The following is a 56,963-nucleotide window of genomic DNA, read 5'->3' on the forward strand; positions in this document are numbered from 1 at the left end:
CGCAACCCTTTACGACTAAGAGAGCCAAAGTCATTCAGGTTTTTAGCGAAAAGGATCGCTCCAAGGTTTGTAACCGACCAACCCTGAAGTCCGCTTACGATGAGCCCATCCGACAGCAAGCGAGAAAGGATCCCATCCTTGTTCGACGGCAGCGGGTGGTCTATCAGCTCAAAATACTTTGGGTAATCCAGCAGCCGCAGAACTTCATCTGCGTCCACTCCTGCCGTTGCAATACCCTGTTCAAATCGACTCACATTTAAGATTTGCCAGAGCTCACGTTCTTTCTCTGGGTAGGACTTCAGCGGCTTTTTGAGACTGCCCACTCGAATGTATTCGGCACCTGCGAATTGTACGGGGGTGTGTAGCGCTGCTGGGATTTCCAGTATGACTACGTGCGACCCAGATTCGTCAACTTCGTAGAATTGTAAATCAAGGCTTGGGGTGAGCATGCGTACCAGCCAGTGCTCCAACTCCTCATTTCCCTTCTTTGCCACTGAGGGTCTAAACGAGGTTCCAACTATCTGATGCGATCCATCCTCAATTCCCCACACCATATAGGCATAAGGTTCCCTGCGAAGGCGGGCGCTGTTGGAGAGAGCGGAGATCGTTTCGCCGATCATATCTGGAGATTCGTTGTTCTCTTTGAATTCTACCCACTCTTTTTCACCATCCAATTGGCGAAGTCCATGAAGCAGGCGCTCTAGTTGAACAGCATTCATATTTAGGTGTCCGGTACTCATGGCATGAGCGTTCTGAGCAGATTATGCGTCATCCGCATCATGCTAGCTGGATTCTTCTAGTCAATCTCGCATTGATACCGACATGGACTCAGAATGTGGCCCCCAACCACACGCGCACAAAAAAGGCCCACCTTTCGGTGAGCCTCTTTCGATGTAGCGTATGGTGCCGGCACCAGGAGTCGAACCCGGGACCTACTGATTACAAGTCAGTTGCTCTACCAACTGAGCTATACCGGCGTGATGGGCGCTGAGTATATAGAGTTTTTTTTGGCTGTAAACCTTAGCTCACTGATTTCGTTTAAAAATTTCTTGAGCGGTTGGCTCTACGCTGCCATGGCGCGTCAGCGTTGAGGGAGTCGTCAGCCTTTATCGGCGTTCTGGCGTGAAGCTGGAGGCGGTTCGTCAGGTGGGGCGGGGTTTTGTTTTGGTTTGTGCGCTGGGCTTCAGCTTGGGCGGTGAGGCGGTTGCAGGGATGTAAAGATTGCTAATATGTCGCGTCGCAATGGATAGCAAGCTCAATGCCTAAAACACGTACGTATTACGACGAGCTCAATGTCGCTCGGGATGCCTCGCAAGAGGATATCAAGCACGCCTTCCGCAAGCTGGCGCAGCAGCTGCATCCTGATCGTAATCATGCAGCCAATGCGTCTGGTTTGATGGCGGTGGTCAACGCTGCTCATGATGTGTTGGCAGATCCCGAGAAGCGTGCTGCGTATGACGCCAGTCTGGTTCGTGATGCGCAGGTGGCCCGTCAGGCGGCCACTCAGCGTCGTCAGGCCGGGCCGCAAGCTGCGCCGCAAAACGCTGCAAGAGCTCAGGCTCGTCCCTCAGTAAAATCTCAAGGCAAATCAGCCAAACCAGCAAAACCAACCCGGCGCGGCAGTCGTTGGCGTTGGGTGGCGGTGTTCGTGGTTGCTTGCAGTGCGGGTGCCTGGATGGGGTATGACCCGGATGCAGGCAAAGCGTTTATCCCGCCGTCACCGCCTGTGGTGGACGATATGGCGATTCTGGCTGAGGCGCAGGCCAAGGCTGAGGCGGTTGCTGAAGCGGCCAGGGTTGCGGCAGCGGTGCCTGTTAGCGCACCGGTGAAGATTGTCGAGCCGGGACAGCCGGACTGTGTGCCGCCGCTGGTTGATCCTATGGGCGCGCCTTGGCCATCTGCGGCAGGTTACATCGCGGGGATGCCGATGACGCGCGACGGTGGCTGGTCGGAGATCACGGTGGATAACACTGCGGGCGAGCAGGCGGTGTACGCGAAGATTACCGATGCGACGGGCAAGCGGGATTTTCGGCACGCTTATATTCCGGCGCGCAGTCGCTTCACGTTTGGGCGCATGGACGTGGGGTACTACCAGCTCAAGTACAAGATGCTCGATACCGGGTGTGCTTATGCGTCTAGCCGGATTCGGTTGGAGGAGACGCTGGTGGGGGATCGGATCAAGTCGAGTGTTTACAAGCTGACGTTGCGCAAGCTGCAGAATCGGAATTCGCAGTTTTCGAATGTCAGGAGTGAGGAGTTTTGACGAAGAGCTAGTGCTGGGCCTTTGTTATTTTCTCTATTGGCCTGTAAGTGGAAATCCTGTGGGAGCGAATTCATTCGCGAAGGGGCCGTTACATTCGCAGCCTATGTATCGCATGAAATACCGATTCCCGAATAAATTCGGTCCCACCAGTACGTCGTCAGCTTGAGGCCACAATCAACCTGTGATCATTGCTTGTCCGCGATGAAGTCAATCAGGTCTCAGACACCGAGTTGATCTTATCGCGGGCAAGCCCGGCTCCCACATAGGGCCAGTTGATTACATCAGCAAGCGCAGTACGCTCGGCATTTGGGTCATGGCGGCGAGGTTGTTGATGACCAGCATGTCCAGCAGCTTGAGGATCATGAACGCCAGGATCGGCGAGATATCCAGGCCGCCGAGGTTTGGCAGGATCCGGCGCAGCGGGGCCAGCAGTGGTTCGGTGATCTGGTTGACCAGTTGCGCGCCAGGGTTGTGGCTGGCAGGGGCGACCCACGACAGGATCACGCTGATGATCAGTGCGTAGAAGAAGATGTTCAGGAACAGACCGGTCACGCCGATGATTGCCCAGAGCAGCAGGTGCAGCGGATCGCCCGTCGTGCCGTAGGCCAAGAGCAATGTCAGTGCCATCAGGATCATTTGCACAATGATCGCCAGAATCAGCGAAGACATGTCCAGGCCGAACAGGCTCGGAATGATCCGGCGCAGCGGCTTGAGCAGTGGCTGGGTGGCTTTGACCGCGAACTGGCTCAGCGGGTTGTAGAAGTCAGCGCGTACCAGTTGCAGCACGAAGCGCAACAGGATGATCAACAGATACATACTGCCGATGGTTTGCAGCACGTAGATTGCAGCGGTGTTCAGTCCGATCATCGGTCTGCTCCTCAATGGCCTAAAAAGATTACTTGCCCAGCTGTTCGGCCATTTCTGCCGAACGATGTGCGGCGGCGGTCAGCGCGGTGTCTACCAACGCTTCGAAGCCTCCGGCCTGGAATGATTTGATTGCGGCTTCCGTAGTGCCCGATGGCGAGGTCACGCGGCGGCGCAGCTCGGCAGCATCTACATCGCTGCCAGTCGCCATCAGCGCGGCGCCCAGCGCGGTTTGCATCGTCAGTTGCGCGGCCACGTCCTGTGGCAGGCCGAGTTTCACGCCTGCTGCGGTCATGGCTTCGATCAACAGGAAGAAATACGCCGGGCCGCTGCCGGAAACGGCGGTCACGGCGTCCAGTTGTTTTTCTTCTTCCAGCCACAGCGCGATGCCGACAGCCGACAGCAATTGCTCGGCCTGGGCACGTTGTGCGTCGTTGACTTGCTCGGTGGCGTACAGGCCGCTGACGCCCTGACGCAGCAGCGCCGGAGTGTTGGGCATGCAGCGCACGATGGGGTGCTCGCCCAGCCAGTTTTGCATGCTGGCGCAGGTGATACCGGCGGCGATGGATACGATCAGTTGGTTGGGCTTCAGGCTTGGGCGCAAGGCTTCGCAAACGGCTTTCATGGCTTGCGGTTTGACGGCGATCAATACCACGTCTGCGCCTTCTGCGGCTTCGGCGTTGTCGGCGAATACAGTGATGCCGTGCTCGGCGGCGATCTTGCCGCGTGTTTCAGCACCGGGATCGCTGGCGCGGATCGAGTCAGCTTCTACGCCTTGGGCGCGCAGCCCTCCGACCAGGCTGGCGGCCATGTTACCAGCGCCGATAAAGGCGATGCGTGTCTTGCTCATGTCGGATTCCTTGAGTCAGAGGTCATGGCTGGCCGTAGTCACGGGCGCCAAAAAGGGCAGTACCAATCCGCACCCAGGTGGCGCCTTGTGCGATGGCGGCCTCCAGGTCGTGGCTCATGCCCATGGAAAGGGTGTCCAGCGGCAGGTTCAATTGCGCCTGCAGTGTGCTGACGGCTGCAAATGCGGCGTTTTGCTCAGCGATGTCGTCGGTGGGTTCCGGGATGGCCATCAAGCCACGCAGTTTCAAGCGAGGCAAGGCACTGATCGCTTCAGCCAGCGCTGGAAGGTCGGCGGGTGTGCAGCCGGACTTGCTGGCTTCGCCGCTGACGTTGACCTGAATGCAGATGTTCAGCGGCGGCAGGTCTTCAGGACGTTGCTCGGACAGGCGTTGTGCGATTTTCAGGCGATCCACCGAATGTACCCAAGCGAAGTTCTCGGCGATAGCGCGAGTCTTGTTCGATTGAATGGGGCCGATGAAGTGCCAGCACAAGGGCAGGTCGGCCAATTCGAGCTGTTTGCTCAGCGCTTCCTGCAAATAGTTTTCGCCAAAGTCCCGCAAACCTGCCGCGTACGCTTCGCGCAGGGCCTCGGCCGGTTTGGTTTTACTCACTGCGAGCAGGCCGATGGACGCCGGGTCACGCTGCGCGGCTTGTGCGGCGGCGCTAATTCGCTCGCGGAGCGTTGAAATGTTCGCTGCTATCATGGACATTGATTTGCGCCAGCAGGGCTAAAGTCTGCGGCATTCTATGTGATTGAGGAGCTGTATGGATATTACCGAGCTGCTGGCTTTCAGTGCCAAGCAAGGCGCATCGGACTTGCACCTCTCGGCTGGCCTGCCGCCGATGATTCGTGTGGACGGTGATGTGCGCCGTATCAACCTGCCAGCACTGGATGCCAGGGACGTGCAGGCGCTGATCTACGACATCATGAACGACAAGCAGCGTCAGGATTTTGAAGAGTATCTGGAGACGGATTTTTCTTTCGAGGTGCCGGGCGTGGCGCGCTTCCGGGTCAACGTGTTCAACCAGAACCGTGGCGCGGGTGCGGTATTCCGGACGATTCCAGCGAAGATCCTGACCCTCGAAGAGCTGGGCATGGGAGAAGTGTTTCGCAAGATTACCGACGTGTCTCGCGGGCTGGTGCTGATCACCGGGCCGACTGGTTCGGGCAAGTCCACGACGCTGGCGGCGATGATCGATTACCTGAACGTCAATCGCCATCACCATATCCTGACCATCGAAGACCCGATTGAATTCGTTCACGAGTCCAAGAAGTGTCTGGTCAACCAGCGTGAAGTGCACCGCGACACGCTAGGCTTTTCCGAGGCCCTGCGTTCGGCGCTGCGGGAAGACCCGGATGTGATTCTGGTCGGGGAAATGCGTGACCTGGAAACCATCCGCCTGGCGCTGACCGCTGCGGAAACCGGTCACCTGGTGTTCGGCACGCTGCACACCACGTCAGCGGCCAAGACTATTGACCGGATTGTCGATGTGTTCCCGGCTCAGGAAAAATCCATGATCCGCTCGATGCTGTCCGAATCGCTGCACGCGGTGGTGTCTCAGGCGCTGTTGAAGAAGGTCGGGGGCGGTCGAGTGGCCGCTCACGAAATCATGATGGGCACACCTGCGATTCGTAACCTGATCCGTGAAGACAAGGTTGCGCAGATGTATTCAGCCATTCAGACCGGTGGTTCGCTGGGCATGCAGACGCTGGACATGTGCCTCAAGGACCTTGTCGCGAAGGGGCTCATCACCCGCGATGCGGCGAAGGAAAAGGCCAAGGTGCCGGATAATTTCTGAGCAGCGCCATGTCTTTGGGGGCTTACCCCTGTGGGAGCGAACTCATTCGCGAAAGCGGTGTGTCAGGCAACAGAGATGTTGGCTGATCTGACGCCTTCGCGAATAAATTCGCTCCCACAGGATCCGGAGTCCTTACCGCTGAACAACCCGCAACGGAGCGCTCTGCTTCGGCAGCACGCGCTTGGCAACCATGTAATGGCTGTTCCAGTACGGCTTCTTCAAGGTATCGACGCTGACTTTCTTGCCGCGCCGTGGGGCGTGGACGAAGCGGTCGTTGCCCAGGTAAATCGCAACATGGTTGACCTTGCGGCTTTTGATGTTGAAGAACAGCAAGTCGCCGGGCTTCAAATCCTTGCGATCAACCTTTACTCCGTGGCCTTCAGCCATGGCGTTGGACGTGCGGGGTAGATCGACTTCAGCCACGTCGTTGAATGCATATTTCACCAAACCACTGCAGTCTAGGCCTTTACCTGGGGTGTTGCCGCCCCAACGATAAGGAGTACCGACCGCTTGCAAAGCACGGCTCACGACCGCATTGCTCTGTTTGGTGTTCGGCCCCGACAACGTTTGTACGTTGGCGACGGCTTTGGAGTTCTTGCTCGGGCTACGGTAAATGGTAGTCCGGGAGCTGTGGCCACGTGGAGAGATGACAGGCGCAGGCTCGGTGGTTTGATTGCCCGCGACGGCTGACGAAGAATGAGTTTTCGCGGTGTAGCCGGTGAAGCTCGCGGGTAGTTGTTGCTCACGATTGGTGGCGTGGGCGGCCAGTGGCATAAGTAGGCAGATGGTTAGCCATGACTTGAAAAAAGGACGCATTCGGCAGGGCTCTTGTGGGTTAGCGCGCAACTTTATAACAGCTTTTTGCGACTTTCAGACCCCTCATGACAGAACGATTACGGAACGATCGTTTCAGATTTCGCGACAAACTCTCTCAAAACATGGGTGAATCCCTTGTGTTACAAGGGTTTGTTATAAGCGCCAGAGGTTCCTGCCATACGTCGGACAACCGTAAAAAAGTCACACGCTTTACACATATTTTTTTCTATCAGCGCAAAAGAGGTCCAAATGAACACCTATCAACATGATCCACAGCGCCAGGACACCCACAGCAAATTGGTAGGTTACCTGCTGTGGATTGTTGGGTTCACCGGCGCTCATCGCTTCTATTACGGCAAGCCAGTAACGGGCACGATCTGGTTTTTCACTTTGGGCTTGCTGGGCATTGGCTGGCTGATCGACTTGCTCCTGATTCCCGGCATGGACCGCGAAGCCGACCTGCGTTTCACCTCAGGTTCCATTGACTACAACGTGGCCTGGTTGCTGCTGGCGTTTCTCAATGTGCTCGGCGTGCACCGCATGTATCAGGGCAAGTGGATCACCGGGTTCATCTACCTTTTCACGGGCGGGCTGTTTCTGGTGGGCGTGCTGTATGACCTGTGGACGCTGAATGATCAGATTTCGATCAAGAATGCACAGCGCGGGTGATTAGCGATGGCGCTGCCCCCTACAGGATTGAGGTGTTACTCAGCTGTTGTGCCGGGCATCATCCTTGTGGGAGCGAATTCATTCGCGAATGGGTCGGTACAGTCGATAGAGATCTGTCGTTTGCACAACCGTATTCGCGAATGAATTCGCTCCCACAGGGGGTACCTTCTTTTATCCCGTGTGCGTAATCCGGCCATCCACCAGGGTGTACCTCACTGCGCTCGGCAGGCAGTGGCCGAGGAATGGGCAGTTTTCACCTTTGGATAACCACTTCTCACCGGCAACGGTCGAGGCCGCTGGGTCGAACAGCACGATATCGGCGGGCGAGCCGGCGCTCAGTTGCCCTGCTGGCAGGCGCAATGCTGCTGCCGGGCCGCTGCTCAGGCGGGCGATCAGTGTGGGCAGGTCCAGCAGACCATCCTCAACCAGTGTCATCGCCAATGGCAGCAGCAATTCGACGCTGCTGATGCCCGGTTCGGTCGCGCCGAACGGTGCCAGCTTGGCGTCGCGCTCGTGTGGCTGGTGATGGCTTGAGATTGCGCTGATAACCCCCGATTTGACGGCTTCAAGCAGGCCGTCTCGATCCGCGCGGGTACGCAGTGGCGGTTGTACGTGATACAGGCTGGAGAAATCGATCAGCGCTTCGTCGGTCAGAATCAACTGATACAGCGCCACGTCAGCCGTGACCTTCAAGCCGCGCGCCTGCGCCTGCGCGATCAGCGCTGCGCCGCGAGCACTGGTCAGTTGGCTGAAGTGCGCGCGCACGCCGCTTTGCTCGACCAGTAACAGGTCGCGGGCCAACGCCACGGTTTCAGCGGTCTCAGGAATGCCTGCCAGACCCAGGAAGCTGGCAGTCGGGCCTTCGTGCGCCAGGCCGCCGTCGGCCAGGTCGCGGTCCTGAGAGTTGAAAATAACCGTCAGATCGAACGTTGCCGCGTACTCAAGCGCACGGCACAGGGTGCGGGTGTTGCGAAAGCTCTCCAGGCCGTTGCCGAAGGCGACGCAGCCCACATCGCGCAACGCGACCAGTTCAGCCAGTTGTTCGCCTTCCAGGCCCTTGCTGAGGGCGCCAATCGGGAACACCTTGCTGTGCCCGGCTTCGCGAGCGCGGTCCAGGATCAGCTCGGCAACGGCCGAGGTGTCCAGAATCGGTTTTGTGCGCGGCGGGCAGCACAGGCTGGTCACGCCACCGGCTGCAGCGGCGCGGGTCTCGCTGGCAATTGTGCCTTTGCGGCTGTAACCCGGCTCGCGCAGGGCGACGTTCAGGTCGACAAGGCCGGGAGCGGCGATCAGACCGGTGGCGTCGATGGTCTGCACAGGTTCGAAACCGGCTGGCGCAGCGCCGATTGCGAGAATCTTGCAGGCTTCCAGGTGCAGGTCGGTAATTTGGTCCAGACCGCTGTTGGGGTCGATGACGCGAGCGCCGAGGATGCTGAGCTTCACTGGGCGTTCTCCTGTTCGAATTGTCGTTGCGCGGTCTGTCCGCTCATGGCCATGGACAGCACAGCCATGCGCACCGCGATGCCGTAGGTCACTTGATTGAGGATCACCGAATGCGCGCCGTCGGCCACTGCCGATTCGATTTCCACGCCGCGGTTGATCGGGCCTGGGTGCATGACGATGCAATCCGGTTTGGCACCGGCCAAACGTGCGGTGGTCAGGCCGAACAGGCGATAGAACTCGCCCTCGCTCGGCAACAGGCCGCCCTGCATGCGTTCGCGTTGCAGGCGCAGCATGATCACCACGTCGACGTCTTTCAGGCCTTCGTTCAGGTCGGTGTAAACCTTCACGCCGTATTGCTCGACGCCGACCGGCAGCAGAGTTTTCGGCCCGATCACGCGGATGTCCGGGCAGCCCAGTGCTTTGAGGGCGATCATGTTCGAGCGCGCCACCCGCGAGTGCAGGATGTCGCCGACGATGGCTACTGACAGGTTTTCGAAGCCGCCTTTGTGCCGACGAATCGTCAGCATGTCGAGCATGCCTTGGGTCGGGTGCGCGTGACGGCCGTCGCCGCCGTTGATGATCGCCACTTCCGGGCAGACATGCTCGGCAATGAAATGCGCCGCGCCCGAGTCGCCATGCCGCACGACGAACATGTCGGCAGCCATGGCCTCAAGGTTGCGCAGGGTGTCGAACAGTGTCTCGCCCTTGCTGGTCGAGGACGTGGACACGTTGAGAGTGATCACGTCCGCCGACAACCGCTGTGCCGCTAGTTCAAAGGTGGTGCGGGTGCGCGTGGAGTTCTCGAAGAACACGTTGCACACCGTCTTGCCGCGCAGCAGCGGGACTTTTTTCACCGCCCGGGCGCCGACTTCCAGAAAGGAGTCAGCGGTGTCGAGAATTTCAGTGAGCAGCTCGCGAGGCAAGCCGTCGAGTGACAGGAAATGGCGCAGCTGACCTTGATGGTTGAGCTGCAGCGGGCGCTTGGCGTCGAGGGGCGTCATCGCAAAGGACTCTTTCAAGGGCGGTTAAAGGGCGGTGGACAGGTCTTGAATTTCGAGGGCCAGCGGCGCAGGACCGCTCAGCTTGACCCGCTCGTTGGCGGCCAGCGTCAACGTCGCGCCAACCACGTCCGGGCTGATCGGCAGTTCGCCAGCGTCCAGGTCCAGCAGGCACACCAGCGTCACGCTGGCCGGGCGGCCGTAGTCGAACAGTTCGTTGAGCGCGGCGCGAATCGTGCGGCCGCTCATCAGTACGTCATCGATCAGCACCAAGTGCTGGCCTTCGATTTCGAACGGCAGCTCGGAAGGGCGCACTTGTGGGTGCAGGCCGTTCTGGCTGAAGTCGTCGCGGTAGAAGGAAACGTCCAGTGTGCCCATCGGTTCGTCGCGACCCATTGTCTTGAGCAATTCCTGCGCGACCCATACGCCGCCAGTGCGAATGCCGATGAAACGAGGTTCGCTGACACCGCGCTTGTTGAGGTGCGCGTTCAGGTCAGTGGCCATCTGACGAATCAGTTCGGCGGGGTTCGGCAGGTTCATGAAGTTGCTCCTGAAAGTACCCGAGCCGCGGCAAGGCCTGGCTCAGGCGGAAACGAAAATTCAGATTGTTACCGCTAAGCCCTATACAGGCTAATTGTGTCAGGCACTGAACAACTCGGCGTTTGCGTCCATCCAGCCCTGCAACAGGAGCATGGCGGCGATCGCATCGACCGGGTTGTCTTTGTAACTGCTACCGCGCTGACCGCCACGACTCATGCGCTCGCCCTTGGCCTCGAAAGTCGTCAGGCGTTCGTCATGGGTATAAACCGGCAGATTGAAGCGACCGTTGATCCGACGGGAAAACTTCTCGGCCTTGACGCTCATGTCGCTGGGCGTGCCATCCATGTTCAGCGGCAGGCCGACGACGATGGCGTCGGGTTTCCATTCGCGGATCAATGCTTCGATCTGGCTCCAGTCCGGCACGCCTTGCTGGGCCTTGAGGGTGCACAGGTCGCGGGCTTGACCGGTAATCACCTGGCCCACCGCAACGCCGATCTGTTTGGTGCCGTAATCGAAACCCAGTAGTAAGCGCAGTGCGGGCATCAGGCGTGGCCTGCCTGGCTGGTGAGCAGGTTCAGGTTTACGCCCAGGCGCGCGGCGGCGGCATCCCGACGCTGGTCACTGTCGACGTCAAAGAGAATGGCAGGATCGAACGGGCAGGTTAGCCAGGCATTGGCAGCCATTTCAGCTTCCAGTTGGCCTGCATCCCATCCGGCGTAACCCAGAGTGATCACATTTTGATCAGGGCCGTAGCCGTCTGCGATGGAAAACAGCACATCCTGAGAAGTGGAAAGCGCCAGGTCGCCGAGCTCGACGGTGGCCTGAAAGACCTGCCCGCGGGGGTGCAGCACGAAACCGCGGTCGGTCTGAACCGGACCGCCGGTGTGTATCGCTATTTCCTGGCAACGCACGGGAGCGGGGAGCTCGGGGCGCAATTGTTCAAGGACATCCGCCAGCGTGAGGCTTTGCGGTCGGTTGATGACCAGCCCCATGGCTCCGTTGGCGTTGTGCTCGACGATGTAAGTCAGCGTCTGCGCAAAGTTCGGGTCCACCATGTGCGGCATGGCGATCAGGAATTGATGCTTGAGATAACTCGCAGATACGTTTTTCATGAGCCCTAGTGTGGCGTCGCGCGGCGGGCCTGACAACTGGCAGTTCTGACAGGTCCGCAGGTTTGTGAAGGAGCCATCAGTTACTGGAAAGCTTGTCACCCCGGGCGAATTTCCATGTCCGGATGATTTCAAGCCGGTCGATGTCAGCCAGATCGCCGGTGAACGGCGCAAATGGCGCCGCCAGACGCACGATTCGCTGTGCAGCCTGATCCAGCAAGGGTTGTCCTGAGGACTCCAGCACGAGTATTTCGTACAGCGAGCCGTCGCGATTGATCGAGACCATCAGGCGCAAATTGCCGTAGATCTGCTTGCGGCGTGCTTCTTCCGGGTAATTCAGGTTGCCGACGCGCTCGACTTTCTTGCGCCAGTCGTCTTTGTACCAGGCGCCTTTGTCGCGCATGGTCGACGCGGCATTGAGGCGGTGGATCTTTGGTCGCTTGGCGTACAGCTGTTGTTCGTTGGAGAGCTCGGCTTCGAGGCTGGCGATTTCACTGCTCAGTTGCGAACTGTCGAATTCCGGGGCGGCCTTTGGCGTTGGGTCCGGTTTGACCTCTTCACGCTTGGCCACAGTCTTTTCAGGCGTTTTGGCCTTGGTGGCGACCACGGTTTTCGCCGACTCCTGTTTTTGCACAGGTTTTGCGGCTGGAGGCGGTGTCACTTTATTGATCTTGGTGTCCTGGAACGGCGCAAGCTCGGTGGTCTTGGGGATTTCCGCCTTGTCCAGGGTGCCGCTGCCTTCCTGATTGTCTTGAGCCAGAAAGTCGGCCTGTTTGGGCTTGGTGTCACTTTTGAACGTGGCGAGGGTGATTTCCAGCGTCTGGCTGATCTGTTCCGGTTTGACGTAAGTGAAACCCACGCCAAGGATGATCGCCACGTGTATCAACGCCGCAATCAGCAGGGTAAAGCCCAGACGATCCGCCGGGCGCACGCCTGATTGGGTAAGTTCGTATGGGAGATCGACAGCAGTCATCAGCGGGTTAGCGTCTCTTGGGGTATTTCAAAATCGTTGGCTGCGCATGATAGCCCAGATTGAAATGCGGACTTCTGTGGGAACACATATAACCCTGTGGGAGCTGGGCTTGCCCGCGATAAGTACGACACAGATATCAGGTCTATCGCGTCCAGCCTTATCGCGGGCAAGCCCAGCTCCCACAAGGGATCGGGCTCTGAGTTACCGAGCGTTCAGCTTCTTCTCGATCACATCCATCAACATCCCGCCAATATTAGTACCGAATGCATTGTCGATTTCACGAATGCAGGTCGGGCTGGTGACGTTGATTTCGGTCAGATGCTCGCCGATCACGTCCAGGCCGACGAAGATCAGGCCTTTTTCACGCAGGGTAGGGCCGATCTGTTCAGCGATGTAGCGATCCTTATCCGTCAGCGGACGTGCTTCGCCACGACCACCTGCTGCCAGATTGCCGCGGGTTTCCCCGGCCGCCGGGATACGTGCCAGGCAATACGGGACAGGTTCGCCGTCCACCATCAGAATGCGTTTGTCGCCGTCCTTGATCGCAGGCAAGTAGCCCTGCGCCATGATTTGCTGGGTGCCGTGTGCAGTCAGGGTTTCGAGGATCACCGACAGGTTCGGATCGCCCACGCGATGGCGGAAGATCGACGCGCCGCCCATGCCGTCCAACGGCTTGAGGATCACATCGCCGTGCTCAGCGGCAAACTCGCGCAGGATGTCTGCACGACGGCTGACCAAAGTCGGTGGCGTCAGGTGCGGGAACTGTGTGGCGAACAGCTTTTCGTTGCAGTCGCGCAGGCTCTGCGGCTTGTTCACGATCAGCACGCCAGCACGCTCGGCCTGCTCCAGCAGATAAGTGGCGTAGACGAATTCCATGTCGAATGGCGGATCCTTGCGCATCAGGATCACATCCAGATCATCCAGACCGCTGTCCACTTCGGTACCGAACTCGAACCATTTGGCCGGGTCGGCAAAAACTTTCAGCGGTTTCATGCGGGCGCGGGCCTGGCCAGCGTTCTGATACAGGTCCTGCTGCTCCATGTAGAACAGCGACCAGCCGCGTTCCTGAGCGGCAAGCAGCATGGCCAGTGAGCTGTCCTTTTTATAGGAGATGCGCTCAATCGGGTCCATGACAATCCCTAGGCGAACGCTCATGGGCAAATATCCTCTGATCGATAACGGCCGCGTCGGCCTTGAAATAGGCGTCAGGGTGGCGCTCCGCTTGCTCCGGGTCAAGAGGCAAGCACGTGGCGGCCGGCTTTATGGATTGAGTCTGGAGAGTGTGCTAAAAAGGCTCGGCGCCTGAATTTGGCATTTGGCCTTCAGCCCCTGTAAATCAGGAGCTGGCAGTACGATCAGGCTCCCGTGCCGGGCTGAACACGCATAATTACGCCGCGGCGATGGAAGAGCAGATATGGAACAGCATTCATCAGCACTGAAAGTCATGGTCATCGATGATTCGAAGACGATTCGTCGCACCGCCGAAACGCTGCTGAGAAATGTCGGTTGCGAGGTCATTACCGCAATTGACGGATTCGATGCGCTGGCCAAGATCGCCGACAATCATCCGCGCATCATCTTCGTCGACATCATGATGCCGCGTCTGGATGGCTATCAGACCTGCGCGTTGATCAAAAACAACCGGGCGTTCAAATCGACGCCGGTGATCATGCTCTCGTCCAAGGATGGCCTGTTCGACAAGGCCAAGGGACGAATCGTCGGCTCTGATCAGTTTTTGACCAAACCGTTTAGCAAGGAAGAGCTGCTCAGCGCGATCAAGGCGCATGTGCCGGGGTTCGTTGCAGTGGAACAACAAGTTTCGTGACGCCTGCTGCCCACAAGGGCAGCGGGCATTCATCCTTATGGGGAACACCATGGCTCGAATTCTGATCGTCGATGACTCGCCGACTGAAATGTACAAATTGACCGGCATGCTGGAAAAGCACGGTCATGAAGTCCTCAAGGCCGAAAACGGTGCCGACGGCGTTGCCCTGGCGCGTCAGGAAAAGCCTGACGCCGTGCTGATGGACATCGTCATGCCCGGCCTCAATGGTTTCCAGGCCACCCGCCAACTGACCAAGGACGCGGACACCAGCATGATCCCGGTGATCATCATCACCACCAAGGATCAGGAAACCGACAAGGTCTGGGGCAAACGTCAGGGCGCGCGTGATTACCTGACCAAGCCGGTGGACGAAGAGACCCTGATGAAAACCCTGAACGCGGTACTCGCCGGCTGACGCCGGTTCGTCATGGCTGAGTCTCAAACCGCTTTCCAGCTGCTGTTCGACATCGATCAACGTTGTCGAACGCTGGCGGCGGGCCTGCCGTTTCAGGAAACCCGCCAGCAGGACTGGAGCGGTATCGGCTTTCGCATGGGCGAGCGTTGCTATGTGGCGCCCATGGGGGAAGTCAGCGAAATCCTTCATGAGCCACGCTACGCAGCGCTGCCCGGCGTAAAACCCTGGGTGCGCGGTGTGGCCAATCTGCGTGGCAAGCTGTTACCCATCATGGATCTGTGCAGCTTTTTCGGCCATGAACTGTCACCCCTGCGTAAAGAGCGGCGGGTACTGGTGGTTGAGCACCAGGATGTATTCGCCGGTTTGTTGGTTGATGAGGTTCTCGGCTTGCAGCATTTCAGCCAGATCAGCCTAATGCCCCGGCAGGCGGCCGACATGGATGACGACATTACGCCGTTCATTCGAGGGCAGTTTCTGCGCGATCAGGCCTGGCTAGTGTTCAGTCCATGGGCGCTGGCGCAGTCACCGGGCTTCATGGACGTAGCGTTGTAACGTATTGGGCAGGCCAGCAACGCTGGCCTTTTTTGCTTGCGCGATAAACATCGCATTCGGTCCAGGTGGGACATGAGTAAGACAGGCAGATCATTGGAAGGCCTACGCAGCCGTTCGCAAATCGTCGTGCTGTTCGTCGCGCTGATCATTTTCATCGTGTTGCTGTTCGTCAATTTCGCTTACCTCAACACGCAGTCGAATTACGACAAGCAATACATCGGTCACGCAGGCGAGCTGCGCGTGTTGTCTCAGCGCATTGCCAAGAACGCCTCCGAGGCCGCCGCGGGTAAACCGCAAGCCTTCAAATTGCTCGCCGATGCCCGCAACGACTTTGACATGCGTTGGGGCTATCTGCGCAAGGGCGACAAAAACACCGGTTTGCCACCCGCGCCACAGGACGTCCGCGACGAGTTGCAGACGGTGCAGGCCGACTGGGAAGCCCTGCGTAGAAACTCCGACGTGATTCTGGCCAACGAGCAGACCGTGCTGTCGTTGCATCAAGTGGCTGCGACCCTGGCCGAAACCATCCCGCAATTGCAGGTCGAGTACGAAAAAGTCGTCGATATCCTGCTGCAAAACCGCGCGCCAGCCAGCCAGGTCGCAGTTGCCCAGCGTCAGTCTTTGTTGGCTGAGCGGATTCTTGGTTCGGTCAACAAGGTGCTGGCGGGGGATGACACCGCGGTTCAGGCCGCCGACGCTTTCGGTCGTGACGCCAGTCAGTTCGGCCAAGTGCTCAGCGGCATGCTCGACGGCAACGTGAGCTTGCGCATCGCACAGGTCGACGACCCGGCCGCCCGAGCGCGTTTGGCCGAGATCGCCGAGTTGTTCCAGTTCGTTTCCGGTTCGGTGGATGAGATTCTCGAAACATCGCCTGAGCTGTTCGAGGTGCGCGAGTCTGCAGGCAACATCTTCAACACGTCACAAACCCTGCTAGACGAAACCTCTGTGCTCGCCAACCGGCTGGAGCATCTGGCCAGTGCGCGCTCATCGAACACCATTGGCGGTTACGTGCTGGGCCTGTTGGCCTTGATGTCGATCATCCTCATTGGCCTGGTCATGGTGCGTGAGACCAATCGTCAGCTTCGCGAGACCGCCGAGAAAAGCGAGCGCAACCAGAACGCGATCATGCGTCTGCTCGATGAAATCGAAAACCTTGCTGACGGCGATCTGACCGTGGCCGCGTCGGTGACGGAGGATTTCACCGGGGCAATTGCTGACTCCATAAACTATTCCATCGACCAGTTGCGCGAGCTGGTAGCGACCATCAACCTCACTGCCGAGCAAGTGTTCGGTGCGGTGAAGGACACCCAGGGCACCGCCACGCAACTGGCTGCGGCGTCCGAGCATCAGGCGTTGCAGATCGCTGCGGCGTCCAACGCGATCAACCGCATGACCGGGTCTATCGATCTGGTCTCGGCCAACGCCCATGAGTCCTGGTCGGTGGCCGAGCGCTCCGTGGCCATTGCCAACAAAGGCAATGAGGTGGTGCACAACACCATCAACGGCATGGACAACATTCGCGAGCAGATTCAGGACACGTCCAAGCGAATCAAGCGTCTTGGTGAGTCTTCTCAGGAAATCGGCGATATTGTCAGCCTGATTGACGACATTGCTGACCAGACCAACATCCTCGCCTTGAACGCTGCGATTCAGGCGTCGATGGCCGGTGACGCCGGGCGCGGTTTTGCGGTGGTGGCTGACGAAGTGCAGCGCCTGGCTGAACGTTCGTCCTCAGCGACCAAGCAGATTGAAACGCTGGTGCGGGCGATTCAGAACGACACCAACGAGGCGGTGATCTCCATGGAGCAGACCACCACCGAAGTGGTGCGGGGGGCGCGCCTTGCGCAGGACGCCGGAGTGGCGCTAGAAGAGATCGAAGGCGTTTCAAAAATCCTTGCCGCGCTGATCCAGAGCATCACCAACGCGGCCCAGCAGCAGTCAGAACTGGGTCTGCAGATATCCCAGACCATGACGGTTATTCAGCAAACCACCTCGCAGACCACCTCAGGTACCGCCGCCACGGCGCGCAGCATGGGTAACCTGGCGAAGATGGCCAGCGCGATGCGTCGCTCGGTTTCAGGCTTCACCTTGCCGTCATCGAAGGACCGTGGGTGATGTTCAAAAAACGTACAGCTCAGCTCTCCTGCAGAGAAGGTCCGGTCGACACAAACATTCAGGTTGGAATGCGATCTCTGTGGGAGCGGTGCTTGCCCGCGATGCATGAGACGCAGTTAGACGACATACCGCGTTATCGTTTATCGCGGGCAAGCACCGCTCCCACAGGGTCGGTTTATCCCTCGGTGAGCGTCTACGGGTTCGGGTTCAACTTCGGTATAAGCAATCAAGCTGGGTATTGGAGTCGTCATGGCTGATCGGCACGACTATGTAGCGCTGGAATGGGTGAAAGGCGAAATCGCTGAAACCCTCAAGCAGGCTCGCCAGGCCCTCGAAGTATTCATCGTCGACCCCGGCCATACGGAGGCGATGGACGAGTGCCTGGATTGCGTGCACCAGGTGCACGGCAGCCTGCAAATGATCGAATTCTACGGTGCAGCGTTGCTGGCCGAGGAAGTCGAACAACTGGCGCTCGCCTTGCAGCAGGATCGCGTGGCGGAGCGTGCCGAGGCCGAGCAGTTGCTGACTCAGGCCATGACGCAACTGCCTGCGTATCTGGACCGTATTCATTCTGCCCGGCGCGATCTGCCGCTGGTGGTCTTGCCGCTGCTCAACGACTTGCGCAGTGCCCGGGGTGAAAGCCTGTTGTCGGAGACCAGCCTGTTCGCGCCGCAACTGGTCAGTGTTGCACCGCTGGATGCGCAAACTCTTGAACAGCGCGACAACCCCGAGTTACCCGCGCTGCTGCGCAAATTACGCCAGACCCTGCAGACTGCGCTGGTCGGCCTGTTGCGTGAGCAGGACGTAAAGACTCAGCTCGGCTACATGGGCAAAGTCTTCGCGCGTCTCGAACAGCTGTGCGACAACGCGCCATTGGGGCCGCTGTGGCAGATTGCGTCGGCATTGGTGGAGACCATGCTCAATGGCAATTTCACAAACAGCCCGGCATTGCGCAGCCTGTTCAAGGATGCCGACAAAGAACTCAAACGCCTGCTGGAGCAGGGCGTTGCGGGGATCAACCAGCCTGCGCCGGATGAGTTGCTCAAAAGCCTGTTGTTCTACATCGCCAAGTCCGACAGCCTGGCGCCACGAATGGTTGATCTGAAGGACCAGTACGGCCTGGACGAAGCGCTGCCCGACACCACGCCACCCAGCCAGCAACGGACGAGCCTCGGACCTGATCGCGACGCGATGCGCTCGGTGATCAGCGCCTTGTGCGAAGAGCTGGTGCGGGTCAAAGAGCGGCTGGATGTGTTTGTACGCGGTGATCGCAAGTCGGTCAGCGAACTCAACAGCCTGTTACCGCCGCTGCGGCAGATCGCCGACACACTGGCGGTGCTGGGCTTCGGTCAGCCGCGTAAAGTCATCATTGATCAGTTGGCCGTGGTGCAGGGTTTGGCGCAGGGCCAGCGCGAGCCGAGTGACGCCGCATTGATGGATGTGGCCGGGGCGTTGCTCTATGTCGAGGCAACGCTGGCCGGAATGGTCGGCCCGGTCGAGCAAGCCGCCAATCGCGAAGAGAGTCGCCTGCCCACCACTGACCTGACGCAGATTCATCAGTTAGTCATCCGTGAAGCCCGGGTCGTGCTGCAGCAAGCCAAGGATGTGATCATTGATTACATCGATGGTGAATGGGATCGCGAGCGCCTGAAGCCACTGTCTGCGTTGCTGGTTCAAGTGCGCGGCGCGCTGGCGATGATTCCGCTGGCCCGTGCAGCCAGTCTGCTGGCGGCCTGCAATGACTACATTCTTGAACACCTGCTGATCGACGAAACCCGTCCGGCCTGGACGCAGCTCGACAGCCTTGCTGACACCATTACCGGCATCGAGTATTACCTGGAGCGCATGGGCGAAGACCATGAGGCGCCGGGCGAACAGGTGCTCGACATGGCGCAGGAAAGCCTGGCTCGACTGGGCTACACGCCCGCGTCGGATACCCTCGACGTACCGGTGCTGGACGAGGTCATCAGCCAGGACGAGATTCTTGAGCTGGAAGCGCGCAACGCCTTGGTCAGCCCGACGCAAACCATCGCCGATGTGCTGGCCAGTCCAATGTCTGGCGTGAACCCGCCGGCGCTTCATACCCCAGATAGCCTGTTGCCGCCGCCTGCCGATGAAGAAGCGGTGGACGACGAGTTACTGGAAGTCTTTCTTGAGGAAGCCGAAGAAGTCCTCGCCGCCCTGCGCGAATACCTGCCGCAATGGATTGGCTCCCTCAATGATGCGCGCAGCAACACCACCGCGCTGACCGAAGTGCGCCGCGCTTTCCACACCCTCAAGGGCAGTGGGCGGATGGTTCGTGCATTGATCCTTGGCGAGCTGGCGTGGGCAGTGGAAAACCTGCTCAACCGGATACTGGAAAACAGTGTCAAACCCGACGAGCACGTTCAGCAACTGCTCAACGAAGTGCTGGAACTGCTGCCAGCAGTCCTCAAGGATTTTGCTCAAGGCGCGCAGCGTCAGCGCAACGATGTGGACCGCCTCGCTGCCCAGGCGCATGCCCTGGCCAGAGGACAAGGGTTGCTGACCTTCGACGTCGCCGCCGATAGCGAAAACGAAACCGACGAGCTCGACCCGCAACTGCTGGAAATCTTCCGCCAGGAAGCCCTGAGTCATCTGGACAGTCTCAAGCGTTTTCTGAAGAGCTGCGCCAATGATCCAGAGCCTGCCATCAGCGACGACCTGCTGCGGGCGCTGCACACCCTAAAAGGCAGCGCCTCCATGGCCGGTGTGTTGCCGATTGCGGAACTGACCAGTCCGCTGGATCAACTGGTGCGTGAGTACAAAGCGCACATGCTGGCATTGGGGCAGGCCGAACTTGAGTTGTTACACCAGGCCGAACCGCTGCTTCTGATGGGCCTGGCGCAGCTGTCGAGCGATCCGTTGGGGCCGATTTCCGGTGCGGCGGCTCTGATCGACGCCGCCCAGACCTTGCTGCAAGAGCGACTGGCAGCGGTGTTGAGTGCGTCGAACAACGGTCTGCGGGTCAAGCGCAATCCGCAACTGATCGAGAGCTTTCTGGCCGAAGGCATGGACATCCTGCTGGATGCGGAAAACCTCTTGCAGCGTTGGCGTGAACACCCCGGCGAACGGCAGGAACTCTCTGCGCTGCTGGATGAGCTGACCACCTTGGGGCATGGCGCGCACCTCGCCGACTTGCCGCAAGTGGACGAACTTTGCGAGGCCTTGCTGGACCTGTATGGGGCTGTGGAAGAAAGCAGCCTGGCGGTCAGCGAACGCTTTTTTGATGAGGCCGAGCAGGCCCATGAAGCACTGATCTGCATGCTTGATCAACTGGCGGCCGGGCAAGAAGTTGAAGCCTGTCCGGCCCGCATTCAGGCGTTGCGGGACTTGCATGATCAGGCGCTGGACCCTTCAGCCACGGGCCTGATCAAAAGTGACGGCAGCCAGACGCTGAGCATCACCGAGCTGAACGCGGCCACCGAAACGTTGGCCAGTCATGCGCCGATTCTCGGCGACCCGTTGAACCTCGATGACGAGATCGTCGAGATATTTCTTGAGGAAGCGGTGGATATCCTCGACAGCGCCGGGCAAGCCCTGCAGCGCTGGTTCGATGACCCGGAAAACCCGTTGCCGCTATCAGCCTTGCAGCGCGACCTGCACACCTTGAAGGGTGGCGCGCGCATGGCTGAAATCGGTCCCATTGGCGATCTGGGGCATGAACTGGAAAGCGTCTACGAAGGCCTGATCGACCGCCGATACACCCATTCTCCGGCCCTGGCTGACTTGCTGGTCCAAAGCCATGACCATCTGGCATTGATGCTTGAAGAGTTACAGAAGCACCGGGTGCTGAGTGACCCGACGGCGTTGATCGATGCCATTCAGGCCTTGCGTATGGGCGCCACGCCGACGTCAATGGGCGAGCCCGTACCGGCACAGCCCAAAGTTGAAGCCAATACTTCGCCTGAGCGCGACACCGAGTTGCTGGAAATCTTCCTCGAAGAAGGCTTCGACCTCATCGACAGCTCCGGCGCTGCGCTGGCAAGGTGGCAGGCCGACACCGCTAATTTGCTCGAAGTGGAAAACCTGCTGCGCGACCTGCATACCTTGAAAGGTGGCGCGCGCATGGCAGAAATCGCCCCCATCGGCGATCTGGCTCACGAGCTGGAAACGCTATATGAGGGTTTGTCGGCCGGGACAGTGAAGCCCGATCCGATCACCATCAGCCTGCTGCAAAGCGGCCACGATTTGCTCGGCGATATGCTCGACGCGGTGCGCACCGACAAGCCGTTGCCCGGTGCGGCGCTGCTGATCGAGAGCATTCGCAAGCAGGCCTCTGGCGATAGCTCGAATGGTCCAACCCTCGCGCCAGCGATGCTCGAACCGTTGGCCCCGATACTCATGCCCGAACCAGCCCCGGCCCCTGATACCGAGGGGGAGCGCGCGGCTAGCGAGATGGTCAAGGTTCCGGCGCAAGAACTGGAAACGCTGGTCAATCTGGCGGGCGAGACATCGATCTTTCGCGGCCGTATCGAACAGCAAGTCATTGACGCCGAAGGCACCCTCGCAGAAATGGCCACGACCATTGAGCGGATGCGCGATCAGTTGCGGCGTCTGGACATGGAAACCCAAGGCAGCATCCTCAGTCGTGAGCAGGTGCAGGCCGAGCGGCTGGGTTACGAAGATTTCGACCCGCTGGAAATGGATCGCCATTCCCAGCTGCAACAATTGTCCCGCGCTTTGTTCGAGTCCGCGTCCGACTTGATGGACCTCAAGGAAACCCTCGACGCCCGGGCCAGCGATGCGCAGACCCTGTTGCTGCAACAGGCGCGGGTCAATACCGAACTGCAGGAAGGCCTGATGCGCACGCGCATGGTGCCTTTCGAGCGCATGGTGCCGCGCCTCAAACGCATCGTGCGTCAGGTGTCTGCCGAGCTGCACAAGAAGGTCCATTTCGAGGTGGGTAACGCTGAAGGCGAGATGGACCGTACGGTGCTTGAGCGCATGGTTGCGCCGCTGGAGCACATGCTGCGCAACGCCATCGATCATGGCCTTGAAAGCACCGAAGAGCGCCTGGCTCAGGGCAAGCCCGAGTTCGGCACCATTCTTCTGGATCTCAAGCACGAAGGCGGCGATATCGTCTTCGAAATGAGCGACGACGGCGCAGGCGTGGACCTGGATGCGGTGCGGAAGAAGGCCATCAAGCGCGGCATGATTCCGGCTTATGCGCAGCCGGGTTATCACGAGACGTTGCAGTTCATTCTGGAGCCTGGGTTCTCTACCGCGGAAACTGTCACGCAGATTTCCGGGCGCGGCGTCGGGATGGACGTGGTGCATGCGGAGGTCAAGCAACTGGGCGGCACCATGGTCATCGAATCGGTGCAGGGGCAGGGGGCGCTGTTCCGGATTCGCCTGCCGTTCTCGGTGTCGGTCAACCGTGCACTGATGGTGCAGTGGGGCGAAGAGCAATACGCCGTGCCGCTCAATACTGTCGAAGGCATTGTGCGGGTCATGCCCGGCGAGCTGGAAAGGTGCTACCAGTCGACGCCGCCGCGTTATCAATATGGCGAGCGGGTTTACGAGTTGCGCTATCTGGGCGAGCTGCTCAATTACAGTCAGCCGCCTTCGTTCATCGGGCAGACCCAGCCGTTGCCGGTGTTGCTGGTGCATGTTCAGGACCAGTGGGTGGCGGTGCAGGTCGATGCGTTGGCGGGCTCGCGGGAAATCGTCGTTAAAAGCCTCGGCCCGCAGTTTTCCAGGGTGCAGGGTATTTCCGGTGCGACCATTCTGGGCGATGGCCGCGTCGTGCTGATTCTCGATTTGCTGGCGCATATTCGTCGGTTGCATGGCCGCCTGCTGGCCGAGCAAGCGGCGGGGCGCAGTGTGCCGGTGTGGAGCGATGCCGAGCAGGGCCGACCGCTGTTGGTAATGGTGGTGGACGATTCGGTCACGGTACGCAAAGTCACCAGCCGCCTGCTGGAACGTCACGGCATGAACGTGCTGACGGCCAAAGACGGTGTCGACGCCATGCTGCTGCTCAAGGAGCGCGTCCCGGACGTCATGTTGCTGGATATTGAAATGCCACGCATGGACGGTTTCGAAGTCCTCGGCCATGTTCGCGCCGACGAGCAGCTCAAGGAATTGCCCATCATCATGATCACCTCCCGCTCCGGCCAGAAGCACCGCGACCGTGCCATGGGGCTGGGCGTTAACGAATACCTGAGCAAGCCGTATCAGGAATCAGTGCTGCTCGAAAGCATCGCCTATTGGAGTCAGGTCAATGCCTAACGCTGCCAGTGCGACACAACTGACCGGGCTGATTCTGCCCCTGAGCGACCGCAATTTGCTGTTGCCCAACGTCGCCGTGGCGGAACTCATCGATTATCAGGATTGCAGCGCCGACAGTGATGCGCCTGCATGGTATCTGGGGCCGATCAGCTGGCGGCAGCGCACTTTGCCCTTGCTCAGTTTCGAAGCCGCGTGCGGCGGCCGAACCCTTGTCGGTGGCCGCGCACGCATTGTCGTACTCAACGCCCTGGGTGGCCGCGACGAGCTGAAATTCATTGCCCTGCTGACTCAAGGCATTCCCCGTTCCTGCAAGGTCGACAACCAGCTCAGCTATGTTGACGTCCCCCTCGATGCGCTTGAGCTTGCGGCGGTGCAAATCGGCGAGACCATCGCGAAGATCCCCGATCTGGTGGGGCTAGAGCAGTGGTTGGTGGATGCGGGCCTCACACAAACCTCCCTGTAGGAGCTCACGAGCACCGCGAGGCAGCGATAGCGTTCTGCCTGACACACCGCCATCGCGGCCTCGCGGTGCTCGTGCGCTCCTACAAAGAATCGTATCCCGCCGGGTATGTGAGCCGATTAGATTTTATATTCGGCTCACGGAATGAGCCGAATAGGTTTATTATTCGGCTCATGTGCATAACGGCCGTCATCATGAACGAACCCCTGAACTGGATCTGGCAGCACGCTGACTGGCCGCATGTTCGCTGGCAGGCGGAGCGGCTCGCCTCACTGTTGCGCTGCTGCTCTCAGGCGCAGGGCCAGTTGCTGGGCATGTTGGGGGCGGCCGGTGCCGATGCGAGCGCACAGACGGAGCTTGATGCGCTGCTGCAAAACATCATCACTTCTTCAGCCATTGAAGGTGAGCAACTGAATGTTGGCTCGGTGCGCTCCTCGCTGGCCAAGCGTCTTGGACTTGAGACTGATCAGCGGGTCAGCCCACGCAGTGAAGGCCTGGCCGAGCTAATGCTCGATGCCACCCAGCAACACACTGCGACGCTCACCCTTGAGCGGGTACTCCATTGGCACACGCTGCTGTTTCCAGCGCAGGCATCGCTGCTGTCCCACAACATCCGGGTAGGTGCCTTGCGGGGCGAAGAGCCGATGCAGGTTGTGTCGGGGCGTGTGGACCGGCCAACTGTGCATTTCGAAGCCCCGGCGCGCGAAGGTCTGGAGGGACAACTCGATGCGTTTCTCGATTGGTTCGCCGCCAGCCGGGAAGATGTCAGCCTTGACCCATTGCTGCGTGCGGGCATTGCGCACTTCTGGTTCGTGACGCTGCATCCCTTCGATGACGGCAACGGCCGTCTGACGCGAGCAATCACTGACCTTGCTTTGGCGCAGGCCGAGAACCAGGCGATCCGTTTTTATGCCATGTCCGCAAGCATCCTGGCGGATCGACGCGGCTACTATGAAGTCCTGGAGCGCAGCCAGAAAGAAGGTCTGGATATCACGCCGTGGCTCGAATGGTTTCTGCAAACCTTGCTGCATACCCTTGAGCAAGCGATCAAACGCATCGACCGCGTTCTGGCCAAGGCACGCTTCTGGCAGCAACACCGGGAAGACGGTTTATCGCCAGAGCAAATCAAAGTCCTCAACCGTTTGCTGGACGGAAGTTTACTGGCAGACAAGCCGGGTTTCGAAGGCGGCATCAGCGCCGCGCAATATCAGGCTGTTGCGAAGGTCAGTAAAGCCACAGCCACCCGGCACCTGGCTGATCTTCTGGAAAAGGACTGCGTGCTGAAACTGCCGGGGGGAGGGCGTAGTACGCGGTATCAGTTGGTCTTGGATTGAGCGGTTGTTGTCCCGCAGCTAACCTTGGACCTGTAGGAGTGAGCTTGCTCGCGATAGCGTTAATTCAGGCGATAATTGTCGTCTACAGAGAAACCGAATCGCGAGCAAGGTGGAGCGCCACCCCGGTCACTCCTACAATGGCCTGTGCTTGCTGCGTGAGCGCGTCGGTTCACTTCTAGCTCGCTGAGGCTCAAGGACATATCGTCGGTCAGAACTGTCCTGGCTTTGTGTTGAGCGACAGAGCGGCGCAGGCGCTTGGCGTTTGATTCGTTACTCAGCAAGTAAGTCGTCTCAACGCTGGAGTTTTCATTCCGCGGGTTGTCAGGCGAGGTCATGATGAAATCCGAAGAGCGTTTTCAATGAAAAGTAACTGATTTAGGCGGAGCGAATCAGTACGTATGTATTACCCACCGAGATATTGAGCCACAACTTCCCCGCTCCACAGCCAGACATCGCCCTTTCCCTTGAGTGAAATTTCCGAGAAAATCCCGGCCTATTGCGCCCTGTGATTGGGGTCTCTAACCTCCTGCCGTCGCTGCAAAATCAGCGATCAGGTTTGGTAGACCTAGGTTATGTAGGCGCAAGGCGCCACCTTCAGCGAGGCGCTTTCTTACGGTCCGTGTTTATGGTGGCCGTGCGCATGGCGTCTTCGGACGCGCCGGGTGCCTGCGACCGGTTCTACCAACTTGCGTACGGCCGCCACCCTTCGTTTGGTAGCGAAGACAGCGGCTCCTTAAGTCATGTAGGAATTAAATCAAATGCCCGAAACACCACCCCAAATACCCTTCCTCGCCAATCACGCCCTGACCCAGGAGCAAGCCCTGACCCACGCCTCGGAGTTGCTGCGTTGCGCCATGGCCACTGCGTACGAATGCGGCGATAGCCTGACCGGTTCAAAGCGCGATCTGGCGTTTTCTGTTGTGCATCTGGTTGAAATGGCCAACACGATGGTTGAGCGGTCGCTTCGATAGTTGCTGCGAAGCTACTTTCTTCTGTGGGAGCTGAGCTTGCTCGCGATGAACGATGATGCGATCTGCCTGAAACACCGCGGTGCCTGCATCGCGGGCAAGCCCAGCTCCCACAATGATCTGAGCCTTGCACTACAGCTTTTGGGCCAGCATTAGCCGCCATCAACTGATCATTACTCCAACCGTAACGATCCCACCCTCTACTTGATTGATGCCCCGCACCCTTAGCTCCTAAGGTGGCCCACGACAGCGAAATCGTGGAGTGGACATGACAACAATAACGACCCCCGACGCGCGCTGGTCGCGTCGTCGCACCGAGAAACAGCGGCGGCTCGAGCAGGTGCGGCATCTTGCCGATGGTGTGGTGTTGCCGACCGACAACATCGTCGCAGCGCTGGAAGCCTTGATGGTGTCCGGTGATCGCGTGGTGCTTGAGGGCAACAACCAGAAGCAGGCGGACTTTCTTTCCCGCGCCCTGGCCAAAGTCGACCCGGCCAAGCTGCACGACCTGCACATGATCATGCCCAGCGTTGGGCGCCCGGAGCACCTTGATCTGTTCGAACGCGGCATCGCCCGCAAGCTCGATTTCTCCTTTGCCGGTACGCAAAGCCTGCGCATCAGCCAGTTGCTGGAAGACGGCCTGCTGGAAATCGGCGCGATTCATACCTACATCGAGCTGTACTCGCGGCTCGTGGTCGATCTGATTCCCAATGTCGTGCTCTCTGCCGGTTTCATGGCCGACCGGGCGGGCAACATCTACACCGGCCCAAGCACTGAAGACACTCCCGCCTTGATCGAACCGGCCGCGTTCAGCGAAGGCATTGTCATCGTCCAGGTCAACCAATTGGTGGACGACGTCAGCGATCTGCCTCGCGTTGATATCCCTGCGTCGTGGGTCGACTTTGTTGTGGTCGCCGACAAGCCGTTTTACATCGAACCGTTGTTCACCCGCGACCCGCGCCACATCAAGCCAGTACACGTGTTGATGGCGATGATGGCGATTCGTGGCATCTACGAAAAACACAATGTGCAGTCGCTCAACCACGGCATCGGCTTCAACACCGCCGCCATCGAATTGATCCTGCCGACCTACGGTGAATCACTCGGTCTGAAGGGCAAGATCTGTCGCAACTGGACGCTCAATCCGCACCCGACGTTGATCCCCGCCATCGAAAGCGGCTGGGTGGAGAGCGTGCACTGCTTCGGCACTGAGCTGGGCATGGAAAACTACATTGCTGCCCGGCCAGACGTGTTCTTTACCGGGCGCGATGGCTCGATGCGTTCCAACCGCATGGTCTGCCAACTGGCCGGGCAGTACGCGGTGGATCTGTTCATCGGCGCGACCTTGCAAGTGGATGGTGATGGTCACTCCTCAACCGTCACCCGTGGTCGCCTCGCCGGTTTTGGTGGCGCGCCGAACATGGGCCATGACCCTCATGGGCGTCGCCATCCAACCTCCGCCTGGCTGGACATGCGCCAACAGAGCGGCGACGGCCCGGATGCTTATCTTGAGCGCGGCAAAAAGCTCGTGGTGCAAATGGTCGAGACTTTCCAGGAAGGCGGCAAACCGACTTTCGTGGAAACCCTTGATGCGGTCGAAGTGGCGAAGAAAAGCGGCATGCCCCTCGCGCCGATCATGATCTACGGCGATGACGTCACCCATTTGCTCACCGAAGAAGGCATTGCTTATCTCTACAAGGCACGCAGCCTGGAAGAGCGTCAGGCGATGATCGCAGCGGTGGCAGGCGTGACTGTCATTGGCATGCGCCATAACCCCAAAGACACCGCGCGCATGCGTCGTGAAGGCTTGATTGCGCTGCCGGAAGATCTGGGTATCCGCCGCACCGATGCCAGCCGCGAATTGCTCGCCGCCAAGAGCATCGGTGATCTGGTTCAGTGGTCAGGCGGCTTGTACAACCCACCTGCAAAATTCAGGAGTTGGTAATGAGCGCACTCGCACACAAAGCCAAATCTGACAGCCCGTTGTTCGCCGAACAGCTGGCTGACCTTGCCGTCGACGCGTTGATCGATGAAGCGGACCTGTCACCTAAGCCTGCACTGGTGGATCGGCGCGGCAGTGGCGCGCACAGCGATCTGCATTTGGGCCTGATGCACGCTTCGGCGTTGTCGCTGTGGCCAATGTTCAAAGGCATGGCCGAGGCCGCCGAACAGTTCGCAGAAATCGGCCAGCCTTTGCGCGAGGCCTTGGGCCGCATTGGTCGTGAAGGCGAAGCCGCGATGCTGCGCACCACGAATGGCGTGAACACCCACCGCGGTGCGATCTGGGCGTTGGGCCTGTTGGTCACCGCTGCCGCGCTTGAACCGGATAACTGCAGCCCGGCGCAATTGACCTTGCGCGCCGCAAAGCTGGCCTTGATTGAAGACCGCAACGTGGTCCCGCAACTTAGCCACGGCGCACAAGTGGCCCAGCGTTATGGCGCCATGGGTGCGAAAGAACAGGCGCAACTGGGCTTCCCCGCCGTCATGCAAAAAGGCCTGCCGCAACTGCAACACAGTCGGGCGTCCGGCAGCGGCGAGCAGAACGCGCGACTAGATGCCTTGCTGGCGATCATGACCACGTTGGCGGACACCTGTGTGCTGTATCGCTCCGGCCTTGAAGGTTTGCACGCCATGCAGCAAGGCGCGCAGCGGGTGCTGGATGCGGGCGGCAGTGCGAGCCTGGCCGGTCGTCGCCAATTGCACGCGCTGGATCAGCAGTTGTTGCAGCTCAATGCGTCACCCGGTGGCGCTGCCGATTTGCTCGCCGCATGCCTGTTCATCGATAGCCTTGAGCCTGTGCTCGGCTCTGAATCGAGGAGTGTCTGACCATGGAAACCCTGTCTTTTGAATTCCCCGCCGGGCAGCCGCCGCTAGGCCGTGCGCTGGTGGGTTGTGTCGGTTCCGGTGATCTGGAAGTGCTGCTTGAACCCGGTGTGCCCGGCAAGTTGTCGATCAACGTGGTGACGTCGGTGAATGGCGCGTCTGCCCGCTGGCAGCATTTGTTCGAGCGCATGTTCGACGGCCAGACACCACCTGCGCTGGCCATCGATATTCACGATTTCGGCGCCACACCAGGCGTGGTCCGTTTGCGTCTGGAGCAAGGCTTCGAGGAGATCGGCCATGACTGATACTGCCCGCTTGCTCCAGCAACACAGTTTTGTCGAACTCGGTGCGCGTCAGCGAGCTAAGGCTTTGCTCGACGAGGGTAGCTTTCGTGAGCTGATCGGTCCTTTTGATCGTGTCATGTCGCCCTGGTTGATCAAGCAAGGCATCGTCGCTCAGGCGGACGACGGGGTGATTGTCGCCAAAGGTACGGTCGCTGGTTTGCCGGTGGTTATCGCCGCCATCGAAGGTGCGTTTCAGGGCGGCAGCATGGGCGAAGTGGGCGGCGCGAAAATGGCCGGTGCCTTGGAACTGGCTGCTGAAGACAACCGCAAGGGCATTCCCACGGCTGCGATTCTGCTGTTGGAAACCGGCGGTGTGCGCTTGCAGGAAGCCAACCTTGGCCTGGCGGCGATTGCCGAAATTCATGCGGCGATTGTCGACCTGCGCCAGTACCAGCCAGTGATCGGCGTGGTGGCGGGCAGCGTCGGTTGTTTTGGAGGCATGTCCATCGCGGCGGGCTTGTGCAGTTACCTGTTGGTGACCCAGGAAGCACGGCTTGGCTTGAACGGCCCGCAAGTGATCGAGCAGGAAGCGGGTATCGAAGAATACGACTCCCGCGATCGGCCTTTCATCTGGAGCCTGACCGGAGGTGAGCAGCGTTACGCCAGCCATCTGGTGGACGGTTTTGCCGCTGACGACGTGCAAGCGATCCGTGAACAGGTGACCAGCTGGATCAGCCTCGGTGTTCCGGCTCAGGAGCGCAGCAGCCAGTACGACACCTTTCTGCATCGTCTGGCGCGTCTCGATACTGCTTCGCAAATCGATCCGCAAACCGTGCGCGATCTCTATACAGAGCCGCAATCCAATGGAGCCAAGCCATGAGCGCTTCCCAACGAGGTTTGAACTGGTTCAAAGCGCTCAGCGCCAACGCGGCCGAAGTGGTGGGTCTGCCTCACTCAGTCAAGGCTGCCGATGGAGTACTGGGTGATCAGCCGGTGCGCTTTCTGGCAGTGGTCGCCGATGCTGACAACCGGTTCCCCCGTGCTCGCAATGGCGAGGTCGGTTTACTGGAAGGCTGGGGTTTGGCCAAGGCCGTGGATTCCGCCATCGAGCTGGATCGCGATAACGAACATAAACGCGCGCTGATCGCTATCGTTGATGTGCCGAGCCAAGCGTATGGGCGGCGCGAAGAAGCGCTGGGTATTCATCAAGCGTTGGCGGGCGCGGTAGACAGTTATGCCCGTGCGCGACTGGCGGGCCATCCGGTGATTGGTTTGTTGGTCGGCAAGGCCATGTCCGGCGCTTTTCTGGCTCACGGTTATCAGGCTAATCGGCTGATTGCCTTGCGTGATCCCGGGGTTATGGTGCACGCCATGGGCAAAGAGTCAGCCGCGCGGGTCACGTTGCGCAGCGTCGACGAACTGGAAAAACTCGCCGCCAGCATCCCGCCCATGGCGTACGACATCGAGAACTACGCCAGCCTTGGCTTGCTCTGGGAAACCTTGTCGGTCAGCCAGATCGAGCAGCCCTCCGGCGAAGATATCAGCCAGGTTCAGGATGTGCTGAACAGTGCGATCAAAGACGTGAAGGCCACAGGCAATGACCTTAGCAGTCGACTCGGCGCCAGCAATCGTCAAGCCTCGTCAAAAGTACGCGAACTGTTGCGGGCGCAGTGGTAAATGAACGCTGATCTGGCAGTGCAGCCCCACGATTTGTTGTGGGGCATGCCTGTGTCTGCCTTGCCTGCCGATGCGCCAGACTGGGTGTTTGAGGCCGTACGCCTTGAGCATCCGGTGGTGGTGCGTCGTTCATTGGCGCCGCGAGCGCTTGTCGCGGTGGGTATCCGTGGTCCGGGTCGTGAGCAACGGTTTGCGGCACTGATGCCATGGGATGCTATCGAGCGTTGCGTGCGTCCTGAGCAGTTGACGCATGTTCAAGGAACGCACGATTGGCTTGCGCTGCAAGCACTGGATCAGATTCGCCCGTTGATGGATCTGCTGGCGTTGCCTTGGGGCGTGAGCGGCAGCGCTGGCTTCGAGCTGGCCAGCGGTGTGGCGGCACTGCATCAGAACAGTGACCTGGACTTGATTGTGCGCACTCCGCGCTTTGTCAGCCGTGAATGGGCTGGCGAGTTGGTGAAAGTTCTGGACCGTTCCGTGTGTCGAATCGACGTGCAATTACAGACGCCTTTTGGCGCGCTGGCATTGCGCGAGTGGGCGGGTGCTTCGCGTCAGGTGTTGCTCAAGAGTGAGCACGGTGCCTGGTTGGTCACCCAACCCTGGCAGCCGACCGAGGCCTGCGCATGAGCAGCTTTTGGGTGTTCCCCGGCCAGGGCGCGCAGCAGCCGGGCATGTTGAATCAGCTGCCAGATGAGCAATCGATGCGTGATTGCCTGAGTGAAGCCAGCGATGCGTTGGGCGAAGACGTATTGCTGCTGGATTCTGAGCAAATGCTGCAATCCACTCGCGCCGTTCAGCTGTGTTTATTGATTGCCGGGGTCGCCAGCGCGCGGCTTTTAAAAACCCAGGGCTGCGCGCCGGACACCGTCGCTGGTTTGTCCATTGGTGCTTATCCGGCAGCGGTTGTTGCCGGTTCGCTGGGCTTCACTGACGCTGTTCGGTTAGTGGCCTTGCGCGGTGAGCTGATGCAGAACGCCTATCCCCAAGGCTATGGCATGACGGCGATTATCGGGCTGGATCTGACCGCCGTCGAAGCGCTGGTCGCCGAAGTGCACGGTCCTCAACAGCCCGTGTACCTGGCCAATATCAACGCCGAAAGCCAGTTTGTGATCTCCGGAAGTGCCGAGGCGATGGGTGAAGTGGCACGCCTGGCGAAAGCCAGTGGCGCCGCGACGGTAAAGCGCCTCGCGGTGAGCGTGCCGTCCCATTGCGCGCTGCTTGAACAACCGGCGCAGGCCTTGGCTGAAGCTTTCGCCAACGTGACGATCAAAGCCCCTGCGGTGCGTTATCTGAGTGGCAGCACGGCGCGGCCAATGTTGACTGCCGACAAGCTGCATGACGATCTGGCCTTCAACATGTGCCGCGTCATCGACTGGCGCAGCACGGTGCAAACCGCTTACGAGCGCGGTGCACGTCTGCAGATTGAATTCCCGCCGGGCACCGTGTTGACCGGGCTGGCGCGCAAAGTTTTCGAGCAGGGGACGGCAGTCGCTTTTCAAGGCGCTCGCCTGGACAGTCTGGTCGCGTTGTCGCGCGAGGAGGGCCGCCGCAACCCATAGAGCGCACGGACGTTGGACCGTTTCGAAGAACAAGAACAACAACTTCGTAAGGCAAACTGAGGAATAACAATAATGATTATCTACGGTGTAGCACTGCTGGCTATCTGCATGCTTGCAGGGGTGATTCTCGGTGACTTGCTGGGCGTAATGCTGGGCGTCAAATCCAACGTCGGTGGTGTCGGGATCGCGATGATCCTGCTGATCTGTGCCCGTCTGTGGATGGAGAAGCGCGGCGGCATGAGCAAGGAATGCGAGATGGGCGTCGGCTTCTGGGGCGCCATGTACATCCCGGTGGTGGTCGCGATGGCGGCTCAGCAAAACGTTGTCACGGCCCTCAAAGGCGGCCCTGTCGCCGTACTCGCAGCTGTAGGGTCGGTAGTCTTGTGCGGTTGCACCATTGCCTTGATCAGCCGCATCAACAAGGGCGAGCCACTGCCTCCGGAAGAGCCGGTGATCATTCCGGGCATCACGCCGGTACCAACGCCTTCGCCAACGCCAGCAGGGAGCCGCTGATATGTGGGAAATCATTGATAAGGGTTTGATCAGCAACGGGCTGGTGACGGCATTTGCCTTTGTGGGCGTGGTGATGTGGATTTCTGTCGTGCTTTCCAAGCGGCTGACGTTCGGCAGGGTGCATGGCTCGGCCATCGCCATTGTCATCGGCCTGGTTCTGGCGTGGGTCGGCGGCACGATGACCGGTGGCCAAAAAGGCCTGGCGGACGTGACATTGTTTTCCGGTATCGGGCTGATGGGCGGCGCCATGCTGCGTGACTTCGCCATCGTTGCCACCGCGTTCGAAGTGCAGGCAACTGAAGCGCGCAAAGCCGGAATGATTGGCGTGATTGCGCTGCTGCTTGGCACGATCCTGCCGTTCATTGTCGGCGCGAGCATCGCCTGGGTGTTTGGCTATCGCGATGCGGTAAGCATGACCACCATTGGCGCGGGTGCAGTGACCTATATCGTTGGCCCGGTCACCGGCGCGGCATTGGGTGCGACGTCGGATGTGATGGCGCTATCAATCGCGACTGGCTTGATCAAGGCGATCATCGTGATGGTTGGCACACCGATGGCGGCGCGCTGGATGGGTCTGGATAACCCGCGCTCGGCAATGGTTTTCGGCGGTCTGGCGGGCACCGTTAGTGGTGTGACGGCTGGCCTTGCCGCAACGGATCGGCGACTGGTGCCTTACGGCGCGCTGACTGCAACTTTCCACACCGGACTGGGCTGCCTGCTGGGACCATCGCTGCTGTACTTCGTGGTGCGGGCTATCGTCGGTTGACCCACGATTCGACGAGCAACACGTATCTAATGTGGGAGCCGAGCTTGCTCGCGATATAGCTGAACGCGATGGACCAGACATCTACGGCTCCCTTATCGCGAGCAAGCTCGGCTCCTATCAAACATCACTCCAATAATGGATTTGAAACGCGGACCTTGTAGGAGCTAACTTGTTGGCGAAGCGGAATTTCTGACGATGCGGGTCCGACGTCTCGCCAACAAGTTGGCTCCTACAGGTCACCCGTTTGCTGCGCGACAGCGCGGTGTCAGGGATACCGGGACCACTCCCACAGGAAATTGCATTCGTGCGGGTTTTACGCGGATGTCAGCCGATTGGCATACATCCGTCCCTCGGCTATCAACGCCAACAGATTCGGGTCGCGCTCCTTTGATTTCAGAAATACCATGCCGATGTGCTGTTGCATGCGATAGCGCTCTTGCAGCGGGATCAGCTTCACCCGGTTCTCATAAACCGCTGCAATACGGCCCGGCAACAGCGCATACCCCACGCCTGAGCTGACCATGCTCAGCAAGGTGAAGATGTCGTTCACCTGCATCGCTACCTTCGGTTCAAACCCTGCCTGCTGAAAAACCCGGATGCCATCACGATGCGTGGCGAAGCCTTGGGTCAGGGTAATGAACGTCGCCTCGCGCAGGTCGCTCAGGTCCACTTCGCTGTGCTGTGAAAACGGTGAGTCGGCGGGGACGGCGAGAAAGATGTCGTCGGAAAACAGCGGCAGATGTTCGCAGTCCGGGTCGTTGACGCTCTCGTCCAGTGACACCAGAATCGCGTCGACTTCCATGTTCTTGAGCTTGTAGAACAGGTCGATGTTAGAGCCCATGATCAAGTCGATGTTGAGCTCGCTACGGCGGATTTTCAGACCCATGATCAACTGCGGAACGGTCTTTACCGTCAGCGAATACAGGGAACCGAGCTTGAAGCGTGCGGCGGAAAATCCGGCGGCCTGACGTGTCAGCTCAACCGTGGCGAGCACGTCCTGAATCAGTTTATGGGCTCGCTCTTCCAGCACATAGGCGCTTTCCAGCGGCGTCAGGTTACGGCCTTCATGCTTGAACAACGGGCAGCGCAGGGCGCTTTCCAGTGAATGAATGGCGCGGTGCACGCTGACGTTACTGGTGTTCAGGTCCGCGGCGGCTTTGGTCAGGTTGCCGGTGCGCATGAACGCCAGGAATATTTCCAGTTTTTTCAGGGTCAACTCATCGTCGATTTGCATGTCGTGAGGCTTCTTGTTTGAGTGCCCCGATTGTGCACATTTAGATAGCCACTGGCTGTAATAAAAAACTGTTTGGCTAACGCATGGCTTGCGCTTTACGTCCCTAAGCTAGAGCCTTGCGCTGCAGTTCAGAACGATGAGGTAGTGTGCGGATGTATTACGGAGAAAAATTCAACGCCTGGTCCCACCTGGTCGGTGCAGTGCTGGCTTTGGTCGGAGCCATCTGGTTGCTGGCGATTGCCAGCCTTCAGGGTGATATCTGGAAGATAGTCAGCGTCGCGATCTACGGCGTAACGCTGGTGTCGTTGTACAGCGCATCGACCGTTTACCATAGCGTGCGCGGACGGGCGAAAACGATCATGCAGAAGGTTGATCACTTTTCGATCTACCTGTTGATCGCAGGCAGCTACACGCCGTTCTGTCTGGTGACCTTGCGTGGTCCTTGGGGCTGGACATTGTTCGGCGTGGTCTGGGGCCTGGCGGTGATCGGCATCCTGCAGGAAATCAAACCCCGCTCCGAAGCCCGGATCATGTCCATCGTGATCTACGCGGTCATGGGCTGGATTGTGCTCGTGGCCGTCAAACCCCTGATCGCTGCACTGGGCACGGCAGGCTTTACCTGGCTGGCGGCGGGCGGCGCGCTGTACACCATCGGCATTATTTTCTTCGCTTACGACACCCGTTTTCGCCACTGGCACGGGATCTGGCATTTGTTTGTGATTGCCGGGAGTCTGCTGCACTTCGTGGCGATTTGTTTTTATGTGTTGTGAGTGGCGGATGCCCTTAATGAACAACATCCGCATCACTGAATTGAACGCATTTCTGTAGGAGTGAGCTTGCTCGCGATTCGATTTTTCTTTCGATAATTTTCCCCTGACCTGACGCTATCGCGGGCAAGCGCGCTCCTACAGGTCCGCGGTTTGCAGCGAGACAGTGAAGGAATATCGATTCACCTGACGCCCCGCATCAGTGCACGCCTTCGCACCCCATCAAACGATTTCCCACCAACCCTCGCCGTAGCGCGCCGCCCCGTGCGGGCGCACCAAATCGGCAGGCTTTTGCACTGCATTGAAGCATTTAATTCATTATTTAAAACTGTTGAATTATTTGATTCTTGCTCCTAGTCTGTTCCTCGACCCGCCTGCTGGCGACTTCTTGCAACGACTGAGACCGGGAGCAAAAGATGAACGTGAAAGTACTCTTGAGTATGGCGGTGGCCACTGCGTTTTCGGCTTCTACCTGGGCGGCGGACTGGACGGTAGGTGCCAACGTGGGCAACGTGCCCTGGGAGTTTCAGGACGCCAAAGGCGAGATCGTCGGCTTTGAAGTCGATGTGGTCAAAGAAGTCGCCAAGCGGGCTGGCAAGACAGTCGAGTTTGTGAATATTCCGTTCAACGGCCTGTTCAGTGCCGTGCAGTCCAAGCGTGCAGACATCGCTATTTCGTCGATCACGATTACCCCAAAACGTCTTGAATCAGTGGGCTTCGCTCAGCCGTATTACGACAGTGATCAGTCACTGTCGGTGCTGACCAAGTCTGGCATTGATGGCCTGAAAGGCATGCAGGGCAAAGTGGTCGGCGTAGACACCGGCTCGACGGGTGACATGTGGGTGACGGCGCATCAGGCCGAGTACAAGTTTGGCGATGTGTCCCGCTACGAAGGGCTTTCCCCGGCGATGCTCGACCTTGCTTCCGGGCGTATGGACGGCTACATCAGCGATATTCCGGCCGTGCTCTATTACATCAAGGACAAGCCGCAATACCGGGTGGTCGCCCGTATTCCCACCGGCGAGAAGTACTCGTTGATGCACGCCAAAGGCTGGGCGTCTGCGACTCAGGTCAACGACATCATCACCGCCATGAAAAAAGAAGGCGTGATCGCAGGCTTGCACAAGAAGTGGTTTGGCGCCGATGCCGATCCAGAGTCCAGCACCGTCAAGGTTGTCGACGTACTCAAATAAGCGCGGCTAATAACCTCTGACTGTTCAAACCCGGCGCCTGGCGCTGTCACCAAGGAGTCCTGATGGAGCTGGTCCAGACTTTCTTCAACTGGGGTGTGTTTGTCGACGCACTGCCGCAGATGTTGCGGGGCCTCGGGGTGACGGTGTTGCTTGGCGTGGTCAGCATCATTCTTGGTCTGGTGGGCGGTTTGCTGCTGGCCATGCTACGTCTGTACGGCTATGCACCGATCCGGTTGCTTGCGCGAATTTACATCGATGTGATGCGCTCTATCCCGCTGTTGGTGTTTTTGGTGCTGATTTATTACGCACTGCCGTTTGTGGGAATTCGTCTTTCCTCGTTCGCCGCAGCGGTGGCAGCGCTATCGCTGGTGTCTTGCGCATACTCGGCAGAGATTTTTCGCTCCGGTATCGAAGCCATCCCGCGTGGCCAGTTCGAAGCAGCGGCGTCGCAGGGCATGAGCTTCTTCAACACGATGCGCGACGTGATCCTGCCTCAGGCCATGCGCATTGTTTTGCCGCCCATGACCAGTAACTGCATCAACGTCATGAAGGACACGGCACTCGCTTCGGTGGTCGCCATGCCGGATCTGCTCAAGCAGGCGACTCAGGCGCAGGCACTCTCTGCCAACCCCACGCCGCTGGTGGGCGCCGCAATCATGTATCTGTTGCTGTTACTGCCCCTGGTGCAACTGGTCAGTTGGGTTGAGCGGCGCAACAGCGCCGGGAGGAAGAGCTGATGAGCGCAGTCATCCAGATTGAGGGTGTTGCCAAGTTCTATGGCAGGTTTCAGGCCCTGGCGGATATCAACCTGTCAGTCGAGCAGGGCGAAGTGGTGGTGATCCTCGGGCCGTCAGGCTCAGGAAAATCCACGCTGATTCGCTGCATCAATCTGCTGGAGGAGTACCAGGAAGGCGAGATCCGGGTAGCAGATCAACGGGTCGAAACCGGACCGAAACTGGCAGGTATTCGCTGTGAAGTCGGCATGGTCTTCCAGAATTTCAATCTGTATCCGCACATGACGGTGCTGGCCAATGTGGCGCTGGCTCCGGTGCGGGTGCGCGGTTTATCACGCCGCGATGCGCAGGATCGAGCGCGGGTATTGCTGGAAAAAGTCGGCATGAGCGCACACGCCGACAAATACCCCGGCCAGCTTTCCGGTGGTCAGCAACAACGCGTCGCTATCGCCCGAACCATGGCCATGGAGCCACGGGTGATTCTGTTCGACGAACCGACTTCTGCGCTGGACCCGGAGATGGTGGGTGAAGTGCTCGACGTCATGCAGAACCTGGCGCGCTCAGGCGTGACCATGGTCGTGGTCACCCATGAGATGGGCTTCGCCCGTAAAGTCGCCGACCGTGTGATTTTCATGGAGAGCGGCCGGATCATCGAACAGAACAAGCCCGAAGCCTTTTTCACGGCGCCTCAGGAACCGCGAACACAGGCCTTTTTGCAGGCCATCCTGCACCACTGATTCCTTTTGGAGACTGCCCAATTGAACGCCCTCGATATCGATTATGTTCGCCGCCAGTTCCCCATGCTGGCCGATGGTTTTGCCTATCTGGACAACGCCGGTGGTTCGGCGGTGCTCGGGCGCGTGGCTGACCGGGTCCGCGACTACCTGATTCACAACAGCGTGCAATTGGGCGCGTCCTACAACGGATCGGCTTCAGCCGGTGCGCTGGTGCTACAAGCCCGGGAGTCCGTGGCGCAACTGATCAACGCGTATCACGCCGAAGAATGCGTGATGGGCGGCTCGACCACGCACCTGCTGCAAATCCTCTGTCGCGCCATTGCGCCTTCGATCAACAGCGGCGATGAAATCATCGTTACCCACAGCGATCACGAAGCGAATATCGGCCCGTGGCAGCGGTTGTGCGAGGAGCGTGGCGCGACGTTGCGAGTGTGGTCAGTCGATCCGCAAACCCTGGAACTGGAGCTCGACGATCTGGATGCACTGCTTGGCTCGCGCACCCGCTATGTAGCCATGACCCATGCGTCGAACATTCTGGGCAGCGTCAACCCGGTGGCCGAAGTCGCCCGTCGTGTGCATGCCGTGGGCGGCAAGTTGTGCGTAGATGCCGTGGCGTATGCGCCCCATCGTCTGGTGGATGTGCAGGCCAGCGGTGCCGATTATTACGTGTTCAGTTTCTACAAGGTGTTCGGCCCGCACTTCGCGGTTCTTTGGGGGCATCGTGAGGCGCTGCTGGAGCTGCCGAGTCTCAATCACTTTTTCATCGGGCAGGACGTGATCCCTTACAAGCTGCAACCGGGCAACCTCAACTACGAGTTGTCATACGGCTGCATGGGCATCAACGAATACCTGCTGGATATCGGTCAGCGCCTGGGCGCCAGCGGCAGCCCGCGCCAGATCATGCAAGCGGCGTTTGATGCGTTCGAAGTACAGGAAGATTTGCTCGCCGAAACCCTGTTGTCATTTCTGCGCGAAACCGAGGGTGTTCGCATTATCGGCAAGTCGCGTGTCACCTCTGGCGATCGGGTGCCGACCATCAGTTTCGTGGTGGAGGGCGTGCAATCGGAAGCTATCGTGCGGCGCATTGACGAACACAGGATCGGGATTCGCTTCGGTGACTTCTACGCGCGACACTTGATCGAACAGTTGGGCCTGGCCCGGTTCGGCGGTGTGGTACGTGTCTCGATTGCGCACTACAACACGGTCGACGAAATGCAGCGTCTGGTCCGGCATCTGGCCGAGGCGATCAACGACCTGCGTCCATCCTGATTTTTACGAGCGACCTTTCATGTCAGCAGTGCCTCAAACCCTTGCCGAGTTACGTGCGGCTATCGTCGAGCAGCAGGATCGTTTGACCGCGCGTATGCGAGATGCGGCGTGCTACCTCACCGAGCATCCCCATGACGTGGCTCTCAACACAGTGGCCGCGCTGGCGGAGCGCTCGGGGATTGCTTCATCGGCTTTTATTCGGCTGGCCAAGGCGCTGGGGTTCAACGGCTTCAGCGACTTGCAGCGATTGTTCAAGGCACCGTTGCAGCAGGCGGGTTCGTCGAGCTTCAGTGAACGGATTCGTCACTATCAGGGTGAAGAACTACTGGAGGACCCGACCGATGTCGGCGCCATTCTGACCGCGTTCAGCCGGGCCAACATCGTGTCTCTGGAGCATCTGGCCGAAGGGCAGCAGGTCGAAGCGCTGGAGCAGGCCATTACTTTGTTGCAACGCGCCCGGACGACGTTTGTGGTGGGAATGCGCCGGTCGTTCCCGATGGCCAGTTACCTGAGCTATGCGCTGAGTCGCGTCGGTCGTCGTGCCGTGCACATCAGCGGTCTCGGTGGTTCATTGCGCGAGCAAGTCGGTGCGCTGCACAGCGATGACATTCTGGTCGCCGTGAGTTTCCCGCCTTATGCCACGGAAACCATCGAAGCCTGCCAGCAGGCAGTGGCGGCAGGTACACCTATTGTGGCGATTACCGACAGCCTGCTCAGCCCGATCGGCCAGCACGCGGCGGTGATCATTGAAGTCAACGATGCGGAATTACTGGGCTTTCGCTCACTCACGGCGGCGTTCTGCGTGGCCCAGACCCTGGCGATGGGTCTGGCGTTTCGCGACGGTCAGTCGCTGAGCGGCCCTGATCATGATGCTTTGAAAAACATCGACTGCTGAGCCGAGTTTTAGCGGTCTGCTTGAACCCAACCATCTGCGCCTGTGCAGGAGATTGCTCTTATGGCTACACCCCTTCGCGATCTGGTCGGCTACGGCCAAAACCGTCCTCAAGGCACCTGGCCTAATGGTGCGCGGTTGGCAATCAGTCTGGTCATCAATTATGAGGAAGGCTCCGAGCGTTCGCTGGCAATGGGCGATCCCGATCAGGAAAGCATGACCGAATGGGGCAGCTACCAATTCCCTGATGGCGTTCGCAATCTGGCGATGGAGTCGATGTATGAATACGGCTCGCGGGTGGGTATCTGGCGGATTCTGGAGATCCTCGAAAAAGCCGGCGTGCCGTCCACTTTTCACGCCTGTGCCGTTGCGTTCGAACAGAACCCTGATGTCGCTAAAGCAGCTGTCGCGCTGGGTCATGAAGTCTGCAGTCATGGCTATCGATGGGAAGAGGTTTTCCGCCTGACCGAAGAGGAAGAGCGTGAGCACATTCGTCTCGCCGTTGAATCATTCGAACGCACCTGCGGCAAGCGCCCGGTCGGCTGGTATTGCCGCTACGGCGCAAGCGTGCGGACCCGGCGTCTGGTGGCCGAAGAGGGTGGTTTTCTGTACGACTCCGACGCCTATAACGACGACGTGCCGTACTACGTCGACGTTGAAGGCAAACAGCATCTGGTGGTGCCGTACACCAGCGACGTGAATGACTTCCGTTACTGGAACTCGCCCGGCCTGTCTCAGGCGTCGGACTTTTTCGAATACATGAAGGAAAGCTTTGAGGTGCTCTATGAAGAGTCTGCTGATGGCTTGCGCATGATGTCGGTGGGCTTGCACCCGCGCATGGTTGGTCGTCCGGGACGCGTGCGGGCGATAAAGCGTTTCATCGAATATGCCCAGGGCCACGAAGGCGTCTGGTTCGCGACCCGCGAGCAGATTGCCAAAGCCTGGATGAGCCGCGGCTAACCCAACCTTTAGGAGCACCGCGCCATGCAGGCTTTCGATTTAGTCATTCGCAACGCCAAAGTCATCACGGCGGCGGACAGTTTTGTCAGTGATATTGGCGTTCGCGACGGGCTGATCGTCGCGCTGGGTCTGGGGCTGGAAGGCGCTACTCGTGAGATCGATGCAGCCGGTCGCTCGGTGACGCCCGGCGGCATCGACAGTCATGTGCATCTGGATCAGCCCACCGGCGACGGTTCGGTGATGGCGGACGATTTCGAAAGCGGGACCCGCTCCGCGGCCTGCGGCGGCACGACGACGGTGATCCCGTTCGCCTGTCAGCAGAAAGGGCAAAGTCTGCGTGCCGCTGTCGATGATTATCACCAGCGAGCGGATGGCAAGGCGTTGATCGATTACGCTTTCCACTTGATCGTGACGGACCCTACCGAAGACGTACTGCGCCGTGAGTTGCCGGAACTGATCGCAGAGGGTTACACCTCGTTCAAGATCTACATGACCTACGACGCGCTGAAGCTCGATGACCGGCAAATTCTTGAGACGTTGTCAGTTGCACGTGCCCAGGGTGCGATGGTCATGCTGCACGCTGAAAACAGTGACTGTATTGCCTGGCTGACCGAGCGCCTTTTGGCGGCGGGGTTAAGCGCTCCGCGCTATCACGCAACGTCACGGCCCATGTTGGTAGAGCGCGAAGCCACCCACCGCGCCATTGCTCTGGCTGAACTGGTGGATGTGCCCATCCTGATCGTGCATGTATCTGGGCGCGAAGCCATCGAGCAGATTCGCTGGGCGCAGGACCACGGCTTGAAGGTCTACGGCGAAACCTGTCCGCAGTATCTGTTTTTGACTGCCGACTCGCTGGGCTGCGATGACAGTTTTGAAGGCGCCAAATGCATTTGCAGCCCGCCACCGAGAGACGCTGCGAACCAGCAGGTCATCTGGGACGGCCTGCAAAATGGCTCGTTTGAGGTGTTCTCCTCGGACCACGCGCCGTTTCGTTACGAAGGTCCGGATGGCAAGCGCGCTCACGGCGAGCATGCGCCGTTTTCGGAAGTGGCCAACGGCATCCCCGGCATTGAAACGCGCATGGCGTTGCTCTGGTCGGAAGGCGCCTGCACCGGGCGCATTACTGCGCAGGAATTTGTCGCGCTGACTTCGACCAATGCCGCACGGCTTTATGGCTTGTATCCGCGCAAAGGCAGTATCGCGATTGGCGCCGATGCGGATTTGGTGATCTGGGATGAAGGGCTGGATTTCGAACTGCACAACGATCGCTTGCACCATCGCGTGGATTACACGCCGTACGCGGGCATGCGCTTGACCGCTTGGCCTGCGCTGACGCTTTCACGGGGCGAAGTGGTGTGGGATGGCAAAGCACTGGGCCAGCCGGGACGCGGACAGTTCTTGCCCTGCGCAAGACCGGAACCAGCCAAGGCCCGGCGCAGGAAGACCGAGTTGCCTTACCTGTAGCGAGGAGACTGTAGGAGCGCGCTTGCCCGCGATGGCTTTGTGTCAGGCACCATCAACGTTGGATGTGCCGGCATCATCGCGGGCAAGCGCGCTCCTACACAGACTGTGTGAAAACTACTGCAGGCTGGGCACCTTCGGTGCTACGCGCACAATACTGCGTTAAAAACAGGCGAAAAATGCTCATTTAGAACACCTAGACTCCGCTTTTTCGCCTGTTTTTGCCTTGTCTTGCCGTCGCTCGCTACGTTTTCACACAGTCTGTACAGGTCCAGTATTGCGGCGCGATGAGATTAAAAATCCCCCCACAACTGCTGCGCCACGCTCAGAGCAACAACAGGTGCGGTTTCGGTGCGCAGCACGCGAGGGCCGAGGCGGGCGGCGTGGAAGCCAGCGTCCTGAGCCTGGTCGACTTCGGCGTCGTTCAAACCGCCTTCAGGGCCGATCAGGAAAGCAAGGGTAGTGGGTTTGCTGTGGCTGGTCAGCGGCTCTGCAACCGGGTGCAGCACCAGCTTGAGTTCGGCATCGCTGCGCTTGAGCCATTCAGCCAAAGGCATAGGCGGGTGAATCACCGGCACCACCGAGCGACCACATTGCTCGCAGGCGCTGATCGCGATTTGCTGCCAATGAGCCTGACGCTTCTCGGCGCGTTCGTCCTTGAGGCGCACTTCACAGCGCTCGCTGACAATCGGAGTGATCTCCGTGACGCCCAGTTCGGTCGCTTTCTGAATCGCCCAGTCCATGCGCTCGCCACGGGACAAACCCTGGCCAAGGTGGATACGCAACGGCGATTCGGTTTGCCCGGGGAAGGTTTCGTCGAGCTTGACGCGCACGCGCTTCTTGCCGACTTCCAGCAAGGTGCCGCGAAACTCCTGGCCTGAGCCATCAAACACTTGCAGTGCATCGCCTTCGGCCATCCGCAGCACGCGGCCGATGTAATGCGCCTGGGCTTCAGGCAGTTCGTGTTCACCGAGGCTCAGGGTGGCGTCGATGAAGAAGCGGGACAGTCTCATGGTGGGTCTCTGAAATTTTGGTAAATCGCAGACCCTTTGTGGGAGCGAGGCTTGCCCGCGATAAGGCTAAATGCGATCTAAAGTGAACCGCGTGCAGCCTTATTGCGGGCAAGCCTCGCTCCCACAGGGGGAACGCGTTTCAAATCATTGATTGGGTTTTAGCCCGGATCACGAAAATCCGGGTGGAAATTCTCTCTCACGGCAACGCTGATGCTTTTACGCGTCGCGATGTCGATGCCTTCAGTTGCGACTTCGGCGAGGAAGTCGATCTGCTCGGGCGTGATCACATACGGTGGCAGGAAGTAAACCACGCTGCCCAGCGGACGCAATAGCGCGCCGCGCTCCAGTGCATGCTGGAACACCTGCAGTCCACGGCGTTCCTGCCACGGGTAGGCTGTTTTGGTGGCTTTGTCCTGAACCATCTCGATGGCCAGCGCCATGCCGGTCTGACGCACTTCAGCCACATGCGGATGATCCACCAGATGCGCGGTGGCGGTGGCCATACGCTGGGCCAGGGCTTTGTTATTTTCGATGACGTTGTCTTGCTCGAAAATATCCAGTGTCGCCAATGCCGCTGCACACGCCAACGGGTTGCCGGTGTAGCTGTGCGAATGCAGAAAGGCGCGAAGCGTCGGGTAGTCGTCGTAAAACGCGTCGTACACGTCGTCGGTTGTCAGCACGGCCGCCAGTGGCAGATATCCACCGGTCAGCGCCTTGGACAGACACAGGAAGTCCGGGCGGATACCTGCTTGCTCGCAGGCAAACATGGTTCCGGTGCGGCCGAAACCTACGGCAATCTCGTCGTGGATCAAATGCATGCCGTATCGGTCACAGGCCTCACGCAGCAGCCTCAGGTATACCGGATGGTACATGCGCATGCCGCCCGCGCCCTGAATCAATGGCTCTACGATGACGGCGGCCACCGTGGCGTGGTTTTCGGCGAGGGCATGTTCCATTGCAGCGAACATATTGCGCGAGTGTTCTTCCCAACTCATGCCTTCGGGGCGGTGGTAGCAATCCGGGCTTGGCACCTTGATGGTATCCATCAGCAGCGCTTTATAGGTTTCGGTAAACAACGGCACGTCGCCAACCGACATCGCGGCCATGGTTTCGCCGTGGTAGCTATTGGTGAGGGTGACAAAGCGCTTCTTGTCCGGCTGGCCGCGGTTGAGCCAATAGTGAAAGCTCATTTTCAGCGCGACTTCGATGCAGGACGAACCGTTGTCGGCATAGAAGCAGCGGGTCAGACCATCAGGCGTCAGTTTGACCAGCCGCTCGGACAGCTCAATCACCGGCTGGTGGCTGAAACCGGCAAGGATCACATGTTCCAGTTGGTCGACCTGATCCTTGATGCGTTGATTGATACGCGGGTTGGCGTGGCCAAACACATTGACCCACCAGGAACTGACGGCGTCCAGATAGCGTTTGCCTTCGAAGTCTTCCAGCCACACACCCTCGCCACGCTTGATCGGAATCAGTGGCAGGCTTTCGTGGTCTTTCATCTGGGTGCAGGGGTGCCACAGAACCTTGAGGTCGCGCTGCATCCACTGATCATTCAGGCCCATTGGTTTTCTCCGGATAGCGACTCGCATGGTGCGAGGACGAGCAATCGCGCAAGCCTATGCAATGCCCGGCTACGGGACAACCTTTAGTGCCAATTGGTTTTGGATGCGAACGCTTTCGTGCAGAAAACACAGATCCCGTAGGAGCGCGCTCGCCCGCGATGCGGTGTGTCAGCAAAAAACGTATTGCCTGAACTGTCGCCATCGCGGGCAAGCGCGCTACAGAAAAAACCATTCTTTTTTATGTTTGACAGGCGCCCGATGGACATCACTGGTAGCCCTGCTGCGGCTGGCGTATCCTTCGCGCCTCTGTGACGTATCGAGCGTCATTTACCGAAACCTCCCCTGCTTTTTTCGGAGTCTGCTGAATGCTTTCTGGTTGGCTGCGCGCCTGTGCGCTCGTTTTAGTTGGGCTGGTCAGCGTTTCGGCGCTCGCTAATGAAAAACAAAAGACTGCGATCGTGGTTGGCGGCGGGCTTGCAGGCCTGACAGCTGCGTACGAGCTGCAAGCTAAAGGCTGGCAGGTCACTCTGCTGGAAGCCAAACCAGCGCTGGGCGGCCGCTCCGGTCTGGCCACCAGCGAATGGATCGGTAATACCAAGGCTCAGCCTGCGTTGAACCAGTATCTGGAGCGCTTCAAGCTGGCCACGGTGCCTGCGCCGGAGTTTGTCCGCACGCCGGGCTACCTGATTGATGGCGTTTATTTCAGCAAGGCCGATCTGGCGCTCAAGCAACCGGCGACCGCCGATGCGATCAAGCGCTACGAGGAAACCCTGGACAATCTGGCGCGCTCCATCGACAACCCGGAAAACCCGGCGGCCAACAGCACGCTGTTTGCACTGGATCAGATCAACGTGGCGAACTGGCTGGATCGTCTGACCCTGCCAGCCACCGCTCGCCAGTTGATCAATCAGGAAATTCGTACCCGCTATGACGAGCCGTCGCGCTTGTCGCTGCTGTATTTCGCACAGCAATCCCGGGTTTATCGCAACGTTGACGACCGTGATCGCCGTGCAGCGCGTCTGCCAGGTGGCAGCGCGGTACTGGCTGAAGCGTTCGCCAAGCAAATCAAAACCATCAAGACCAACTCACCGGTTTCCGCCATCGTTCAGGATAAGGACGGCGTAACGGTCAAGGCGGGTGCAGTCGGTTACAGCGCTGATTACGTGGTGCTGGCCGTGCCGCTCCGCGCATTGAGCAAGATTCAGATGACGCCTGCGCTGGATGCCCAGCACATGGCGGCGATCAAGAGCACCAACTACGGTTGGCGCGACCAGATCATGCTCAAGTTCAAGACGCCTGTCTGGGAAAGCAAGGCTCGCATGTCTGGCGAGATCTTCAGCAACACCGGTCTGGGCATGCTGTGGATCGAGCCAGCAACCAAGGGCGGCGCCAATGTGGTGATCAACCTGTCCGGCGATAACGCGCGGATCATGCAGGCCTTTGGCGACAAGCAATTGGTGGATCAGGTACTGATTCGCCTGCACACGTTCTACCCACAGGCTCGCGGTGCTTACACCGGCTACGAGATCCGTCGTTACAGCGTCGACCCGTCCACTGGCGGTTCCTATCTGGCATTCGGACCGGGGCAGATCAGCAAGTTCTGGCGTGTGTGGGAAAAGCCGATTCTGCGCGTAGCCTTTGCCGGTGAGCACACTGATACGTTGTACCCTGGCACGGTAGAAGGCGCTTTGCGCACAGGCCAGCGTGCGGCCAGTCAGGTCCAGGATCTGGCCGCTGGCAAGTCGTTTGAACCTGTGAAAATCGTCCCTGCGCCAGCACCTGCAGTGAAGAAGGACGAAGGTGGTTTCTTTAGCAATATGTTTGGCGGTTCGTCTGACAAGGCTGAAGCCAAAAAGCCTGAGCCAGCCAAAGCGGCTGATGAGGCCAAAGCTAAGGAAAAAGGTGGTTTCTTCTCGTGCTGGTTCGGTTGTGCTGAAGAGCCTGTCGCCAAGCCCGTCGAGAAAGCTCCTGAGCCAGCACCTGCTCCCGCTCCTGAGGCTGTAGCTCCGGTGGTTGCACCTGTCGTCGCACCGGTCAAGGCCGAGCCGGCCAAGGTCGAACCCGCTAAAAAGGCACCGGTGAAAAAGGCTGAGCCTGCCAAGAAAGCTCCAGCTAAAGAAGCTGCGAAAAAGGCCCCTGCCAAAACCCCGGCCCAGATTGAAGCTGACAAGAAAGCAGCTGCTGCCAAGGCGAAGGCCAAAGCCGCCGCTGAAGCTAAAAACTGATCGGACTGAAGTAGCAAAAGAAAAGGGCGCGATCTTGAGATCACGCCCTTTCTTTATTTGGCAACCTCACGCCCCGGATCAGTTAGAGCGGGACTTTAGCTCGCATCAATCATGGGCTTGAAACACATACCTTGTAGGAGTGAACTTGTTCGCGAACGGCTGCGCAGCAGTCGTAAATCTGGCGACCCGATTCCAGCAAATGCACCGAGTCGCGGTCGTTGCTGCCGCTTCGCGCCAGATCGCGAACAAGTTCACTCCTACACAGACTGTGTGAAAACCCTCAGACAAAAACAAACTGCGCGCGCTCACGTGAAATCTTTAAAAGTTTGTGTGGGTCACAGACCTCAAACTCACGTAGGAGCGCGGTTTTTTGAGCGTTTTTTAGCCAGCTAATTGGCTCGTGAGGTTTTCACACAGCCTGTACAGGTCGGTGTTTGCTATGCGATGGCGCGAACGCCTACAAAAAGTGAAACCGCTTATTTAGCGCCCGTCGTCGCGAAGCTCTTGGTGCCTTCAACGCGCCGATCTTCTTTGAGAACCCACTGCGGCTCGCTTCTGCACTTGTACTTCACGCCTTTACGTCGCGTGATAGCACTCACCTTGGTCATGCATTCTTCCCGGGATGCGTAGGCGTCTCCTGCCTTTCGCTCCTCCACACAGCCTTCCATACCACTGCACATTGTCATAACGACAAAATAAACAGTCATCATCGCGGTGTTGCTCCATTGATCGATGCGATCTAAAAGTCCTGCTCCGGTACTCGTTACTGTCTGAAGACGGGTTGCAGTGATTGATTTGGGCTTGGTGCAAGAGAGGCACAGGCTCATCCCTTGTAGGCCTGTGGGAGATGCTGAGGCTTATTCAGGTCGGTAACAATGGCCTAATGCTTCCATCTGTCGGAATAACGTCACTCATTGCGAATTCATTGGGTGGTGTCATTTTAATGAACATAAATTCAGTCATTAATTTGACCTTTTGAGGGTTTTTAGCCTTCTTTGACGGGAGGTCAAGCGGGTAGTGCATCGGCCGAGGATTGAGGGCGAAGTGCCGCTCATCGCAGTTGAAAGGCCGATGGTCATGGCAAGGTTTTGTTACGAAGCAATTCTCGCGATGCTGGGCTTGAGTAATACGCGGGTTATCGCTTTTTCGTCTATCAATGACAGTCAGCATTGAATGCGGACGCGGCGATGGAGCTGATGAAAAACGTAACAATCGTATTATTCGATACTTCAAAGCGAAATTTTGCGCTTTCATTCGATAGATAAAAAGCTAGTCTGGCATCAACTCCTACAGGGTAATGGCAATGCAGTTACGCAACTCATCCTCTCGCTACGGTCTGGTCAGCATGGTGCTGCACTGGGGCGTTGCTGTTGCAGTGTTTGGTTTGTTCGCGCTAGGGCTGTGGATGGTAGGTCTGGATTATTACGACACGTGGCGTAAGGCCGGGCCCGATCTGCACAAAAGCATTGGCATCACGTTATTCGCCTTTATGTTGTTCCGCATTGTCTGGCGCCTGCTCAGCCCGCCGCCGCCGTCTCTCGCCAGCTATGGCAAGTGGACGCGAATCGGCGCGCACGTTGGGCATATGTTTCTTTATGTCGGTCTGTTTGCTGTGATGTTCGCCGGTTACCTCATTTCCACCGCCGACGGCGTGGGGATCCCGGTATTTGGCCTGTTTGAAATACCTGCGCTGTTCAGCGGTCTGCCTGATCAGGCCGAAACCGCTGGCTGGATTCACTTGTACCTGGCTTGGGTGCTGGTGGTCTTCGCAGGGCTGCATGGTCTCGCTGCACTGAAACACCACTTCATTGATCGCGATGTGACCCTCAAGCGTATGCTGGGTCGCGCTTAATTGTTCAACCAAAACGGGAATAAAAGCATGTTGAAGAAGACTCTCGCCGCACTGGCTCTTGGTACTGCACTGTTGTCTGCCGGTCAGGCGATGGCCGCTGATTACGTGATCGACAAGGAAGGCCAGCACGCTTTCGTTGACTTCAAGATCAGCCACCTGGGCTACAGCTTCATCCACGGTACGTTCAAGGACTGGAGCGGCAAGTTCAGTTTTGACGCTGCCAAGCCTGAAGCCAGCAAAATCGACGTTGAGCTGAAAACTGCCAGCCTGTTCACCAACCACGCCGAGCGTGACAAGCACATCAGCAGCAAGGACTTCCTGGACGTTGCCAAGTTTCCTGAAGCCAAGTTCGTCTCTACCGCAGTCAAATCTACCGGCGCAAAAACTGCTGACGTGACGGGCGACCTGACCCTGCACGGAGTGACCAAGCCGATCGTGATCAAGGCGACTTTCAACGGCGAAGGCAAGGATCCATGGGGCGGCTACCGTGCCGGCTTCAACGGTACTTCGACGCTTAACCTGAACGACTTCGGCATCAAAGGCCCAGGTCCTACCTCGCAAACTCTGGACCTGGAAATCAGCTTCGAAGGCGTTCAAGCCAAGTAAGCTTTCCGGTTGATCAAAAACGCCGACCTCAGGGTCGGCGTTTTTTTTGTCTGAAATACAACGATTGACTGTGGGAGCGAATTCATTCGCGAAGGCGGCGTCTCAAATGACGAATATGCATTGGATGTACTGGCCTCTTCGCGAATGAATTCGCTCCCACAAGGATCGGCTTCAACAGGGTTTCACACACAAAAACGCCCCGAACCAGTCGGGGCGTTTTTTGTTCCGGCCTTGCTTAACCTTCGCGGTTGCGGGTCAGCAGGGCTGGCTTTTCACCGCGTGGGCGGGTTGGCAGCTGATCGAGTTGTTCAGCGGACGGGAACCGGTCGCTTTTCGACTCTTTGTGCATGATCTTCGGTTGCGGCTGGCTCTGGCTGTCGCGAGGACCGCGAACTGCCGGTTCCTGACGGGCCGAGTCATCGCGTGCCGGGCGGCGGTTGCGCGGGTTCTCGTCACGGCGAGCCTGGCCATCGCGTGGAGCACCGTTACGAGGGCCGTTGCGCTTGGCTGGCGGCGTACCTGTGGACGCACCACCGCCACTGCGCGGACCACTTGGGCGCGGGGCGCGAGCGGCTGGAGCAGCGCCGGTACCCGTGCTGGCTGCCGGAGCGCCAGGACGACGACCGCGGCTCTGGTTCTTGTCCTTATACGGACTGACGTAATCAGCGCGGTTGCCGAAGTTATCCACTTCGTCATCCAGAAACTCGTCCGGGGCGCGATCTGCAGCCGGGCGCGGTGCAGCTGCGCGAGGATTTGCCGCACGCTGTTCGCGAGCCGGAGCGCCTTCACCGCGAGGCTTCTGTTGTTCACGCGGCTTGCGGGCCGGACGTTCACCAGCAGCGGCTGCCGGTTTTTCCTTGCCCTTATCTTTGCCTTTGTCTTTGCGACCACCGCCACCGCCGTTCGGACCATCGCCACGAGGTCCGCGCGGATTGCGTGGGTTACGCACGTCCGGACGCTCGCGAACTTCAGGCTTCTCGGCTTCTACTGCGGACATGTCGAAGCCCATCAGATCGCCATCGGCAATCTTCTGCTTGGTCATGCGCTCGATGCTTTTGAGCAGCTTTTCTTCGTCCGGAGCAACCAGCGAAATCGCTTCGCCGTTACGGCCTGCACGGCCTGTACGACCGATGCGGTGAACATAGTCTTCGTCTACGTTCGGCAGTTCGAAGTTGACCACGTGCGGCAACTGGTCGATATCCAGGCCGCGAGCGGCGATGTCAGTCGCAACCATGATGCGTACTTCACCGGCCTTGAAATCGGCCAGCGCTTTGGTGCGAGCGTTCTGGCTCTTGTTACCGTGGATCGCCACAGCGGTAAGACCGTGTTTGTCCAGGTACTCGGCCAGACGGTTTGCGCCGTGTTTGGTGCGAGTGAAGACCAGCACTTGCTCCCAGGCACCCTGAGTGATCAGGTGCGCCAGCAGCGAACGCTTGTGGTTGGCGGGCAGGCGGAACACGCGTTGCTCGATACGCTCGACCGTGGTGTTCGGCGGCGTGACTTCGATGCGCTCCGGGTTGTGCAACAGCTTGCCTGCCAACGCTGTGATGTCGTTGGAGAACGTCGCCGAGAACAGCAGGTTCTGACGCTTGGCGGGCAGACGTGCGAGCACTTTCTTCACGTCGTGTACGAAGCCCATGTCGAGCATCCGGTCGGCTTCATCGAGCACGAGGATTTCAACGTGGGACAGGTCGACGCTGCCTTGACCGGCCAGATCGAGCAGACGGCCAGGGCAGGCCACCAGCACGTCTACGCCACGGGCCATGGCTTGAACCTGTGGGTTCATGCCGACGCCACCGAAGATGCAGGCGCTGACGAACTTCAGATCGCGGGCGTACAGCTTGAAGCTGTCATGCACCTGGGCGGCAAGTTCGCGAGTCGGGGTCAGGACCAGTACGCGCGGTTGGCGCGGGCCGTGACGTTGAGATTTGTCCGGATGACCGTTGGGAAACAACCGTTCCAGAATCGGAAGGGCGAAACCACCGGTTTTACCAGTACCTGTCTGGGCGGCAACCATCAGGTCGCGACCTTGCAACACGGCGGGAATGGCCCGCTGTTGCACCGGAGTAGGCTGGGTATAGCCCGCTGCCTCGATGGCGCGAACTAGAGCCTCGGAGAGACCGAGGGAAGCAAAGGACATGAGTAATCCTGTTTTAGTTAGAGCTTATGCTCAAAGGGAAGTCTTGCCTGGCGCGAATGGCGTTCAGGCTTCGTCGAAACTGCCTGAGCGTCGACCATGCTGTTCGGTGAACAGGGTGATCGCGGCTCGGTGTTTTCGTTCAAGCTTTGGAGAACGCAGTCCCGTCCGGTCCTGCTGGGCCTTCAGGGCATCTCGTGACGCTGCGCAGTGAAAGAAGATGCGCTATTGGCGTGATCGAGGAGCCTGAAACAAGACCGAGCATCCGGGCGTAAGCCTGGCGGGAAGCCCGGAGTATAACAGAGCAAACACCAAGCGCTGCTTTCCTGCTGCTCAACGGTGCCATTAGTTGATGATGGAGTACAGCAGGTTCTCGAAATTACCGGGCAGAAGCCTGCATCAAATGTTTGTGAACGGCTTTTCGGCGACTCCCAAGCAATGTGCGAAGTACCCAGTGATTCAACCACTGCTCAAGTTGCACGGATTCCATCGGCCGTTTTTGGCGTTTTTCAGCATTTTCTCGAGCTTTGTCCCACCATACAGTGCAACACGCTCGATCGAATTCGTTGCTATGGGTGTAGCAGCCGTAAAGGATCTCGAGGGCAAACTGACGTTGCTCGCGTGGCGCGAACAGCGTCGCCGTTTTGTACATCGAACGCTGCCAGGCGGGCGGACGTGGCACCACGGTACTGACGCGCCGGGTATCGTCCAGCGCCTTATTGTGTGCAGGATTATCTGCGTGTTCCTGCAACCATGCGTTTATCTTGGCTCTGAACAGTTGTTTGCGGCTCCAGTAGTGGTGAACGAGATCCGTGCACTGTTCGATCTGCTTGGTGTTGTACGCAGCCATGCCAAGGCAAAACTCTTCGAGGCTGTAGGCTTTATTGGCCAGCGGATAAAACTCGTCCATCAGAGCAATGGACCTGTCGAGCAACTGGGCATCGTCCCGGGTCAGTCCAATCACCCCGGAATTGATCATGGGCATCTGATCGTCAGCAAGGCCTCTTGACTGCAGTGTCGGCGCTAGCGCCTTGTAGAGCTTTGATTCCCGGTTCGAGCCGTAACTTCCTGCAATCGCATTACAGAGCAGCGTGCCAGGTTTTACCCGATCGAAAAGCGCGTAGGGAGTGGTATTGAAAATGGTGTCTGTATCGATCAGCAATGCGCGCTCATAGTCTTCAAGCACAAGGCGCACGACGACATGCTTGGCCCGGAAATGATAGCCATGAGGCTCGCTCCATGCCTTGCGGGTTTCTGCATCCAGGGTACGGATATGGACCGGTAGATTCTGGTAGGGCAATGGGTCGTCAGTGAACACCTGGATGTCGAATGCCTGAGCCGGCTGCTGACGCTTGCAAGCCAGGGCACTGGCGATGCTGAAGACCGCCTCCTGATGGTAGGTTTGAGCGCCGAACACCAGATAGATGAGTTGCGGCGTTGAGGTTTTATTTTCAGATGGTGAAGTCAACTACATGCGTCCAGGCAATTGCAGGTCTTGGCACTCAAGACCTGCACCGTAGAAAAGCCGCGTATCTTAACGCGGCAACTTCAGGTTGTTCCAGACCGCCAGGCTTGGTTCAGCCTGGTTCAGGGTATAGAAGTGCAGTCCTGGCGCGCCACCTTGCAGCAGGCGCTCGCACATCTCGGTGATGACCTGTTCGCCAAACGCCTGGATGCTTTGCACGTCGTCGCCGTAGGCTTCCAGTTGCTTGCGGATCCAGCGCGGGATTTCCGCACCGCAGGCATCGGAGAAGCGCGCGAGCTTGCTGTAGTTGGTGATCGGCATGATGCCCGGCACGATGGGCAGGGTAACGCCTTTCTTCTGCACGCGTTCCAGGAAGTGGAAGTAGCTGTCGGCGTTGAAGAAATACTGGGTGATCGCGCTGTCGGCACCGGCCTGGGCCTTGTGCACGAAGTTCTTCACGTCGTCATCGAAATTGCGCGCCTGAGGGTGCATCTCAGGATAAGCCGCTACTTCGATGTGGAAATGGCTGCCGGTTTCTTCACGAATGAACGAAACCAGGTCGCTGGCGTAGCGCAGTTCACCGCTGGACATGCCCATACCCGAGGGCAGGTCGCCGCGCAGTGCAACGATGCGTTTGATACCGGCGTCCTTGTACTGGTTCAGCAGGGCGCGCAAGTCTGCCTTGCTGTCGCCAACGCAGGACAGATGCGGTGCGGACGGTACTTTTACTTCGTTTTGCAGCTGCAGGACGGTGTTGATCGTACCGTCACGCGTGGATCCACCTGCACCGTATGTGCAGGAGAAAAAAGCCGGGTTGTAACTGGCTATCTGACGAGCAACGTTCAGAAGCTTTTCATGGCCAGCCTCGGTCTTCGTCGGGAAGAATTCGAAGCTGAAGCTGCGGTCTTGGGACATGTCAATAACCTTGGGAATTCGAAAGCCTTACGCCTGACGTATCCCTGTAGGAGCGCGCTTGCCCGCGATAGCGTCAGATCAGTCGAAAACATTGTTCGACTGGCATATCGCATCGCGGGCAAGCGCGCTCCTACAAGGCCGTGGCCGTTTCTGCTAGAGCGGCTCCAAAAGAGCCGCCCGCAGAAGAGGTGTATCAGTAACGGTAAGCGTGCGGCTTGAACGGACCATCAACGGTCACGCCGATGTAGTCGGCCTGGGTCTTGGTCAGTTTGGTCACAACGCCGCCGAAGCCGCGAACCATTTCCAGGGCCACTTCTTCGTCAAGTTTCTTCGGCAGTACTTCAACGGTCAGACGCTCGGCTTTTTGAGCCGGGGACAGATCGGCGTACTTCTGACCGAACAGGAAGATCTGCGCCAGAACCTGGTTGGCGAACGAACCGTCCATGATGCGGCTTGGGTGACCAGTGGCGTTACCCAGGTTAACCAGACGGCCTTCGGCCAGCAGGATCAGGTAGTCGTCGTTCTGGGCATCGAATGCGCCAGGGCCGGTACGGTGGATCTTGTGTACCTGTGGCTTCACTTCTTCCCATGCCCAGTTCTTGCGCATGAAAGCGGTGTCGATTTCGTTGTCGAAGTGACCGATGTTGCAGACCACAGCGCGTTTTTTCAGCGCTTTGAGCATGTTCGAGTCGCAGACATTGACGTTACCAGTGGTGGTCACGATCAGGTCGATCTTGCCCAGCAGTGCTTTGTCGATGCTTGCTTCGGTGCCGTCGTTTTCACCGTCGATGAACGGCGAAACCAGCTCGAAACCGTCCATGCAGGCTTGCATGGCGCAGATCGGATCGACTTCGGTCACTTTAACGATCATGCCTTCCTGACGCAGGGATTGAGCCGAGCCCTTGCCCACGTCGCCATAACCGATAACCAGTGCTTGCTTGCCCGACAGCAGGTGGTCAGTACCACGCTTGATAGCGTCGTTCAGGCTGTGACGGCAGCCGTATTTGTTGTCGTTTTTGCTCTTGGTCACCGAGTCGTTGACGTTGATGGCCGGGATTTTCAGCTCGCCTTTGGCCAGCATGTCCAGCAAGCGGTGAACGCCAGTGGTGGTTTCTTCGGTCACGCCGTGAACGCGGTCCAGGATGGCCGGGTATTTCTTGTGCAGCAGCTCGGTCAGGTCGCCGCCGTCGTCGAGGATCATGTTGGCATCCCAAGGCGCGCCATCCTTCAGGATGGTTTGCTCAAGGCACCACTCGTACTCTTCTTCGGTTTCGCCTTTCCAGGCGTACACAGCAATACCGGCAGCAGCAATGGCAGCAGCGGCCTGGTCCTGAGTGGAGAAAATGTTGCAGGACGACCAGCGAACTTCGGCACCCAGGGCAACCAGGGTTTCGATCAGTACGGCAGTCTGAATGGTCATGTGGATGCAGCCGAGAATCTTCGCGCCCTTGAGCGGTTGCTCGCCGGAGTATTTACGGCGCAAGCCCATCAGGGCAGGCATTTCGGATTCAGCGATGATGGTTTCGCGACGGCCCCAGGCAGCCAGGGACATGTCGGCTACTTTGTAGTCGGAAAAATCTGCGGGCGTAAGTACTGCACTCATTAGAGAGTCTCCATTCGTAGTGTGCGAATGGGCGCCGTTGTGCGTTTAAGGTTCGACAGGGACAACCCGGTCAAACAACGCCCCATCCGAGCCTGACAGGAAAACCTGCTGCAGCGCCCCTCGGACAGGTGGCGGGAACGGTATCAAGTGAAGATGACCGTTTTGAAACGGTGGGGATTATAGCCAAGCTGACTCATCTTCCCAATGTTTTCTATCGGCGGATGCTCGGCTAACTTCAATCTGATGATTGAAAAAGTGCAGTAAAGCGGACGGAGGGTACGGCTGTAACGTGCTCAATCCAGCGTAGCCTTATCAATTCAATAGAGGGCGATGACTGTGCTGATATCAGCTGTGTCTGCCATGATGACCGGCATCAATCCGCAGACGATCAGGAGCAGACATGAACTTCCACACTCGCAAGTGGGTTAAACCTGAAGACCTCAACCCCAACGGCACCCTGTTCGGTGGCAG

General features: G+C 58.7%; 51 protein-coding genes, 1 tRNA gene, 2 pseudogenes and 1 riboswitch (2 of these 55 cut by a window edge). Of the genes and pseudogenes, 33 read left to right on the top strand and 21 right to left on the bottom strand.

All coding sequences use genetic code 11. The features are described 5' to 3' along the window. Both RX972_RS03610 and RX972_RS03615 read right to left on the bottom strand, forming a co-directional pair. Positions 1-719 carry the start of an ATP-binding protein gene (locus RX972_RS03610; protein ID WP_316872583.1) on the bottom strand. 736 nt of this gene lie to the left of the window's left edge, so only the first 719 of its 1,455 coding nucleotides appear in the window; it begins with the start codon at positions 717-719; the stop codon falls past the left edge of the window. A 182-nt stretch (positions 720-901) separates the two neighbouring features. Then, positions 902-977 (bottom strand) — tRNA-Thr (locus tag RX972_RS03615). Between the two features lie 281 nt (positions 978-1,258). Between RX972_RS03615 and RX972_RS03620 the strand changes: the two genes are divergently transcribed. Continuing rightward, the gene (locus tag RX972_RS03620) at positions 1,259-2,263 is read left to right on the top strand and encodes a J domain-containing protein (RefSeq protein ID WP_316872584.1); all 1,005 of its coding nucleotides are present in this window, start codon (positions 1,259-1,261) and stop codon (positions 2,261-2,263) included. 276 nt (positions 2,264-2,539) lie between these two features. Here the strand turns inward: RX972_RS03620 and RX972_RS03625 are convergent, their stop codons facing one another. From RX972_RS03625 to RX972_RS03635, 3 genes are read right to left on the bottom strand one after another with little or no spacing between them, the layout of a single operon-like run. Beyond that, positions 2,540-3,130: a YggT family protein gene (locus RX972_RS03625; protein ID WP_027901796.1), complete on the bottom strand. Its 591-nt coding sequence runs from the start codon at positions 3,128-3,130 to the stop codon at positions 2,540-2,542. A gap of 28 nt (positions 3,131-3,158) precedes the next feature. Then, complete coding sequence (gene proC / locus RX972_RS03630; RefSeq protein WP_316872585.1) at positions 3,159-3,977, bottom strand: pyrroline-5-carboxylate reductase; 819 nt, start codon at positions 3,975-3,977, stop codon at positions 3,159-3,161. Between the two features lie 22 nt (positions 3,978-3,999). Then, entirely contained in the window at positions 4,000-4,686 is a 687-nt protein-coding gene (locus tag RX972_RS03635; RefSeq protein ID WP_099268519.1) for a YggS family pyridoxal phosphate-dependent enzyme, read from the bottom strand. A gap of 55 nt (positions 4,687-4,741) precedes the next feature. Between RX972_RS03635 and RX972_RS03640 the strand changes: the two genes are divergently transcribed. Beyond that, positions 4,742-5,776, top strand: a complete 1,035-nt coding sequence (locus RX972_RS03640) for a type IV pilus twitching motility protein PilT (RefSeq protein WP_027901799.1) — start codon at positions 4,742-4,744, stop codon at positions 5,774-5,776. 132 nt (positions 5,777-5,908) lie between these two features. On the opposite strand, the gene RX972_RS03645 is transcribed toward RX972_RS03640, so the two are convergent. Then, positions 5,909-6,592, bottom strand: coding sequence for a C40 family peptidase (locus tag RX972_RS03645; protein ID WP_027901800.1), 684 nt, complete (start codon positions 6,590-6,592; stop codon positions 5,909-5,911). Positions 6,593-6,841: 249 nt separating this feature from the next. Here RX972_RS03645 and RX972_RS03650 point away from each other — a divergent pair, with 249 nt between their 5' ends. Continuing rightward, positions 6,842-7,261 (top strand): NINE protein, encoded by a 420-nt coding sequence (locus tag RX972_RS03650; protein WP_231675345.1) that lies wholly within the window; start codon positions 6,842-6,844, stop codon positions 7,259-7,261. 171 nt (positions 7,262-7,432) lie between these two features. Here RX972_RS03650 and RX972_RS03655 read toward each other — a convergent pair whose 3' ends face one another. From RX972_RS03655 to gshB, 7 genes are all read right to left on the bottom strand, one after another. After that, positions 7,433-8,704 carry a dihydroorotase gene (locus RX972_RS03655; protein ID WP_316872586.1) on the bottom strand — a complete coding sequence of 424 codons (1,272 nt, stop codon included), beginning with the start codon at positions 8,702-8,704 and terminating at the stop codon, positions 7,433-7,435. After that, the gene (locus tag RX972_RS03660; protein ID WP_027898382.1) at positions 8,701-9,705 is read right to left on the bottom strand and encodes an aspartate carbamoyltransferase catalytic subunit; all 1,005 of its coding nucleotides are present in this window, start codon (positions 9,703-9,705) and stop codon (positions 8,701-8,703) included. The genes RX972_RS03655 and RX972_RS03660 overlap by 4 nt, the downstream gene beginning before the upstream one ends. Before the next feature lie 24 nt (positions 9,706-9,729). Further along, the gene (gene pyrR, locus RX972_RS03665; RefSeq protein WP_099268513.1) at positions 9,730-10,242 is read right to left on the bottom strand and encodes a bifunctional pyr operon transcriptional regulator/uracil phosphoribosyltransferase PyrR; all 513 of its coding nucleotides are present in this window, start codon (positions 10,240-10,242) and stop codon (positions 9,730-9,732) included. Between the two features lie 99 nt (positions 10,243-10,341). Beyond that, a complete protein-coding gene (gene ruvX, locus RX972_RS03670; protein WP_027898384.1) occupies positions 10,342-10,785 on the bottom strand; it encodes a Holliday junction resolvase RuvX in 444 nt (147 codons plus the stop codon). Further along, positions 10,785-11,354: a YqgE/AlgH family protein gene (locus RX972_RS03675; RefSeq protein ID WP_027898385.1), complete on the bottom strand. Its 570-nt coding sequence runs from the start codon at positions 11,352-11,354 to the stop codon at positions 10,785-10,787. Before RX972_RS03675 ends, ruvX begins: the two co-directional genes overlap by 1 nt. Positions 11,355-11,430: 76 nt before the next feature. Continuing rightward, the gene (locus RX972_RS03680) at positions 11,431-12,324 is read right to left on the bottom strand and encodes an energy transducer TonB (protein WP_027898386.1); all 894 of its coding nucleotides are present in this window, start codon (positions 12,322-12,324) and stop codon (positions 11,431-11,433) included. 201 nt (positions 12,325-12,525) lie between these two features. Next, complete coding sequence (gene gshB / locus RX972_RS03685) at positions 12,526-13,479, bottom strand: glutathione synthase (RefSeq protein WP_316872587.1); 954 nt, start codon at positions 13,477-13,479, stop codon at positions 12,526-12,528. Between the two features lie 259 nt (positions 13,480-13,738). Between gshB and pilG the strand changes: the two genes are divergently transcribed. From pilG to madM, 18 genes and pseudogenes are all read left to right on the top strand, one after another. After that, on the top strand, positions 13,739-14,149 hold the full coding sequence (gene pilG / locus RX972_RS03690; protein ID WP_027898388.1) for a twitching motility response regulator PilG: 411 nt from the start codon (positions 13,739-13,741) through the stop codon (positions 14,147-14,149). Positions 14,150-14,198: 49 nt separating this feature from the next. After that, entirely contained in the window at positions 14,199-14,564 is a 366-nt protein-coding gene (gene pilH, locus RX972_RS03695) for a twitching motility response regulator PilH (RefSeq protein WP_027898389.1), read from the top strand. Positions 14,565-14,576: 12 nt separating this feature from the next. Beyond that, positions 14,577-15,116: a chemotaxis protein CheW gene (locus tag RX972_RS03700; protein ID WP_122395406.1), complete on the top strand. Its 540-nt coding sequence runs from the start codon at positions 14,577-14,579 to the stop codon at positions 15,114-15,116. Positions 15,117-15,188: 72 nt separating this feature from the next. Next, positions 15,189-17,231: a methyl-accepting chemotaxis protein gene (locus RX972_RS03705; protein ID WP_027898391.1), complete on the top strand. Its 2,043-nt coding sequence runs from the start codon at positions 15,189-15,191 to the stop codon at positions 17,229-17,231. Positions 17,232-17,480: 249 nt separating this feature from the next. Then, positions 17,481-20,003 (top strand): annotated as a pseudogene (locus RX972_RS29400) (Hpt domain-containing protein); the annotation flags it as partial. A 234-nt stretch (positions 20,004-20,237) separates the two neighbouring features. Further along, positions 20,238-23,480: pseudogene (locus tag RX972_RS29405) on the top strand (Hpt domain-containing protein); the annotation flags it as partial. Further along, positions 23,473-23,943 carry a chemotaxis protein CheW gene (locus RX972_RS03715; protein ID WP_231675340.1) on the top strand — a complete coding sequence of 157 codons (471 nt, stop codon included), beginning with the start codon at positions 23,473-23,475 and terminating at the stop codon, positions 23,941-23,943. The pseudogene RX972_RS29405 and the gene RX972_RS03715, both read left to right, overlap by 8 nt. A 191-nt stretch (positions 23,944-24,134) precedes the next feature. Further along, positions 24,135-25,274, top strand: a complete 1,140-nt coding sequence (locus tag RX972_RS03720) for a Fic family protein (protein WP_316872589.1) — start codon at positions 24,135-24,137, stop codon at positions 25,272-25,274. 758 nt (positions 25,275-26,032) lie between these two features. Further along, positions 26,033-26,245 carry a DUF6124 family protein gene (locus RX972_RS03725; RefSeq protein WP_316872590.1) on the top strand — a complete coding sequence of 71 codons (213 nt, stop codon included), beginning with the start codon at positions 26,033-26,035 and terminating at the stop codon, positions 26,243-26,245. A 265-nt stretch (positions 26,246-26,510) separates the two neighbouring features. Continuing rightward, entirely contained in the window at positions 26,511-28,187 is a 1,677-nt protein-coding gene (gene mdcA / locus RX972_RS03730) for a malonate decarboxylase subunit alpha (protein WP_316872591.1), read from the top strand. Beyond that, positions 28,187-29,068 (top strand): triphosphoribosyl-dephospho-CoA synthase, encoded by an 882-nt coding sequence (locus RX972_RS03735; protein WP_316872592.1) that lies wholly within the window; start codon positions 28,187-28,189, stop codon positions 29,066-29,068. Before mdcA ends, RX972_RS03735 begins: the two co-directional genes overlap by 1 nt. A 2-nt stretch (positions 29,069-29,070) precedes the next feature. Continuing rightward, entirely contained in the window at positions 29,071-29,370 is a 300-nt protein-coding gene (locus RX972_RS03740; RefSeq protein ID WP_087265683.1) for a malonate decarboxylase subunit delta, read from the top strand. Beyond that, the gene (locus tag RX972_RS03745) at positions 29,363-30,229 is read left to right on the top strand and encodes a biotin-independent malonate decarboxylase subunit beta (protein ID WP_316872593.1); all 867 of its coding nucleotides are present in this window, start codon (positions 29,363-29,365) and stop codon (positions 30,227-30,229) included. Before RX972_RS03740 ends, RX972_RS03745 begins: the two co-directional genes overlap by 8 nt. Next, positions 30,226-31,026, top strand: coding sequence for a biotin-independent malonate decarboxylase subunit gamma (gene mdcE, locus RX972_RS03750; protein WP_316872594.1), 801 nt, complete (start codon positions 30,226-30,228; stop codon positions 31,024-31,026). Before RX972_RS03745 ends, mdcE begins: the two co-directional genes overlap by 4 nt. Beyond that, a complete protein-coding gene (locus RX972_RS03755) occupies positions 31,027-31,653 on the top strand; it encodes a malonate decarboxylase holo-ACP synthase (protein ID WP_316872595.1) in 627 nt (208 codons plus the stop codon). Next, a complete protein-coding gene (gene mdcH / locus RX972_RS03760) occupies positions 31,650-32,585 on the top strand; it encodes a malonate decarboxylase subunit epsilon (protein WP_316872596.1) in 936 nt (311 codons plus the stop codon). The genes RX972_RS03755 and mdcH overlap by 4 nt, the downstream gene beginning before the upstream one ends. A gap of 72 nt (positions 32,586-32,657) precedes the next feature. Beyond that, positions 32,658-33,098 carry a malonate transporter subunit MadL gene (gene madL / locus RX972_RS03765; RefSeq protein ID WP_099268502.1) on the top strand — a complete coding sequence of 147 codons (441 nt, stop codon included), beginning with the start codon at positions 32,658-32,660 and terminating at the stop codon, positions 33,096-33,098. A gap of 1 nt (position 33,099) precedes the next feature. Beyond that, entirely contained in the window at positions 33,100-33,864 is a 765-nt protein-coding gene (gene madM, locus RX972_RS03770; RefSeq protein ID WP_122395395.1) for a malonate transporter subunit MadM, read from the top strand. Positions 33,865-34,177: 313 nt separating this feature from the next. Here madM and RX972_RS03775 read toward each other — a convergent pair whose 3' ends face one another. Next, positions 34,178-35,098: a LysR substrate-binding domain-containing protein gene (locus RX972_RS03775; protein WP_316872597.1), complete on the bottom strand. Its 921-nt coding sequence runs from the start codon at positions 35,096-35,098 to the stop codon at positions 34,178-34,180. Positions 35,099-35,250: 152 nt separating this feature from the next. Between RX972_RS03775 and trhA the strand changes: the two genes are divergently transcribed. The 8 genes from trhA to hydA all read left to right on the top strand — a co-directional run bounded on the left by trhA (position 35,251) and on the right by hydA (position 43,114). Further along, positions 35,251-35,868 carry a PAQR family membrane homeostasis protein TrhA gene (gene trhA, locus RX972_RS03780; protein ID WP_099267851.1) on the top strand — a complete coding sequence of 206 codons (618 nt, stop codon included), beginning with the start codon at positions 35,251-35,253 and terminating at the stop codon, positions 35,866-35,868. A 413-nt stretch (positions 35,869-36,281) separates the two neighbouring features. Then, the gene (locus RX972_RS03785; protein WP_027902051.1) at positions 36,282-37,058 is read left to right on the top strand and encodes a transporter substrate-binding domain-containing protein; all 777 of its coding nucleotides are present in this window, start codon (positions 36,282-36,284) and stop codon (positions 37,056-37,058) included. A gap of 62 nt (positions 37,059-37,120) precedes the next feature. Further along, positions 37,121-37,795 carry an amino acid ABC transporter permease gene (locus RX972_RS03790; protein ID WP_027902050.1) on the top strand — a complete coding sequence of 225 codons (675 nt, stop codon included), beginning with the start codon at positions 37,121-37,123 and terminating at the stop codon, positions 37,793-37,795. Beyond that, positions 37,795-38,529, top strand: a complete 735-nt coding sequence (locus RX972_RS03795; RefSeq protein ID WP_027902049.1) for an amino acid ABC transporter ATP-binding protein — start codon at positions 37,795-37,797, stop codon at positions 38,527-38,529. The genes RX972_RS03790 and RX972_RS03795 overlap by 1 nt, the downstream gene beginning before the upstream one ends. 21 nt (positions 38,530-38,550) lie before the next feature. Beyond that, entirely contained in the window at positions 38,551-39,798 is a 1,248-nt protein-coding gene (locus RX972_RS03800; RefSeq protein ID WP_316872598.1) for a cysteine desulfurase-like protein, read from the top strand. A gap of 19 nt (positions 39,799-39,817) precedes the next feature. Further along, the gene (locus RX972_RS03805) at positions 39,818-40,693 is read left to right on the top strand and encodes a MurR/RpiR family transcriptional regulator (RefSeq protein ID WP_122705840.1); all 876 of its coding nucleotides are present in this window, start codon (positions 39,818-39,820) and stop codon (positions 40,691-40,693) included. Between the two features lie 60 nt (positions 40,694-40,753). Then, positions 40,754-41,650: an allantoinase PuuE gene (locus tag RX972_RS03810; protein WP_122395389.1), complete on the top strand. Its 897-nt coding sequence runs from the start codon at positions 40,754-40,756 to the stop codon at positions 41,648-41,650. A 24-nt stretch (positions 41,651-41,674) separates the two neighbouring features. Further along, entirely contained in the window at positions 41,675-43,114 is a 1,440-nt protein-coding gene (gene hydA / locus RX972_RS03815; protein WP_316872599.1) for a dihydropyrimidinase, read from the top strand. 290 nt (positions 43,115-43,404) lie between these two features. On the opposite strand, the gene RX972_RS03820 is transcribed toward hydA, so the two are convergent. Together RX972_RS03820 and RX972_RS03825 are read right to left on the bottom strand one after the other, a co-directional pair. After that, positions 43,405-44,124 (bottom strand): 16S rRNA (uracil(1498)-N(3))-methyltransferase, encoded by a 720-nt coding sequence (locus RX972_RS03820; RefSeq protein WP_231676096.1) that lies wholly within the window; start codon positions 44,122-44,124, stop codon positions 43,405-43,407. Between the two features lie 158 nt (positions 44,125-44,282). Further along, a complete protein-coding gene (locus tag RX972_RS03825; protein ID WP_316872600.1) occupies positions 44,283-45,689 on the bottom strand; it encodes an adenosylmethionine--8-amino-7-oxononanoate transaminase in 1,407 nt (468 codons plus the stop codon). 365 nt (positions 45,690-46,054) lie between these two features. Between RX972_RS03825 and RX972_RS03830 the strand changes: the two genes are divergently transcribed. Then, on the top strand, positions 46,055-47,914 hold the full coding sequence (locus RX972_RS03830; RefSeq protein ID WP_316872601.1) for a flavin monoamine oxidase family protein: 1,860 nt from the start codon (positions 46,055-46,057) through the stop codon (positions 47,912-47,914). A 476-nt stretch (positions 47,915-48,390) separates the two neighbouring features. On the opposite strand, the gene RX972_RS03835 is transcribed toward RX972_RS03830, so the two are convergent. Beyond that, entirely contained in the window at positions 48,391-48,741 is a 351-nt protein-coding gene (locus RX972_RS03835; protein WP_316872602.1) for a hypothetical protein, read from the bottom strand. A 476-nt stretch (positions 48,742-49,217) separates the two neighbouring features. Here RX972_RS03835 and RX972_RS03840 point away from each other — a divergent pair, with 476 nt between their 5' ends. Beyond that, complete coding sequence (locus tag RX972_RS03840) at positions 49,218-49,766, top strand: cytochrome b (protein WP_027902550.1); 549 nt, start codon at positions 49,218-49,220, stop codon at positions 49,764-49,766. Between the two features lie 27 nt (positions 49,767-49,793). Next, positions 49,794-50,372: a YceI family protein gene (locus tag RX972_RS03845; RefSeq protein WP_027902551.1), complete on the top strand. Its 579-nt coding sequence runs from the start codon at positions 49,794-49,796 to the stop codon at positions 50,370-50,372. A gap of 235 nt (positions 50,373-50,607) precedes the next feature. Here the strand turns inward: RX972_RS03845 and RX972_RS03850 are convergent, their stop codons facing one another. The 4 genes from RX972_RS03850 to ahcY all read right to left on the bottom strand — a co-directional run bounded on the left by RX972_RS03850 (position 50,608) and on the right by ahcY (position 56,492). Beyond that, positions 50,608-52,512 (bottom strand): DEAD/DEAH box helicase, encoded by a 1,905-nt coding sequence (locus RX972_RS03850; RefSeq protein ID WP_122806072.1) that lies wholly within the window; start codon positions 52,510-52,512, stop codon positions 50,608-50,610. Between the two features lie 376 nt (positions 52,513-52,888). Then, positions 52,889-53,977, bottom strand: a complete 1,089-nt coding sequence (locus tag RX972_RS03855; protein ID WP_316872603.1) for a hypothetical protein — start codon at positions 53,975-53,977, stop codon at positions 52,889-52,891. Positions 53,978-54,043: 66 nt separating this feature from the next. Continuing rightward, the gene (metF, locus tag RX972_RS03860) at positions 54,044-54,889 is read right to left on the bottom strand and encodes a methylenetetrahydrofolate reductase [NAD(P)H] (RefSeq protein WP_316872604.1); all 846 of its coding nucleotides are present in this window, start codon (positions 54,887-54,889) and stop codon (positions 54,044-54,046) included. 193 nt (positions 54,890-55,082) lie between these two features. Beyond that, positions 55,083-56,492, bottom strand: a complete 1,410-nt coding sequence (ahcY, locus tag RX972_RS03865) for an adenosylhomocysteinase (protein ID WP_316872605.1) — start codon at positions 56,490-56,492, stop codon at positions 55,083-55,085. 22 nt (positions 56,493-56,514) lie between these two features. Further along, a riboswitch (S-adenosyl-L-homocysteine riboswitch) is annotated at positions 56,515-56,620 on the bottom strand. A 272-nt stretch (positions 56,621-56,892) separates the two neighbouring features. On the opposite strand from ahcY, the gene RX972_RS03870 reads away from it, so the two are divergent. Beyond that, positions 56,893-56,963: the beginning of an acyl-CoA thioesterase gene (locus RX972_RS03870; protein ID WP_122730715.1), read on the top strand. 334 nt of this gene lie beyond the right edge of the window; 71 of the gene's 405 nt are visible here — the first part of the coding sequence; its start codon is at positions 56,893-56,895; its stop codon lies off the right edge, out of view.

This window comes from Pseudomonas syringae group sp. J309-1 (assembly GCF_032582135.1).
Taxonomy (GTDB): domain Bacteria; phylum Pseudomonadota; class Gammaproteobacteria; order Pseudomonadales; family Pseudomonadaceae; genus Aquipseudomonas; species Aquipseudomonas quasicaspiana.

Coding starts and splice junctions, on each gene's coding strand:
- RX972_RS03620 (WP_316872584.1), top strand. CDS start 1,259: ATGCCTAAAACACGTACGTATTACGACGAGCTCAATGTCGCTCGGGAT.
- RX972_RS03625 (WP_027901796.1), bottom strand. CDS start 3,130: ATGATCGGACTGAACACCGCTGCAATCTACGTGCTGCAAACCATCGGC.
- proC (WP_316872585.1), bottom strand. CDS start 3,977: ATGAGCAAGACACGCATCGCCTTTATCGGCGCTGGTAACATGGCCGCC.
- RX972_RS03635 (WP_099268519.1), bottom strand. CDS start 4,686: ATGTCCATGATAGCAGCGAACATTTCAACGCTCCGCGAGCGAATTAGC.
- RX972_RS03640 (WP_027901799.1), top strand. CDS start 4,742: ATGGATATTACCGAGCTGCTGGCTTTCAGTGCCAAGCAAGGCGCATCG.
- RX972_RS03645 (WP_027901800.1), bottom strand. CDS start 6,592: ATGCGTCCTTTTTTCAAGTCATGGCTAACCATCTGCCTACTTATGCCA.
- RX972_RS03650 (WP_231675345.1), top strand. CDS start 6,842: ATGAACACCTATCAACATGATCCACAGCGCCAGGACACCCACAGCAAA.
- RX972_RS03660 (WP_027898382.1), bottom strand. CDS start 9,705: ATGACGCCCCTCGACGCCAAGCGCCCGCTGCAGCTCAACCATCAAGGT.
- pyrR (WP_099268513.1), bottom strand. CDS start 10,242: ATGAACCTGCCGAACCCCGCCGAACTGATTCGTCAGATGGCCACTGAC.
- ruvX (WP_027898384.1), bottom strand. CDS start 10,785: ATGCCCGCACTGCGCTTACTACTGGGTTTCGATTACGGCACCAAACAG.
- RX972_RS03675 (WP_027898385.1), bottom strand. CDS start 11,354: ATGAAAAACGTATCTGCGAGTTATCTCAAGCATCAATTCCTGATCGCC.
- RX972_RS03680 (WP_027898386.1), bottom strand. CDS start 12,324: ATGACTGCTGTCGATCTCCCATACGAACTTACCCAATCAGGCGTGCGC.
- gshB (WP_316872587.1), bottom strand. CDS start 13,479: ATGAGCGTTCGCCTAGGGATTGTCATGGACCCGATTGAGCGCATCTCC.
- pilG (WP_027898388.1), top strand. CDS start 13,739: ATGGAACAGCATTCATCAGCACTGAAAGTCATGGTCATCGATGATTCG.
- pilH (WP_027898389.1), top strand. CDS start 14,199: ATGGCTCGAATTCTGATCGTCGATGACTCGCCGACTGAAATGTACAAA.
- RX972_RS03700 (WP_122395406.1), top strand. CDS start 14,577: ATGGCTGAGTCTCAAACCGCTTTCCAGCTGCTGTTCGACATCGATCAA.
- RX972_RS03705 (WP_027898391.1), top strand. CDS start 15,189: ATGAGTAAGACAGGCAGATCATTGGAAGGCCTACGCAGCCGTTCGCAA.
- RX972_RS03715 (WP_231675340.1), top strand. CDS start 23,473: ATGCCTAACGCTGCCAGTGCGACACAACTGACCGGGCTGATTCTGCCC.
- RX972_RS03720 (WP_316872589.1), top strand. CDS start 24,135: ATGAACGAACCCCTGAACTGGATCTGGCAGCACGCTGACTGGCCGCAT.
- RX972_RS03725 (WP_316872590.1), top strand. CDS start 26,033: ATGCCCGAAACACCACCCCAAATACCCTTCCTCGCCAATCACGCCCTG.
- mdcA (WP_316872591.1), top strand. CDS start 26,511: ATGACAACAATAACGACCCCCGACGCGCGCTGGTCGCGTCGTCGCACC.
- RX972_RS03735 (WP_316872592.1), top strand. CDS start 28,187: ATGAGCGCACTCGCACACAAAGCCAAATCTGACAGCCCGTTGTTCGCC.
- RX972_RS03740 (WP_087265683.1), top strand. CDS start 29,071: ATGGAAACCCTGTCTTTTGAATTCCCCGCCGGGCAGCCGCCGCTAGGC.
- RX972_RS03745 (WP_316872593.1), top strand. CDS start 29,363: ATGACTGATACTGCCCGCTTGCTCCAGCAACACAGTTTTGTCGAACTC.
- mdcE (WP_316872594.1), top strand. CDS start 30,226: ATGAGCGCTTCCCAACGAGGTTTGAACTGGTTCAAAGCGCTCAGCGCC.
- RX972_RS03755 (WP_316872595.1), top strand. CDS start 31,027: ATGAACGCTGATCTGGCAGTGCAGCCCCACGATTTGTTGTGGGGCATG.
- mdcH (WP_316872596.1), top strand. CDS start 31,650: ATGAGCAGCTTTTGGGTGTTCCCCGGCCAGGGCGCGCAGCAGCCGGGC.
- madL (WP_099268502.1), top strand. CDS start 32,658: ATGATTATCTACGGTGTAGCACTGCTGGCTATCTGCATGCTTGCAGGG.
- madM (WP_122395395.1), top strand. CDS start 33,100: ATGTGGGAAATCATTGATAAGGGTTTGATCAGCAACGGGCTGGTGACG.
- RX972_RS03775 (WP_316872597.1), bottom strand. CDS start 35,098: ATGCAAATCGACGATGAGTTGACCCTGAAAAAACTGGAAATATTCCTG.
- trhA (WP_099267851.1), top strand. CDS start 35,251: ATGTATTACGGAGAAAAATTCAACGCCTGGTCCCACCTGGTCGGTGCA.
- RX972_RS03785 (WP_027902051.1), top strand. CDS start 36,282: ATGAACGTGAAAGTACTCTTGAGTATGGCGGTGGCCACTGCGTTTTCG.
- RX972_RS03790 (WP_027902050.1), top strand. CDS start 37,121: ATGGAGCTGGTCCAGACTTTCTTCAACTGGGGTGTGTTTGTCGACGCA.
- RX972_RS03795 (WP_027902049.1), top strand. CDS start 37,795: ATGAGCGCAGTCATCCAGATTGAGGGTGTTGCCAAGTTCTATGGCAGG.
- RX972_RS03805 (WP_122705840.1), top strand. CDS start 39,818: ATGTCAGCAGTGCCTCAAACCCTTGCCGAGTTACGTGCGGCTATCGTC.
- RX972_RS03810 (WP_122395389.1), top strand. CDS start 40,754: ATGGCTACACCCCTTCGCGATCTGGTCGGCTACGGCCAAAACCGTCCT.
- hydA (WP_316872599.1), top strand. CDS start 41,675: ATGCAGGCTTTCGATTTAGTCATTCGCAACGCCAAAGTCATCACGGCG.
- RX972_RS03820 (WP_231676096.1), bottom strand. CDS start 44,124: ATGAGACTGTCCCGCTTCTTCATCGACGCCACCCTGAGCCTCGGTGAA.
- RX972_RS03825 (WP_316872600.1), bottom strand. CDS start 45,689: ATGGGCCTGAATGATCAGTGGATGCAGCGCGACCTCAAGGTTCTGTGG.
- RX972_RS03830 (WP_316872601.1), top strand. CDS start 46,055: ATGCTTTCTGGTTGGCTGCGCGCCTGTGCGCTCGTTTTAGTTGGGCTG.
- RX972_RS03835 (WP_316872602.1), bottom strand. CDS start 48,741: ATGAGCCTGTGCCTCTCTTGCACCAAGCCCAAATCAATCACTGCAACC.
- RX972_RS03840 (WP_027902550.1), top strand. CDS start 49,218: ATGCAGTTACGCAACTCATCCTCTCGCTACGGTCTGGTCAGCATGGTG.
- RX972_RS03845 (WP_027902551.1), top strand. CDS start 49,794: ATGTTGAAGAAGACTCTCGCCGCACTGGCTCTTGGTACTGCACTGTTG.
- RX972_RS03850 (WP_122806072.1), bottom strand. CDS start 52,512: ATGTCCTTTGCTTCCCTCGGTCTCTCCGAGGCTCTAGTTCGCGCCATC.
- metF (WP_316872604.1), bottom strand. CDS start 54,889: ATGTCCCAAGACCGCAGCTTCAGCTTCGAATTCTTCCCGACGAAGACC.
- ahcY (WP_316872605.1), bottom strand. CDS start 56,492: ATGAGTGCAGTACTTACGCCCGCAGATTTTTCCGACTACAAAGTAGCC.